This is a genomic window from Pollutimonas subterranea (assembly GCF_002849655.1).
GTDB lineage: Bacteria > Pseudomonadota > Gammaproteobacteria > Burkholderiales > Burkholderiaceae_B > Pollutimonas > Pollutimonas subterranea.
In genome coordinates this window covers 1-57,671 of record NZ_PDNW01000006.1, presented here as the reverse complement: position 1 = coordinate 57,671, position 57,671 = coordinate 1, and the positions used below count along the sequence as shown (strand labels likewise).

Annotated in this window: 52 protein-coding genes and 1 pseudogene (1 of these 53 running past the window's edge); 26 read left to right on the top strand and 27 right to left on the bottom strand. The window is 59.4% G+C overall.

Annotated features, from left to right (window positions below; genetic code table 11):
• The 4 genes from CR159_RS08990 to ilvB form a co-directional block, all read right to left on the bottom strand.
• Positions 1-544: the 5' end (the start) of a TRAP transporter large permease gene (locus CR159_RS08990; protein ID WP_102073677.1), read on the bottom strand. 734 nt of this gene lie to the left of the window's left edge; only the first 544 of its 1,278 coding nucleotides appear in the window; its start codon is at positions 542-544; its stop codon lies beyond the left edge, outside the window.
• A 49-nt stretch (positions 545-593) separates the two neighbouring features.
• Positions 594-1,088 carry a TRAP transporter small permease gene (locus CR159_RS08985; protein WP_102073676.1) on the bottom strand — a complete coding sequence of 165 codons (495 nt, stop codon included), beginning with the start codon at positions 1,086-1,088 and terminating at the stop codon, positions 594-596.
• Positions 1,089-1,195: 107 nt separating this feature from the next.
• Complete coding sequence (locus CR159_RS08980) at positions 1,196-2,176, bottom strand: TRAP transporter substrate-binding protein (RefSeq protein ID WP_102073675.1); 981 nt, start codon at positions 2,174-2,176, stop codon at positions 1,196-1,198.
• An 87-nt stretch (positions 2,177-2,263) separates the two neighbouring features.
• Entirely contained in the window at positions 2,264-4,012 is a 1,749-nt protein-coding gene (gene ilvB, locus CR159_RS08975; protein WP_102073674.1) for a biosynthetic-type acetolactate synthase large subunit, read from the bottom strand.
• A 73-nt stretch (positions 4,013-4,085) separates the two neighbouring features.
• Between ilvB and CR159_RS08970 the strand changes: the two genes are divergently transcribed.
• The 4 genes from CR159_RS08970 (at position 4,086) to CR159_RS08955 (ending at position 7,577) form a co-directional block, all read left to right on the top strand.
• Entirely contained in the window at positions 4,086-4,589 is a 504-nt protein-coding gene (locus tag CR159_RS08970; RefSeq protein WP_102073673.1) for an SET domain-containing protein, read from the top strand.
• Positions 4,590-4,655: 66 nt separating this feature from the next.
• The gene (locus CR159_RS08965) at positions 4,656-5,186 is read left to right on the top strand and encodes a TRAP transporter small permease (RefSeq protein ID WP_102073672.1); all 531 of its coding nucleotides are present in this window, start codon (positions 4,656-4,658) and stop codon (positions 5,184-5,186) included.
• A complete protein-coding gene (locus CR159_RS08960; RefSeq protein WP_102073671.1) occupies positions 5,183-6,481 on the top strand; it encodes a TRAP transporter large permease in 1,299 nt (432 codons plus the stop codon). Before CR159_RS08965 ends, CR159_RS08960 begins: the two co-directional genes overlap by 4 nt.
• Before the next feature lie 64 nt (positions 6,482-6,545).
• A complete protein-coding gene (locus tag CR159_RS08955; RefSeq protein ID WP_102073670.1) occupies positions 6,546-7,577 on the top strand; it encodes a DctP family TRAP transporter solute-binding subunit in 1,032 nt (343 codons plus the stop codon).
• A 673-nt stretch (positions 7,578-8,250) separates the two neighbouring features.
• Here CR159_RS08955 and CR159_RS08945 read toward each other — a convergent pair.
• Together CR159_RS08945 and CR159_RS08940 are read right to left on the bottom strand one after the other, a co-directional pair.
• Positions 8,251-8,745, bottom strand: coding sequence for a nucleoside 2-deoxyribosyltransferase (locus CR159_RS08945; RefSeq protein ID WP_102073668.1), 495 nt, complete (start codon positions 8,743-8,745; stop codon positions 8,251-8,253).
• A gap of 9 nt (positions 8,746-8,754) precedes the next feature.
• The gene (locus CR159_RS08940) at positions 8,755-10,254 is read right to left on the bottom strand and encodes an AMP nucleosidase (RefSeq protein WP_102073667.1); all 1,500 of its coding nucleotides are present in this window, start codon (positions 10,252-10,254) and stop codon (positions 8,755-8,757) included.
• A gap of 144 nt (positions 10,255-10,398) precedes the next feature.
• On the opposite strand from CR159_RS08940, the gene CR159_RS08935 reads away from it, so the two are divergent.
• Entirely contained in the window at positions 10,399-11,343 is a 945-nt protein-coding gene (locus CR159_RS08935) for an AEC family transporter (protein WP_102073666.1), read from the top strand.
• Positions 11,344-11,374: 31 nt separating this feature from the next.
• Here CR159_RS08935 and CR159_RS08930 read toward each other — a convergent pair whose 3' ends face one another.
• Together CR159_RS08930 and CR159_RS08925 are read right to left on the bottom strand one after the other, a co-directional pair.
• The gene (locus CR159_RS08930; RefSeq protein ID WP_102073665.1) at positions 11,375-12,103 is read right to left on the bottom strand and encodes an ABC transporter substrate-binding protein; all 729 of its coding nucleotides are present in this window, start codon (positions 12,101-12,103) and stop codon (positions 11,375-11,377) included.
• A 15-nt stretch (positions 12,104-12,118) separates the two neighbouring features.
• Complete coding sequence (locus tag CR159_RS08925) at positions 12,119-12,406, bottom strand: 4a-hydroxytetrahydrobiopterin dehydratase (protein WP_102073664.1); 288 nt, start codon at positions 12,404-12,406, stop codon at positions 12,119-12,121.
• A gap of 276 nt (positions 12,407-12,682) precedes the next feature.
• Here CR159_RS08925 and CR159_RS08920 point away from each other — a divergent pair, with 276 nt between their 5' ends.
• Positions 12,683-14,845, top strand: coding sequence for a malate synthase G (locus CR159_RS08920; protein WP_102073806.1), 2,163 nt, complete (start codon positions 12,683-12,685; stop codon positions 14,843-14,845).
• A gap of 18 nt (positions 14,846-14,863) precedes the next feature.
• On the opposite strand, the gene CR159_RS08915 is transcribed toward CR159_RS08920, so the two are convergent.
• From CR159_RS08915 to CR159_RS08905, 3 genes are all read right to left on the bottom strand, one after another.
• Positions 14,864-15,550: a GntR family transcriptional regulator gene (locus CR159_RS08915; protein ID WP_102073805.1), complete on the bottom strand. Its 687-nt coding sequence runs from the start codon at positions 15,548-15,550 to the stop codon at positions 14,864-14,866.
• A gap of 173 nt (positions 15,551-15,723) precedes the next feature.
• Positions 15,724-16,914 (bottom strand): acetylornithine transaminase, encoded by a 1,191-nt coding sequence (locus CR159_RS08910; protein ID WP_102073663.1) that lies wholly within the window; start codon positions 16,912-16,914, stop codon positions 15,724-15,726.
• Between the two features lie 89 nt (positions 16,915-17,003).
• Positions 17,004-17,900 carry an EamA family transporter gene (locus CR159_RS08905; protein ID WP_102073662.1) on the bottom strand — a complete coding sequence of 299 codons (897 nt, stop codon included), beginning with the start codon at positions 17,898-17,900 and terminating at the stop codon, positions 17,004-17,006.
• Between the two features lie 86 nt (positions 17,901-17,986).
• On the opposite strand from CR159_RS08905, the gene CR159_RS08900 reads away from it, so the two are divergent.
• On the top strand, positions 17,987-18,859 hold the full coding sequence (locus CR159_RS08900) for an MOSC domain-containing protein (protein WP_102073661.1): 873 nt from the start codon (positions 17,987-17,989) through the stop codon (positions 18,857-18,859).
• A gap of 62 nt (positions 18,860-18,921) precedes the next feature.
• Here CR159_RS08900 and CR159_RS08895 read toward each other — a convergent pair whose 3' ends face one another.
• The 3 genes from CR159_RS08895 to dinB form a co-directional block, all read right to left on the bottom strand.
• Positions 18,922-19,581: an amino acid ABC transporter permease gene (locus CR159_RS08895; RefSeq protein ID WP_102073660.1), complete on the bottom strand. Its 660-nt coding sequence runs from the start codon at positions 19,579-19,581 to the stop codon at positions 18,922-18,924.
• A 3-nt stretch (positions 19,582-19,584) separates the two neighbouring features.
• Positions 19,585-20,394 carry a transporter substrate-binding domain-containing protein gene (locus CR159_RS08890; RefSeq protein WP_102073659.1) on the bottom strand — a complete coding sequence of 270 codons (810 nt, stop codon included), beginning with the start codon at positions 20,392-20,394 and terminating at the stop codon, positions 19,585-19,587.
• A 140-nt stretch (positions 20,395-20,534) separates the two neighbouring features.
• Entirely contained in the window at positions 20,535-21,710 is a 1,176-nt protein-coding gene (dinB, locus tag CR159_RS08885) for a DNA polymerase IV (RefSeq protein WP_102073804.1), read from the bottom strand.
• Between the two features lie 227 nt (positions 21,711-21,937).
• On the opposite strand from dinB, the gene CR159_RS08880 reads away from it, so the two are divergent.
• The 10 genes and pseudogenes from CR159_RS08880 to CR159_RS08835 all read left to right on the top strand — a co-directional run bounded on the left by CR159_RS08880 (position 21,938) and on the right by CR159_RS08835 (position 33,413).
• Positions 21,938-23,248 carry a CmpA/NrtA family ABC transporter substrate-binding protein gene (locus CR159_RS08880; RefSeq protein ID WP_102073658.1) on the top strand — a complete coding sequence of 437 codons (1,311 nt, stop codon included), beginning with the start codon at positions 21,938-21,940 and terminating at the stop codon, positions 23,246-23,248.
• A 44-nt stretch (positions 23,249-23,292) separates the two neighbouring features.
• Positions 23,293-24,087: a nitrate ABC transporter permease gene (ntrB, locus tag CR159_RS08875; protein ID WP_439650512.1), complete on the top strand. Its 795-nt coding sequence runs from the start codon at positions 23,293-23,295 to the stop codon at positions 24,085-24,087.
• Between the two features lie 12 nt (positions 24,088-24,099).
• Complete coding sequence (locus CR159_RS08870) at positions 24,100-24,954, top strand: ABC transporter ATP-binding protein (RefSeq protein ID WP_102073656.1); 855 nt, start codon at positions 24,100-24,102, stop codon at positions 24,952-24,954.
• A pseudogene (locus CR159_RS08865) lies at positions 24,951-26,150 on the top strand (NAD(P)/FAD-dependent oxidoreductase); the annotation flags it as partial. The gene CR159_RS08870 and the pseudogene CR159_RS08865, both read left to right, overlap by 4 nt.
• 17 nt (positions 26,151-26,167) lie before the next feature.
• Positions 26,168-28,903 carry a nitrate reductase gene (locus CR159_RS08860; RefSeq protein WP_233208238.1) on the top strand — a complete coding sequence of 912 codons (2,736 nt, stop codon included), beginning with the start codon at positions 26,168-26,170 and terminating at the stop codon, positions 28,901-28,903.
• On the top strand, positions 28,900-29,697 hold the full coding sequence (gene cobA / locus CR159_RS08855) for a uroporphyrinogen-III C-methyltransferase (RefSeq protein ID WP_102073654.1): 798 nt from the start codon (positions 28,900-28,902) through the stop codon (positions 29,695-29,697). The genes CR159_RS08860 and cobA overlap by 4 nt, the downstream gene beginning before the upstream one ends.
• Positions 29,698-29,828: 131 nt before the next feature.
• Entirely contained in the window at positions 29,829-30,473 is a 645-nt protein-coding gene (gene yfcF, locus CR159_RS08850; RefSeq protein WP_102073653.1) for a glutathione transferase, read from the top strand.
• Between the two features lie 64 nt (positions 30,474-30,537).
• Positions 30,538-30,795 carry a heavy-metal-associated domain-containing protein gene (locus tag CR159_RS08845; RefSeq protein ID WP_233208237.1) on the top strand — a complete coding sequence of 86 codons (258 nt, stop codon included), beginning with the start codon at positions 30,538-30,540 and terminating at the stop codon, positions 30,793-30,795.
• Positions 30,755-31,369: a DNA-3-methyladenine glycosylase I gene (locus CR159_RS08840; protein WP_102073651.1), complete on the top strand. Its 615-nt coding sequence runs from the start codon at positions 30,755-30,757 to the stop codon at positions 31,367-31,369. The genes CR159_RS08845 and CR159_RS08840 overlap by 41 nt, the downstream gene beginning before the upstream one ends.
• Positions 31,370-31,541: 172 nt before the next feature.
• Positions 31,542-33,413: a diguanylate cyclase gene (locus CR159_RS08835; protein WP_158238525.1), complete on the top strand. Its 1,872-nt coding sequence runs from the start codon at positions 31,542-31,544 to the stop codon at positions 33,411-33,413.
• 32 nt (positions 33,414-33,445) lie between these two features.
• Here the strand turns inward: CR159_RS08835 and kdsA are convergent, their stop codons facing one another.
• Entirely contained in the window at positions 33,446-34,294 is an 849-nt protein-coding gene (kdsA, locus tag CR159_RS08830) for a 3-deoxy-8-phosphooctulonate synthase (RefSeq protein WP_102073649.1), read from the bottom strand.
• A gap of 116 nt (positions 34,295-34,410) precedes the next feature.
• Positions 34,411-34,692 carry a peptidylprolyl isomerase gene (locus tag CR159_RS08825; RefSeq protein ID WP_102068158.1) on the bottom strand — a complete coding sequence of 94 codons (282 nt, stop codon included), beginning with the start codon at positions 34,690-34,692 and terminating at the stop codon, positions 34,411-34,413.
• Positions 34,693-34,865: 173 nt separating this feature from the next.
• On the opposite strand from CR159_RS08825, the gene CR159_RS08820 reads away from it, so the two are divergent.
• Entirely contained in the window at positions 34,866-36,131 is a 1,266-nt protein-coding gene (locus CR159_RS08820; RefSeq protein ID WP_102073648.1) for a M20/M25/M40 family metallo-hydrolase, read from the top strand.
• Here the strand turns inward: CR159_RS08820 and CR159_RS08815 are convergent, their stop codons facing one another.
• The 3 genes from CR159_RS08815 to CR159_RS08805 are packed head-to-tail and all read right to left on the bottom strand — an operon-like array spanning position 36,132 to position 40,517.
• The gene (locus CR159_RS08815; RefSeq protein WP_102073647.1) at positions 36,132-37,412 is read right to left on the bottom strand and encodes a hydantoinase/carbamoylase family amidase; all 1,281 of its coding nucleotides are present in this window, start codon (positions 37,410-37,412) and stop codon (positions 36,132-36,134) included.
• A gap of 27 nt (positions 37,413-37,439) precedes the next feature.
• Positions 37,440-39,680, bottom strand: a complete 2,241-nt coding sequence (locus CR159_RS08810) for a putative bifunctional diguanylate cyclase/phosphodiesterase (protein ID WP_102073646.1) — start codon at positions 39,678-39,680, stop codon at positions 37,440-37,442.
• Between the two features lie 6 nt (positions 39,681-39,686).
• Positions 39,687-40,517, bottom strand: coding sequence for a PstS family phosphate ABC transporter substrate-binding protein (locus CR159_RS08805; RefSeq protein ID WP_102073645.1), 831 nt, complete (start codon positions 40,515-40,517; stop codon positions 39,687-39,689).
• A 411-nt stretch (positions 40,518-40,928) separates the two neighbouring features.
• Between CR159_RS08805 and nirB the strand changes: the two genes are divergently transcribed.
• The 4 genes from nirB to CR159_RS08785 are packed head-to-tail and all read left to right on the top strand — an operon-like array spanning position 40,929 to position 46,002.
• On the top strand, positions 40,929-43,484 hold the full coding sequence (gene nirB, locus CR159_RS08800) for a nitrite reductase large subunit NirB (protein WP_199173276.1): 2,556 nt from the start codon (positions 40,929-40,931) through the stop codon (positions 43,482-43,484).
• Positions 43,484-43,834, top strand: a complete 351-nt coding sequence (nirD, locus tag CR159_RS08795; RefSeq protein ID WP_102073644.1) for a nitrite reductase small subunit NirD — start codon at positions 43,484-43,486, stop codon at positions 43,832-43,834. The genes nirB and nirD overlap by 1 nt, the downstream gene beginning before the upstream one ends.
• Before the next feature lie 55 nt (positions 43,835-43,889).
• The gene (locus CR159_RS08790; RefSeq protein WP_102073643.1) at positions 43,890-44,702 is read left to right on the top strand and encodes a formate/nitrite transporter family protein; all 813 of its coding nucleotides are present in this window, start codon (positions 43,890-43,892) and stop codon (positions 44,700-44,702) included.
• A gap of 37 nt (positions 44,703-44,739) precedes the next feature.
• Positions 44,740-46,002: a nitrate- and nitrite sensing domain-containing protein gene (locus tag CR159_RS08785; protein ID WP_102073642.1), complete on the top strand. Its 1,263-nt coding sequence runs from the start codon at positions 44,740-44,742 to the stop codon at positions 46,000-46,002.
• Here the strand turns inward: CR159_RS08785 and eutC are convergent.
• The 3 genes from eutC to ampC are packed head-to-tail and all read right to left on the bottom strand — an operon-like array spanning position 45,972 to position 49,343.
• Positions 45,972-46,790: an ethanolamine ammonia-lyase subunit EutC gene (eutC, locus tag CR159_RS08780; RefSeq protein WP_102073641.1), complete on the bottom strand. Its 819-nt coding sequence runs from the start codon at positions 46,788-46,790 to the stop codon at positions 45,972-45,974. The two genes, CR159_RS08785 and eutC, sit on opposite strands and share 31 nt — an antisense overlap.
• Before the next feature lie 11 nt (positions 46,791-46,801).
• A complete protein-coding gene (locus CR159_RS08775; RefSeq protein ID WP_102073640.1) occupies positions 46,802-48,196 on the bottom strand; it encodes an ethanolamine ammonia-lyase subunit EutB in 1,395 nt (464 codons plus the stop codon).
• A gap of 31 nt (positions 48,197-48,227) precedes the next feature.
• Positions 48,228-49,343, bottom strand: a complete 1,116-nt coding sequence (gene ampC, locus CR159_RS08770) for a class C beta-lactamase (protein WP_102073801.1) — start codon at positions 49,341-49,343, stop codon at positions 48,228-48,230.
• An 84-nt stretch (positions 49,344-49,427) separates the two neighbouring features.
• Between ampC and CR159_RS08765 the strand changes: the two genes are divergently transcribed.
• On the top strand, positions 49,428-49,856 hold the full coding sequence (locus tag CR159_RS08765; protein WP_102073639.1) for a VOC family protein: 429 nt from the start codon (positions 49,428-49,430) through the stop codon (positions 49,854-49,856).
• A 422-nt stretch (positions 49,857-50,278) separates the two neighbouring features.
• On the top strand, positions 50,279-51,004 hold the full coding sequence (locus CR159_RS08760; RefSeq protein ID WP_102073638.1) for a lytic transglycosylase domain-containing protein: 726 nt from the start codon (positions 50,279-50,281) through the stop codon (positions 51,002-51,004).
• 29 nt (positions 51,005-51,033) lie between these two features.
• Here the strand turns inward: CR159_RS08760 and CR159_RS08755 are convergent, their stop codons facing one another.
• Positions 51,034-52,149: a PLP-dependent cysteine synthase family protein gene (locus tag CR159_RS08755; protein ID WP_102073800.1), complete on the bottom strand. Its 1,116-nt coding sequence runs from the start codon at positions 52,147-52,149 to the stop codon at positions 51,034-51,036.
• Between the two features lie 100 nt (positions 52,150-52,249).
• Positions 52,250-53,944, bottom strand: coding sequence for a thiamine pyrophosphate-binding protein (locus CR159_RS08750; protein ID WP_199173275.1), 1,695 nt, complete (start codon positions 53,942-53,944; stop codon positions 52,250-52,252).
• A gap of 220 nt (positions 53,945-54,164) precedes the next feature.
• On the opposite strand from CR159_RS08750, the gene CR159_RS08745 reads away from it, so the two are divergent.
• The gene (locus tag CR159_RS08745) at positions 54,165-54,869 is read left to right on the top strand and encodes a GntR family transcriptional regulator (protein ID WP_102073799.1); all 705 of its coding nucleotides are present in this window, start codon (positions 54,165-54,167) and stop codon (positions 54,867-54,869) included.
• 127 nt (positions 54,870-54,996) lie between these two features.
• Positions 54,997-55,350, top strand: coding sequence for a DUF1428 domain-containing protein (locus tag CR159_RS08740; protein WP_102073636.1), 354 nt, complete (start codon positions 54,997-54,999; stop codon positions 55,348-55,350).
• 69 nt (positions 55,351-55,419) lie between these two features.
• Here CR159_RS08740 and CR159_RS08735 read toward each other — a convergent pair whose 3' ends face one another.
• From CR159_RS08735 to CR159_RS08725, 3 genes are all read right to left on the bottom strand, one after another.
• Positions 55,420-56,772 (bottom strand): type II toxin-antitoxin system HipA family toxin, encoded by a 1,353-nt coding sequence (locus CR159_RS08735; protein ID WP_102073635.1) that lies wholly within the window; start codon positions 56,770-56,772, stop codon positions 55,420-55,422.
• 4 nt (positions 56,773-56,776) lie between these two features.
• Entirely contained in the window at positions 56,777-57,037 is a 261-nt protein-coding gene (locus CR159_RS08730; RefSeq protein ID WP_102073634.1) for a helix-turn-helix domain-containing protein, read from the bottom strand.
• A 173-nt stretch (positions 57,038-57,210) separates the two neighbouring features.
• A complete protein-coding gene (locus tag CR159_RS08725) occupies positions 57,211-57,582 on the bottom strand; it encodes a LysR substrate-binding domain-containing protein (protein WP_102073633.1) in 372 nt (123 codons plus the stop codon).
• Positions 57,583-57,671 lie beyond the last annotated feature (89 nt).

The following is a 57,671-nucleotide window of genomic DNA, read 5'->3' as shown; positions in this document are numbered from 1 at the left end:
CGCTGATGAGCAAGCCGGGGCCTATACCGGCAATGAAGAGCTCGCCAACGGAGGTATCAGTTGCAACGGCGAACAGGATCATGGGGATGGAAGGCGGGATGATCACGCCCAGTTCCGCCGCAGAAGCCTGCAACGATGCAGCAAAAGGCTTGGGGTAGCCATGCTGGACCATCGCAGGAATAAGAATGGCGCCCACCGCAAAAGTGGTGGCCACGCTTGAACCGGCCACGGCGGCAAAGATCATGCAGGTCAGGACGCAGGTGCAGGCCAGGCCGCCCTGGAATCCACCCACCACGCTTTTTGCAAACGCCACCATGCGCTCGGAAATGCCACCGGCCTCCATGAGGTTGCCGGCAAGGATGAAGAATGGCACGGCGACCAGGGGATACTTGTCGAGCGACGCATAGATTTGCTGAGCGACGACCAACCATGTCATCTTGCCATCAAAAGCAATTCCCAGCATGCTGCCCAGCCCGATAGCAACAGCCACCGGAACAGACAGCACAAAAAACAACAACATTGAAACAACCATCAACTGCGACATTCATTCACCCGGCGTGTGCATTGTTAGTTAGCGGCTTGGAATCGGTGGATCAGATGACGGTATCGTCAACAACGGCCACGCGCGGACCTTCAGCCCAAAAGGAAACTACGGCGAGTATGGCCAGGACCATGCCTATGGGAATCGAGATGTACACCCAGGAGATCGATACGTCGAGGCTGGGCATGGTCTGGAAGCGCACGCGCCAGGTCATTTGCCCGCCGGCCCAAGCCATGAAACCCAGAAAGCTTACGCAGATAAACAGTATTACGTGCTCGAGCCACCGCTTGTTGCGGGGTGCCAGCATGCTGTGCAGCATTTCGACGCTTAGCATGGCGCCTTGCCGAAACGCAAGCGCAACACCCAGCATGACGGTCCAGATAAGCGACGCTCGTGTCCAGGCCTCGCTCCAGTCGGCCGGCGACTCCAGCACAAAGCGCGCGACGACTTGGTAAAATCCCGCCGCCACGGAGGACAGCAATAGGAGCTGCGTTACGACAGAAACGAACCGGAATAAGCTGCGGTCCATGATGCGGATAATTGGCACGGCTTGTCCTGTATATGTCTGGCTGGCCTGATGCAGTATGTTCGAGAAAGAATCAACAAGGGCTGACGATTGCGTCAGCCCTTATATTGCAAAAAAGCCGAATTGAATTACTTGGTGTTGCGGATCGATTCGACCAAATCCTTGCCGAACTGCTTGTAATACTGAGGATAGACGGGCTCAACAGCCTTGGCGAACGCTGCTTGGTCGACGGTATTGACCTTCATGCCCTGCTTCTTGACTTCTTCAAGACCGCTTTTTTCCACGGCATCGACATAATCGCGCATGGCGATTGCGGCATCATGGCCGGCTGCCTGGAACTTGGCCTTATCGGCATCGGACAGGTCGTTGTAGACGTTAGGCGACATCAGTACCAGGGCGGGACCATACACATGGGCGGTCAGCGACAGGTACTTCTGCAACTGCGGCAACTTGGCCGACACGATAACCGACAGCGGATTTTCCTGTCCGTCTATGGTGCCTTGCTGCAAGGCTGTGGCGACTTCCGGCCATGCCATGGGCGTGGCCAGCACACCCAGTTCGCGGAATGCAGCAATGTGGATAGGGTTTTCGGTCGTGCGGATTTTCAGGCCCTTGGCGTCTTCAGGCTTGGCCACCGGGCGAACGTTGTTGGTCAGCTGACGAAAGCCTTGCTCGCCCCATGCCAGTGCAACGAGACCGCGCTTGGGGAATTCGGCAAGCAAGTCTTTGCCGATCTGGCCATCGAGCACCTTGCGGGCGTGAGCCAGGTCGCGAAACAGGAAGGGGATGTCAAAAACGCCGGTTTTGGGTACGAAATTCAGCGTGGCGCCGGTCGATACGATGGCGACGTCGATAGTGCCAAGCTGCAGGCCTTCAATAACTTCGCGCTCGCCGCCCAGGGCGCTATTGGCGAACTGCTGGACCTTGAAATTATTGGACGTGCTGGTGCCCAGTGCCTTGGCGAAGGCGTCGGCGCCGGCGCCATAGTGCGAATTGGTCGACAGCGCATAGGCCATTTTCAACGTTGTTTCGGCCAATGCCGGAGCCGCACTAAAAATGCCTGCCATCGTAACGGCCAGCACGCACTTTGAAATCCACGTTTTACGCATTTTGTCCCTAATACTAATAAATGGTTGGTTTTTGACTCAAGCGAGAGTTGTACAGCAATCGTGCCTACAAGAGTATTGGGGTTTTCTTTAGTCTTCGACGTACCAGGTGTCTTCCGACAACATGACTTGTTGGTGCCCGTAGCCGGCCGGCATCATGGGAAAGCAGTTTTCCTGGGCCAGCACAACGACGTCCAGGAAAAACGGGCCGTCGTGCGCCATGCACTCCGCCAGGGCCGCGTCCAGTTGGGCCGGGTCCTCCACGCGGGCGGCTCCCCATCCAAAGGCTTTGGCCAGGGCCACGAAGTCCGGGATGGACGCGTTATAGCTGTGGCTATAGCGGCCGTCGTGTATCAGTTCCTGCCATTGGCGCACCATGCCCATATGGCCGTTATTGCACAGCACGACCTTGACCGGCGTCTGGTGTTGGGTGGCGGTTGCAAGCTCCTGGATATTCATCAGCACCGAGGCGTCACCGCTTACGCACACCACCGGCTTGTCCGGATGTGCTATCTGGGCGCCTATGGCCGCCGGCAGGCCGTAGCCCATGGTGCCCGCACCGCCCGACGTGAGCCAGCGGTTGGGGCGATTGAACTTGATGTACTGGGCCGCCCACATCTGGTGCTGGCCAACGTCGGTGGAGATAATGGCGTCCAGGCCGGTAAGCACATGGTCAACCCGTTGCATCAGGTGCTGGGGAAGAATGTGGTCGGGCGACGGCGTGACCTTCAGGCAATCGGTCGCCCGCCAGACCCCGATGCGCTGCCACCAGGCATCCAGTCGGCCGGGCGCCTGCTCGACCTGCGCCAATTCGCGGCGCAAGGCGCGCAATAGAGGATAACAATCGCCCACCATGGCTACATCGGCCCGCACCACCTTGTTGATGGAGGCCGGATCGATATCGAGATGGATCTTGCTGGCATGGGGGCAAAAGTCGGAAAGCCGCCCGGTTATCCGGTCGTCAAAGCGGGCTCCCACGCAAACAATGAGGTCGGCATGGTGCATGGCCAGATTGGCTTCCAGCGTTCCGTGCATGCCCAGCATACCGAGAAATAAAGGATCGTCGGCCGGGAAAGCGCCCAAGCCCATCAGGGTGAGCGTACATGGCGCCGCCATATCCTGCACCAGACTGGTGAAGGCGTGGCAGGCATCAAGGCCCGAATTTATCAAGCCCCCGCCCCCGTAGAAGACGGGGCGCTTCGCGTTGGCAATCAGCGCAGCGGCGCGCTTGATCGCGGCCTCGGCCGCCGGGGACGTGGTCTCGACACTGACCAGGTCAGGGCCGTCGGATGTGGCCGGCGCCTCGGGCGGGACCAGGCCGATCTGCATGTCTTTCGGAAAATCGAGCAGCACAGGGCCCGGGCGTCCGGATGTGGTCAGAGTGAATGCCTTGGCAACCATGGCGGCGACGTCTTCGGTGCGCCGTATCTGGGCATTCCATTTGGTGACCGGGCGCGAAATGCCGATGGCATCGCACTCCTGGAAGGCGTCGGTGCCGATGGCGCCAGTCGCTACCTGACCGCTGATGCACAGTACCGGTATGGAGTCGCACATGGCGTCCAGCAGGCCGGATGTCGTATTGGCCATACCCGGTCCGGAAGTCACGATAACCACGCCCGGCTTGCCGGTGGAACGCGCGTAGCCCTCGGCGGCGTGCACCGCGCCTTGCTCGTGGCGCACCAGCACGTGGCGAATTCGAGGCTCGGAATACAAGGCATCATACAGCGGCAGCACGGCACCGCCGGGATAGCCGAAAATAGTATCCACGCCATGGGCAATGAGGGTCTGGAGTAATGCTTGCGCGCCATTACGGCTGCTTGGGTCGGCAGAAGTATTCACGGAGTCCGCTTTTATTGCATAAGATAACGATCTATAGCAGTTTATCCTCTTTCGCCTTGATCAGATCGCACCTATGGCTCCCCAATCAAAACCCTGGCACATCGTCAAAGAATCCACCTTGCACGGCATGGGCGTATTCGCCGCCGTTGATATTCCAAAGGGCACCCGCATCATCGAGTACGGCGGCAAGCGGATCACATCGGAGCGAGCTGATGAGCTGCATCCGGTAAACCCGGAAGATCCCTTCCATACTTTTTTCTTTTCCCTGAGCAGCGGCAATGTCATCGACGGCGGCGACAAGGGCAATGACGCGCGCTGGATCAACCACTCTTGCGGACCCAACTGCGAATCCCAGGAGAGTACCAAGGGAAAACGGGTGTACATCGTGGCCTTGCAAGATATCCCGGCGGGCGCCGAGCTCTTCTACGACTACGGGCTGGTCATGGAAGGACGCATTACCAAAGCCTTGCGCAAACAATACGAATGCCTGTGCGGCGCGTCCACATGCCGCGGCACTATGCTGGCACTGCCAAAACGCGGGAAACCCCGGACTCGCAAAACCGACGCGGCGGGTTAGCATGTTGGCTGTTATTTAAAACAGATACAAAACAATAAAGCAGTAAGCCGTACAGGTTGGAGACCAATGGCAATACCCGATGCGCATCACGATGAACCGATAGAGCCCATACTTCCCGAGATCCCGGACCCAGCCGTCAAGATACCGCTGAAGCTCGAGGACTGGGCGTCGGTACTCATTCTTTCCTCACTCGCGCTCATCACCTTCGGCAACGTCATCGGACGCTATCTTACCGACACATCGTTTGCGTGGACGGAAGAGATATCGGTATTCCTCCTTATTGTGTTGACCATGACAGCCGGAGCGTCGGCGTTTGTGCGGAATCAGCACATACGCATAGAACTCATTGCCGACGGCGGCTCTGCGCAGCGCCGCCGCCGGCTGGCCCTGATTTCCGCCGTCGTGGTGCTGCTGTTCTTCATACTGCTGGCCGTGCTGTCGGCGCGCATGGCTTACGACGATTACAGCTACGGCGACACGTCGCCGGCCATCGGCGTGCCGGCGTGGTGGTATTCGATATGGATGCCCATACTAGCAAGCGCCATCGCCCTGCGCATGGCGGGAATGCTGCGCCGCCTGCTGCGAGCGCGCGCATGATCGTCACCCTGCTGTTCGTATCCTTCCTGCTGCTTATGACCATCGGCGTTCCGGTAGGCGTGTCCCTGGGCGTAGCCGGCACGCTGGCCATCGTGCTGTCAAACCTGGATACGCAGTGGTTCGGCCTGCTGGCGGTGCCCCAGAGCTTCTATGCCGGCCTGGCCAAATACCCCTTGCTGGCCATTCCCATGTTCGTACTGGTGGGATCCATCTTCGACCGCTCGGGGGTAGCCAGCCGGCTGGTCAATTTCGCCATTGCCATCGTGGGCCGCGGACCGGGCATGCTGCCGCTGGTGGCCATTGCGGTCGCCATGTTTCTAGGGGGTATTTCAGGGTCCGGACCTGCCTGCGCGGCAGCCGTCGGTGCCGTCATGATAGGCGCCATGACCAAGGCCGGATACCCCAAGCCGTTTTCGGCCAGCATCGTGGCAGCCGGTGCATCGACCGATATCCTGATCCCCCCTTCCATTGCTTTCATCATCTATTCAATACTGGTTCCACAAGCATCGGTACCTGCCATGTTCGCGGCAGGCATGGTGCCCGGGCTGATGGCGGGCATTGCCCTCATCATTCCGGCCGTATGGCTATCGCGCCGCCATAATATGGGCGTGCTCGAACACGACTTGCCGCGCCCACCGTTCTGGCGCAGCATGTTCGAAGCCGCGTGGGGCCTCATCGCTCCTGTATTGATATTGGGTGGCATGCGCATGGGGTTCTTCACCCCCACGGAAGCCGCCGTCGTCGCTGTGTTCTATGGCCTTTTCGTAGGCATGTGCGTGCATCGCACCATCAAATTTCGAGACCTGTTCCTCATCTTGCGTGAAGCGGCCGAGCTGTCGGCGGTCATCATGATGGTGGTTACGCTTGCCGGCATCTTTGCCTGGGCCTTGTCCACACTCAGCGTCATCGATCCCATCACCCATGCCATCGTCAATTCCGGCTTGGGCGAGTATGGAGTGCTGGCGCTGCTGGTCTTGCTGCTGATGACCCTGGGCATGTTCCTGGACGGTATTTCGATCTTCCTGATTTTCGTGCCCTTGCTTATGCCTATCGCCAACGCCTACCAGTGGGACCCGGTGTGGTTCGGCGTCTTGCTGACGCTCAAGGTAGCGCTGGGGCAATTCACGCCGCCACTGGCCGTCAACCTGATGGTTTCCTGCCGCATTGCCAAAGTACCCATGGAGAGCACAGTGCGATGGGTCGTATGGCTGCTGGCGTCCATGTTCATGGTGCTAGTGCTGGTGATTGTGTTCCCGGAACTGGCTTTGTGGCTGCCCCGATACCTGGGATATTGAACCTGAAAAGTTACGTTGTGACCTGTCGTTCCAAGCTGTCTTAACTCTGCAAAAAGGAATTCCCATGAAGATTCGTGCTTTACTCGGCGCCCTCACCTGCTCGGTCGCCGCTCTTGCCGCGACATCCACGGCTTACGCTGCCGACTACAAATCCGAATACAAGCTGTCCATCGTGGTAGGTACCGCCTTTCCATGGGGCCAGGGCGCCGAGATCTGGTCCAAGCTGGTGCGCGAGCGTACCGACGGGCGGATCAATATCAAGATTTACCCTGGCACATCGCTCGTACAAGGCGACCAGACACGCGAGTTCACCGCAATCCGCCAGGGCCTGATCGACCTTGCCGTTGGCTCCACCATCAACTGGTCGCCGCAAGTCAAGCAGCTGAACCTGTTTTCACTGCCCTTCCTCATGCCCGACTATGCCGCCATCGACGCGCTGATCCACGGCGAAGTCGGCAAGAAGCTATTCAAGGACATCGAGAAAGCGGGCGTGGTGCCGCTGGCCTGGGGCGAAAACGGCTATCGGCAGCTCAGTAACTCCAAGCATGCCATCAAGGCGCCCGAGGACCTCAAGGGCATGAAGCTGCGTGTGGTGGGCTCACCCTTGTACATCGACACATTCACCGCCCTGGGCGCAAACCCCACGCAAATGAGCTGGGCCGACGCACAACCCGCACTGGCCAGTGGCGCGGTCGATGGCCAGGAAAACCCCTTGTCCATCTACGCCGGTTCCAAGCTGTACACGGTAGGGCAAAAGTACCTGACGCTATGGAACTACGTGGCGGATCCACTGATTTTCGTGGTGAACAAGCAAGTCTGGGAATCCTGGACCGAAGCCGACCGCAAGATCGTGCAAGAGGCCGCCATCGAAGCGGCCAAGCAAGAGATCGTCATTGCACGCAAAGGCGTGACACCTGAAGATCCTTCCATGCTGAAGGAAATCGAAGGCCATGGCGTCACGGTCACCAGCCTGACGCCGGAACAGCACGATGCGTTCGTGAAGGTGACCAAGCCTGTGTTTGAAAAGTGGAAGAAAACCATAGGGGAAGATCTGGTTTCGCAGGCCCAGAAGGATATTGCTGCGCGTAAGAAGTAAGAAGGGCCGCTGCTCACAATTCTTCTTAACACGCCGCTGGCGTGGTGATGAGGATATGGGCTCCTCGTGACCCTGTTCGGCGCCCTGCGCGCCGAACCAGCGCGGCCTCGCTCGTCCACCCCATTCGGGGCGCCCGGCGTAGGGGTTCCCTTCGCTTCCGGCCCGCTGGAGGCCCCTACGCCGGGCGCCACGAAAGTCTCCCACATCTTCATCACCGCGCCAACGGCTGTATTACGTGTATTGGTAAGAATGCTGGGACGGCTTGCGTGCTTGGCATTTTTGCGTCCGTCAGGCTGGTCCAAAAGAACTCATGCGCTCGTCCTGCGCGTCCCGCCAGCCGGGCCGCTCGGACATCGGGGCAGGTATCAATGACGATCGCAGTACGCTCGTAAAAAGGCCAAGCACTCAACTCGTCCCAACGACATTCCAAGCTTCCATGTTGCAGCGTGGCAGGTCCTATGGGGTGGTGTTGCAGCGACTTTCGGGGTCGAGCGAGCCGCACGCGAAGGGAGCCCCGGAGGGGGCGTACGAGCGGGGCTACGCGATGTTCGGCGCCGTAGGGCGACGAACCGGCAACGAGGAGCGCAACACCACCCCATAGGACCTGACGCGCGGAGCTAGAAACTAGTACGCTCGACGATCCAGAAACCCGTACTTCGGGTCTGGAGACCCCTCACCCCGGACCGATCTTCTGCAAGCAATCCTCCGCGCTCCCCACCACCACGTGCGCACTGCATGCAATCATCAAGTTCAGGTTAAGGCCAAAGTCTTCCACCGTATAGCCAAGGTTATCCACATAGCTGCGCGTGCCGGGCACCTTGTGCGCCGCCACCTGCTGTACCAAAGAACGTGACTGATCCGTATACACCCACACCGGCTTATTCAACGCCGTCGCGTAGCCCACCTCGAACACCGTGCCGGAATCGGGCTCCGCGCCTCGGAACAGATTCACGTTCGCCATCACGATATCGGCCTCTTCGATCAAGGCAATATTGGCTCGGTATATCCAGCGCGCCGTCTCCAGGGTGGTCAGGTTCCGGGGTACCAAGTTATCCAGTGGATAAAGCCCTTCGAAACCATATTTCTCGCATAAAGTCTTCAACAACGCTCCGTATTGCTGGGCGTCCGGGCGAAACACGTCGAAGCCGGCCAAATAAATCTTCTTCACTACCTTCCCCTACTTGAAAGCGGTCTCAATGAAGCTGCGCAGCTTGCGTGAATGCAAGCGTTCGCGCGGCATCTCGCGCAGGTTTTCCAGGGCACGGATACCGATGTGCAAATGCTGGTTCACCTGCGTACGGTAGAAATCGCTGGCCATTCCAGGCAGCTTGAGCTCCCCGTGCAACGGTTTGTCCGATACGCACAGCAATGTGCCGTAGGGCACCCTAAAGCGAAAGCCATTTGCCGCGATGGTGGCGGATTCCATATCGAGCGCGATGGCGCGCGACTGCGACAGGCGCTGCACCGGCTCGCGGTGATCACGCAGCTCCCAGTTGCGATTGTCGATAGTGGCAACCGTACCGGTACGCATGATTTTCTTGAGCTCCCAACCCGACAATCCCGCCACCTCGGCGACCGCCTCTTCCAGCGCAACCTGGATCTCCGCCAAAGGCGGAACCGGAACCCAACTGGGCAAGTCATCGTCCAGCACATGGTCCTGGCGCACATAGCCATGGGCCAATACGTAGTCGCCCAGCCGCTGAGTGGTGCGCAAGCCGGCACAGTGCCCCAGCATCAACCACGCCGACGGGCGCAACACCGCGACATGATCGGTAATGGTCTTGGCATTAGAGGGCCCCACCCCGATGTTGATCAAGGTGATGCCCATATGCTTGTCGCGTACCAGATGGTAGGACGGCATTTGCGGTATGCGGCTTAATGGCAGGCCGGTACGCTCGGCGTCCGGTCCGGCACGCGTTATGACGTTGCCCGGCTCCACCAGGGCGGTATAGCCGCCCTCGCCGGAAGCCAGCGTTTCCTTGGCCCACTGGCAGAACTCGTCGATGTAGAACTGATAGTTCGTAAAGAGCACGAAGTTCTGAAAGTGCTCCGGGGCCGTTGCCGTGTAATGCTGCAGCCGGTGCAGCGAATAGTCCACGCGCGGCGCGGTAAAGGGTGCAAGCGGCAGAGGCTCTTCCGGTTTACCTTCCCACGTGCAATTGACAATAGCATCATCGGTCACCGACAAGTCCGGCACATCGAAGTGATCGCGCAGCGAATCACCCAATTTGTCCGAATAGACCCCTTCCACATACTGGCCATCGGTGAACGAGAAGTGCAACGGTATCGGTAGATCGGACTCGCCGATTTCCACCGGCACACCGTGATTCTTGATCAGCAGGCCCAATTGTTCGAGCAGGTAATCAAAATACAGGTCGGGCTGCGTGACGGTGGTCATGTAGACGCCGGGCTCCACGACATGGCCGTAAGACAGGCGGCTGTCCACGCCCTGATAGGTATCGACCTTGATACGTATGGCGGGATAGTAGGCACGCACGCGTTGCCGGGGCGTGAACCGCCCCTTGGCGTATTCGGAAAAAGCATCGCGTATGAACCCCGTGTTGCGCTCATAGATTTCCACCAGCCTTTCTACCGCGGCGGCCGGATCCATGAATGCCGCAAATGGAATAAGCGGGGGCAACAAGGTGGGCGTGTCGGGATGGGAGGTATCAAACATGGCTGCTCACAGACAAAATTACAGTATAGAAACGCACTATGACACTAAACGCCTGATACCGCACATCCAGGCGCACGATGCAACGCAGGTCCAGATTATTTGCTTTAATACCGGACATTCAACCTGCCCTGGCCGGAGCCCTCCTTGAGCGTCATCATCAATGCCGTATTCCCTCTGTTTGCGCTGATACTTGTCGGCTATATCAGCGGACGAAAGCGGCTTTTGGGCGCCGGCGCGGTCGACAGCCTTAATAAGTTCGTTGTCTGGATGGCGCTGCCGGCATTGCTATTCCAGGCCATGGCCCAGATTACCTGGGAACAAGTCAACCAGCCCGGCTATGTGGCCGCTTCGTTCCTGGCTATCGCGTTCGTGTTCGCCACGTCCTACGCCCTGGACCGGCGCCGCCGCGGCAGACTGGCCGACGCCAGCATCGAAGGCCTGGCGGCATCCTATTCGAATTCGGGTTTCATGGGCATCCCCTTGTGTCTCATGGTGTTCGGCCCCGACAGCCTGCCCCCCGTCATCATCGCCATCCTGTTGACTGCCTGCGCCTTGTTCGCGTTTTCCATCGTGTTGATCGAGGTTGATCTGGTGGGCCCCGGCAGCGTGCGCGTCACTACGCGCAAGGTCGCGATGTCGCTGTTGCGCAATCCTTTGGTCGCCGCCCCTGTGCTGGGCGCGATCGTGGCCGCCTTGCAGATACCGCTGCCCTATGCCGTCCTGCAATTTACGGGCCTGCTGGGCGCGGCCGCCAGCCCTTGTGCCCTGGTTACCATAGGCCTGTTCCTGGCGCAGGGCAAGCTGACACTGCACCTGACCCCGGTGTGGCGGATTGTGGCCTTGAAATTGTTCCTGCACCCGCTGATTGCCTTCGTGCTGGTGCGCTGGGTATTCGATATGCCGCCGCTCTGGGCCAGCACCGCCATCCTGCTCGCCGCCCTGCCGGTGGGCACGGGTCCTTTCATGCTGGCCAAGCTCTATGAGCGCGAACCGGAAACGGCCTCCGGCGCGATACTGATTTCAACGGTGTTGTCGGTAGCGACGGTGTCCGTAATGGTAGCGTTACTGGGACCAGGTTCCACCCCGTAGAAGCGCCAGCCCCGTTACCTCAGACGGCTATTCAAGGCGCCACGCTGGCGTCGCCCTGGCCGCTGCGTGCCAAAGACTCTGCCACGAAACCGCTGGCCTTCATGTCGTCGATAAAAGAGGTCAGGAATTCCAATCCGCGATTACGCCCTTTTGGGGTGGCCATGGCTTGCTCGATGGCGGTGAAACGGCCATCGATGACACGCAAGCCATCGTGGCTTGAAGCGAACGCGAGCAACGGCTGCCTCACGCCCGCTGCCGCATCCAGCGACTGGGCCAGAAATAGCTCAAGGGCGGCGATAGACGTGTCGGCGCGCACGATTTCGGCGTGCCGCAGGCTGCGGCTGAGGAACAGGTCGTAGGCCGCGCCCTTGCCTACCGCGATACGCACGCCTTCCTGGTCGACATCTTCTATGGTCTTCAATGGCGAGTCGGAATGCACCACGTAACTGCCCTCGATGATGACATAGGGTCTGGTGTACAGAACTTTTTCGGCCCGCTGCGGGTCGATGGCCATGAAGGCAATATCCCAGGCGTCGGTATCGGCCGCGGCAAACACCTTGCCGGCGCCGTCATACGTCACAAACTCCAGCGGCACAGTCAGTTGCCGGGCAAGCTCGCTGGCCAGGTCGGCCGACACGCCCATGGGCGCACCCGTTTGCGGGTGCGGCTGCGCCAGCACCGGATTGCCGAAGTTGATGGCCACGCGCAAAGTGCCGGTGGGTACGAGGTCCTGGATGACGGGTGTCAGCGTTGTCTGCATCGGGGTTTCCGTAAGTTATGCCAATTTATCCATGAACAGGGCTAGCGCCACATCGCGTTCGGTAACGCCCTTGGCGTCATGGGTGGACAAGGTGACGGTAACCCGGTTGTAGACGTTCGTCCATTCAGGATGATGGTCGAGTTTCTCGGCCTGCATGGCTACGCAGGTCATGAAACCGAACGCCTCATTGAAATTCTTGAAAATGAAAGTTTTATTGATGGCATCGCGCCCTTCGAGCGCAGACCAGCCTTCCAGCAGCAACATGGCTGAAGGGGCGCCGATCAATTTCACTTGGTTTTTCATGAGCTTTCCTTTGTCGTGGAGAGGCCAAAGCAGGCGACGTACTAATGCACCTGGGTAATGGAATAAGGCTACACCGAAGGCGGATCAGGTACTTTTTGTACCAGGTCCTATAACTCCGGGTGGTGTTGAGTCCTGCTTCGCCAGAGGCCATAATAGGTGCGCGCCTTCGCAACAGTCTACTCGTTCCAGGTTACAACGCCTATACATTACATGGCAGGGCTCCCTGGCCGACGCCTTTGCGTGCCCGGCTATTTCATCAATATTAAAGGACGTACCATGACCGCCCGAATTTCATGCAGACGATTGCAAGTGGCCCCCGAGCTTCACCAATTTGCCGAGCAGGAGGCGCTGCCCGGCACCGGCGTCGCTTCCGATGTCTTCTGGTCGGGGCTGGACAAGCTGGTACACGACCTGGCTCCGAAGAACCGGCAGTTGCTGGCCGAGCGCGATCGCCTTCAAGCCGAACTCGACAACTGGTATCGCCAAAATCCCGGACCCATTGCCGATGCCTCCGGCTACCAGGCCTTCTTGCGCGAGATCGGCTACCTGAGTGACATTCCGGCCGCCGTTTCGGTCCACACCAGCAATATAGACACCGAAATCACCCAGCAGGCCGGCCCGCAACTGGTGGTACCCATCACCAACGCTCGCTATGCCCTTAATGCGGCCAACGCGCGTTGGGGCAGCCTGTACGACGCGCTGTACGGCACCGACGCCATTTCCGAGGCAGACGGCGCCACACGCGCCGGTGGCTACAACCCGGTGCGCGGCACCCGAGTCATTGCATTTGCACGCAAGTTCCTTGATGACAGCATCCCGCTGGCGCAGGGTTCGCACACCGATGCCACCGCGTACTCGGTCGAAAATGGCCGGCTTAAAGTCAGCTTGGGCGAAGAGCAGCACACGACGCTTGCGCAACCCGAGCTGTTTCTGGGCTATCGCGGCGACGCATCAGCACCCGAGGCGCTGGTTTTCAAGCACAACGGCCTGCACTTTGAAATCCAGATCGACAACTCCCATCCCATCGGCCAGCAGGACGGCGCCGGCATCAAGGACGTGCTCATGGAGTCGGCCCTGACCACTATCATGGACTGCGAAGATTCCATCGCCGCCGTCGACGCACAAGACAAGGTCAGCGCGTATCGGAACTGGCTCGGCCTGATGAACGGCACGCTGGTCGAAGAGGTTTCAAAGGGGGGCACGACGTTCACACGCAGCTTGAACCCGAACCGCCGCTACACCGATACCAATGGCGAGACAAGCGAACTGCATGGCCGGTCCCTGATGTTCATACGCAATGTCGGCCATCTCATGACCAACCCGGCCATACTGGATGAACAAGGCGCGGAGATACCCGAAGGCATACTCGACGCCGTCTTCACCTCACTCGTCGCCATGCACGACCTCAAGAAACGCGGCAATTCGCGCAGCGGTTCAATCTACATTGTGAAGCCGAAAATGCATGGCCCCGACGAAGTGGCCTTCGCCAGCGAACTTTTCGCCCGCACAGAAGCCTTGCTGGGACTGGCGCCCAACACCATAAAAATGGGCATCATGGACGAAGAGCGGCGCACCAGCACCAACCTGAAAGCCTGCATTGCGCAAGCCACCGAACGGGTCGCCTTTATCAACACCGGCTTCCTGGATCGCACCGGCGATGAAATGCACACCTCCATGGAAGCCGGACCCATGGTGCGCAAGGGCGACATGAAGCGCAGCGTCTGGATCGATGCCTACGAGCGCAATAATGTCCAGGTCGGGTTGGAATGCGGACTGCGGGGCCAGGCCCAGATCGGCAAGGGAATGTGGGCCATGCCCGACCTCATGGCCGATATGCTGGCCCAGAAGATCGGTCACCTGAAAGCCGGCGGCAACACCGCCTGGGTACCGTCTCCGACGGCAGCCACACTGCATGCCCTGCACTACCATCAGGTCGACGTGCAGGAAATCCAGCGCGGCATGGAAGGCAAGTCCGAGCCATTGCTGGACAAGATCCTGACCATCCCAGTGGCGACCGACACCAACTGGTCGGCACAGGAAATCCAGGAAGAGCTCGACAACAACGCCCAAGGTATCCTGGGTTATGTCGTGCGCTGGATCGACCAGGGCATAGGTTGCTCCAAGGTACCCGACATCCATAACGTCGGCCTCATGGAAGACCGTGCCACGCTGCGTATTTCCAGCCAGCACATGGCCAACTGGCTGCGCCACAATATCGTCAGCAAGGAACAGGTGACGGAAACCATGCAGCGCATGGCCGCGGTCGTTGACGGCCAGAACGCCGGCGATTCGGCCTACCAGCCCATGGCGGGGAATTTCGAGAAATCGGCCGCCTACAAGGCCGCTTGCGACCTGGTGTTCAAGGGGCTGGAACAGCCTAACGGCTACACGGAACCGCTACTGCATCAATGGCGCCAGACCGTGAAGGCATCCTTGTAAACAACACCGCCGGCCCGCTCACCGCCTGGTGAAATACTGGGGGTGAGCCTGGCGGATTTTCTCGACATACTCCAACGTGCCCGACAGATGCGTACGCAGTGCCTCCTGGGCCTGCAACGCATCGCCGGCTTCTATGGCATCAAGCAACAGCCTGTGATCGCTGACTATGCGTTCCAGCTTGCCGCGGGCAGGCAGGTGCAGGCGCCGCAAGCGGTCAATGTGGCCGCTGCGGCTGTGCACCAGCGACCATAACGCGTCCTTGCCCACCGCCCGGTACATGCAGCGATGAAAGGCCTCGTCAGTCTGGGAGAAGCCAGCCAGATCGGGTTTATCGCGCAAGGCCTCGTGACGGCTCAGCAGCATCTTCAATTCGCCGATCAATTGTGGCGGCCGGCTCAATGCCAGCTCGCGCACGATCTCCAGCTCGATCGCACGGCGTAGAAAATGTGTCTCCTGCGCAAACTCGATATCGATGAGGCTGACTCGGGTGGCAGCCTGCGGAAAGACATCGACCAGCTTTTCCTCGGTCAACTTCAATAAGGCTTCCCGCACCGGGGTCTGGCTTACATTGAATTCGGCCGACAGTTTGACGCGCGACAACGGCGCGCCCGGCTCCAGCGCCAACGATACGATCTGGGCCCTGAGCAACTCGTATAACTGCGGGGATGCATGCCGGCCACGGTCAAGCTCAGTGTTCGGCTTCATAGGCAAACCCATATTGGTCCCTTACAAAAAAGCATCAGGCCATGCCCGAATATACTAATATTTTAGCCGCCAGTAATCGCGGCGCTCGGCATTATGCTTTCCTGGTAAAGCAGCCATACTGAGCGGCTGCTCGAGTTGGCCGGCGCGCCTTCGCGCCAGCCTCTCCGTTTTTACTAGCTGCGTACCTTGTTGATGACTTCGTCCAGCCGCTCCAGCATAAGGTCGACTTCCTGGGCGGTTACGTTCAAGGACGGCATGAAACGCAACAGGTTTGGACGCGGCGCATTCAGCAACATGCCTTCCGGGGCCCAGTCGCGCGCCGCTTCCACGATGGCCGCGCCATCGTCACGATCGAGCATCAGCGCGCGCAACAGGCCTTCACCGCGTTCGCCCTTCATGCCCCATTTTGCCGACAAAGCCAGCAACCCTTCGGATAGCTGTTGGGCGCGGGCGTTGACCGCATCCATAAAGCCCGTCGCGGTAAGTGCATCGAACACCGCCACGCCAGCCGCGGTCATCAGGGGATTGCCGTTATAGGTACCACCCTGGTCGCCGTGCTCGAAACACGACACGGCCTCGCGCGCGCACAGGGCGGCCAGCGGCACGCCGCCGCCTATGCCTTTGCCCAGCGTCATAATGTCGGGCGTCACACCCGACAACTCATACGCGAACAGCTTGCCGGTGCGTCCCATGCCTGTCTGCACCTCGTCGACGATCAACAACAGGCCGTGCTCGTCGGCCAGCTTGCGCAAGCCATGCATGAAATCGCGGGTGGCCGGGATGACGCCGGCTTCGCCCTGCACAGGTTCCAGCATGATGGCAACGGTTTGGTCATCGATCAGTGCGCGGACCGATTCGAGGTCGTTCAAGTCGGCCTTGGGAAAGCCATCGACCTGTGGTGCATACAAGGTGTCCCAACCAGGCTTGCCCGACGCCGACATGGTGGCTATCGTGCGGCCATGAAAGCTGTGGTCGAACGTGATGATCTTGAACGCTCCCTTGCGATTCAGGCGCCCCCACTTTCGGGCAAGCTTGATGGCGCCTTCATTGGCCTCGGCACCGCTGTTGGCGAAAAAAATTCGATCGAAGCACGACGCGCCGGTAAGGCGCTTGGCGAGCTCCATGGAGGGCAGGTTATAAAATGCCGGAGAAGGATTGATCAGCAGCGCGGCTTGCTTGTTGATCGCCTGGACGATCTCCACCGGACTATGGCCAAGGCAATTCACGGCCCAGCCCTGGATGAAATCCAGGTATCGCTTGCCTGTGTGGTCCTCAAGCCAAGAGCCCTGCCCGCGCATGAAAACCAGCTCCGGGCGCGAAGTGATTTCCATAAGCGCATCCACACCCGACCGATCAAATTTCATATTGGCATCCTGTATTCAGAAAAAGAGGTGACGACAGCAGTCGCTTCGGCAGCCATCGCTGTGGCAGCCACTGCTGCGAGCTGCAAATTTTAACGCAGTAGCAGTTTGGAATTTCGAAGCTGATTCCACAGTACCAGGCCAAATACGTTTATGGCCAGCCCCAGCATCACCAGTGCACCGCCCATCCATTGGATGGATGCCAGATGCTCGCCCAGGAACACGGCGGCCGAAATCAGTCCTACCACCGGCACCAGAAGGCTCAAGGGCGCAACCTTGCTGGCTGGATGCCGGCTCAACAGGCGCCCCCAAAGCACATACCCCACGATAGTCGCAATCATGGCCAAGTAGAAAACGGCGAGCACGCCCACATAGCTTATCCCGGCAAGGCTGGCCTGTATTGCGTCCGGACCTTCGAATGCCCACGACAAGATGAAGAATGGCGCAGGCGGAATCAGGGCGCCCCAAACGACCAGGCTCAGCATATCGATCTTGCCCGCCCCCTTGGTGACGATATTCCCGGCAGCCCAGCTCATTGCGGCCAGCAGCGTCAGGGCGAAGCCCAGTATCGGCACGCTGCCCGGCATGGCGCCTTGCTCAATGAACAGCAGCCCCACGACCGCCACCGCCATGCCCAGCACATTATGGAGTCGTACCTTTTCGCGCAGGAACAGCGCTGCCATCAACACCGTGAAGAACGCTTGCGCCTGCAGCACCAATGAAGCCAGGCCCGCCGGCATGCCGACATACATGGCGGTAAACAAGAAGACGAACTGGCCCAGGCTGATGGTCAGTCCGTACAGGACAACGATGCGCCAGGGCAACGCGGGGCGCTTGATGAAGAACACAGCGGGAAGCGCGACGAACGAAAATCGCAAGGCACCCAGGAGCAGCGGCGGAATTTCGCTCAGGCCCTGCTTGATCACGACAAAATTCAGACCCCAGGCGATGACCACCACAAGAGCAGCCAGCCAATCTTTCGCGGGCATGGTATTCCTTCACATCTATTGCAGGCAAGCGCTATTATGCGCCACATGGGTCGTGTTCCCGGCCTGCCATCAACCGCTCGTCAGCCATGACCATCACTATCCTGAGTTTGCATAGCTATCCCGTCAAATCGTGCGCCGGCATTTCTCACACCGAGGTAGGCCTGACGCAGGCGGGGCTGGCATTTGACCGGCAATGGGTCATTGTGGATCGGCAAGGTGTCTTCATGACCCAGCGCCAGTACGCCAAAATGGCGCTGATCCAGCCCACGCCCGAAGAAGGGTCCCTGACCTTGAACGCCCCCGGGATGGCTACGTTTGTACTTGCACCCGCGGCGGATACGCCCGCGCCGCCACCAGTCTCGGTGCGCATCTTCGGCAGCGACACCCTGGGCCTGGATGAGGGCGATGCCGTGGCACTATGGCTGGGCGAATTCATGGGCACCCCGTGTCGCCTCTTGCGCGTACATCCCTTGGCCGAACGCCTGGCGAGCCGAGATCACGTCAATGCATGGCGCCGCAAGCATCATGAACAGGTTCCAGACTTTCCCGCCGACCACCCGTTCGGCTTTGCCGACGGTTTTCCGTTCCTGGTTGCCAACCAGGGCTCGCTGGATGCCCTGAACCAGCAATTGGTCGGCAAGGGGCAGGCTCCGGTTCCCATGAATCGCTTCCGGCCCAATATCGTCGTGCAAGGCCTGGACGCTTACGAAGAGGATTACTTGGCGAGCATGCAGGTCGGTGCCCTGACATTTGCCTTCGTCAAGCGTTGCGCCCGCTGCCCCATACCCGGCATCAATCAATCCACGGCGGAATCCGGTCCGGAACCGATACTCACCCTCTCGTCGTATCGGCGCTTTGCCGAAGGCATATTGTTCGGCGTCAATGCCGTCGTGGCCGGTTCCGTTAACGGAGCCAGCTTGCGAACCGGCGATACGGCCGAACTGGAATTCAACGTTTGAACCAGATTGAACCAGGCTTCACGCGGATACCGTGGCGCCGCCGCCGTGCATGGCGGAAACAATCAGGTGGCCACGGTTCGGCTGAAATACCTTTCAAGGCGGCGTTGTATGTGCTCCAGGCACAGGCTGAGCATCCAGTAGATGAAGGCGGCCGCCAGGTATAAAGGCAAAGGCTGAAAAGTCGTGGCGATGACGTCTTTGGTGGCTAGCAGCAGCTCAGTCACGGTAATGACCGACACCAGAGATGTGTCCTTGATGAGGCTGATCAGGGTATTGCTCATGGACGGTACGGCCAGTCGCATTGCCTGGGGTATCACCACATAATACAAATTCTGACCGTAGTTCAGGCCCAGGCTATAGCCGGCCGACCATTGACCCCGGGAAATACCCAGGATGGCGCCGCGCAGGCTTTCCGAGATATACGCGCCCGCGTTCAGGCTTAGCGCCAGAACACCGGCGGTCAGCGGCTCGAAAGAAATGCCGATGCTGGGCAAGCCGTAATAAATGATGAACACTTGCACCAATAAAGGCGTGCCGCGCATCATGCTGACATACAACGCAGCCGGTATGTTGCACCAGCGGCTGGGGACGATACGCGCGACCGCCAGCACGAACCCTACCAGTAACCCGCCGAACATGGCCGCAAAGGCGAAGATCAGCGTATAACCCGTGCCTTTCAACAATATCGGGGCGGCCAGGGTCAATAATTCGACGAGGTTCATGACTTACTGGGGTGCCCGGACCTTGCTGACGTCGATGCCAAACCATTTGTTCGATATCTTGGCGAATGTGCCATCGTCAAAGGAGTCCTGGAGCGCCTTGTTCAGAGCCGCCTTGAATTCCGGGTTGCCTTTCCTGAAGGGAATGCCATTGAACTTGGGTTCGCCTACGATGGCTCCGCCCTTGATCGGTATATTCGAGGTCTTGACGAGGTAGGCGGTCATCAACTGATCGTTAAGCGCTGCATCGACACGCTGGCTGACCAGGTCGGACAGGTATTCCGGCGCACCCGGATAGCTTTTGACCTGGACGCCTTCCTGCGCCTTGGCCAGGGTTTCGTAATTGCTGCCTTGTGAAACGCCCAGTCGCTTGCCTTTGAGGTCGGCAAAGCTCTTATAAGCGCTGTCATCGTTCTTGCGAAGAATCAGCTGTGGGCTGGAAGCGACATAGGGAACGGAAAAATCAAAGGCCTTTTCCCGCTCGGGCGTGATGCCCACTTGATTCAGGATCACGTCGAACTTGCCTGAGCTGAGGCCGGCCAGGATCGCGCTCCATTCCGTCTTCACGAATTGGACTTTTACGCCGAGCTTGTCGGCGAGCAGATTGGACACTTCTATATCGAAGCCCTCGAGCTGGCCGGTTTTGGTGTCCACAAAGTTAAAGGGCGGATAAGTGCCCTCCACACCCACGATCAATGTGCCACGCTCTTTGACCGTATCGAGCAAGTCGGCAGCATGGGCGCCGCTGGCGGCCAGGACCGAGAAAGCGGTAGCACCGGCGGCCAGCAAGCCGCCTACGAATCGGGATAGCTTCATTTTTATCTGCCTAAGGGTCGGGGAAAGCATCATGCTAGCAAGCTTTCAACCGACTTATAACTATTGGATTATTACTTATATATCACCAAAAGAAATAATGAACTTGCTAAAAGCGCGGATTCGTTATAAAAGTGCATGCCTTAATACAGGCTTAGCTGACGAGGCTCTTGAAGCTGGGCGGCCCTTCCGACCTGAACCTCGGGCAACAAGCTGCCGACCCGCACGCCCAGCAGACGAATCTTGTGATCAAGCTTGATACGTTTAAGACATTGTCCAGCAGTGCGATGTATGACGTCGGCGTCAGAGGTATAGGCCGGCAAGGTCAGGTCGCGCGTTACCGTGCGAAAGTCGTCGAACCGCAGCTTGATGCCAATAGTGCGCCCAACATAGCCTTTACGCAACAGGTCGGATTCCAGCTGTGCGCACAAACGCACAAAGACCTCCGACAAGGCGGCGCGATCCCGCTGCACATGCAGGTCGCGCTCGAAGGTGGTTTCGCGGCTGATGGACTTCGGCTCCGAATGAGTCACCACGCAGCGATCATCAATGCCATGCGCCACATTCATGAGCCACCGCGTATAAGTCAGCCCGAAATGATCCTGCAGCAGATCGGCCGGCGCTTGGGCGAGATCGGCAATGGTGTGTATCCCGATGGCGGCAAGCTTGACATTGGCTTTGGGCCCTATGCCGTTGACCTTAGCCACCGGCAGCGGCCAGATCCTGCGCTGGAGGTCGCCGGGACCAATGATAGTCAGGCCATTGGGCTTGTCCAGGTCGGACGCAATTTTGGACAGGAGCTTGTTCGGCGAAATGCCGATGGAACAGGACAGGCCCGTTGCCTGTTCGACCGCCGCCTTGATGCGCTGCGCCAGCAACACCGTTTCCTCGGGATGTTCGGTCAGGTCTATATAAATCTCGTCAATGCCGCGGTCCTCGATAAGGGGAGCCACCTGGGCGACGGCTGCCTTGAACAGGCGCGAGAAATGCCGATATGCCACGAAATCAACCGGCAGCAAAATGGCATCGGGGGCGAGCTGCGCCGCTTTCATGGTGCCCATGGCCGAAAACACACCGAGGGCACGCGCCTCGTACGTTGACGTGGTAATGACCCCGCGCCCGACGTAGCCACGCAGTCGGGAGAACAGGCGGGTACCGTCCTGAAGCGTTTTGGGCTGTGCGTTGTCGCCCCCGCCAATGACCACGGGTAAACCGCGCAGTTCGGGATAACGCAAAAGCTCTACCGACGCGTAGAAGGCATCCATGTCCAGATGCGCGATCCGGCGTTCAGGAGGTAGAGCTAGAGGACTGGAAGCCATGGCGGTGCACAAGCTGTACAAAAACCCAGGGATTATAAACCCCGGCGCCTGCACAGGATTGGTGCGATGCACAACAATCCGCCCGCCGGCGGTGCGGCCCATGCGCCCGTGCCTGAACCCCCGATGCGCTTGGGCGCCTGCTATGACGAAGGCGCTGCGGAACGCGTCGAAAAATTGTGGCACGGCCTTTGCGTAAGCCATGGGGCATCTTCTTTGACGGATCACAAATGAAATCCAACGACACGCCTATTGCTGTTCCAGCTCCTTCCACAACCCTGGCCCAGGCTGCGCCGGTCAATAGCCGGCGCCGGACCTGGCTGGGCAATACGGCGAAAGCCGCCGCGGGCCTGGGGCTCATGTCGCTGGTTGATCCCTTGATCCGCGCCGGGGCATGGGCGGCAGGCTCCGATGCTCCTGAAAAGAGCGAGGTGAAGATCGGATTCATTCCCCTCACCGACTGCGCATCGGTCGTCATGGCATCGGTGATGGGTTTCGACAAGAAGCACGGTGTCACTATCGTGCCGGCCAAAGAAGCATCGTGGGCGGGCGTCAGGGAGAAGCTCTCCAACGGCGACCTGGATTTCGCCCACGTCCTGTACGGGCTGATCTATGGAATGCAAATGGGAATTGCCGGTGGGAAGCAGGACATGGCCGTCCTGATGAGCCTGAACCAGAATGGGCAGGGCATCACCCTCTCGAATCAATTGCGCGAAGCAGGCGTCATTGATGGTGAATCGCTGCAGAAAAAGATAGCGGGCGATCCGCGCCAATATACCTTTGCCCACACGTTTCCTACGGGCACCCATGCCATGTGGCTGTATTACTGGCTGGCCAGCTATGGGATCAATCCACTGACCGCCCGCACGGTCACCGTGCCGCCTCCGCAAATGGTTGCCAATATGCGGATAGGCAACGTCGATGGCTTTTGCGTGGGCGAACCCTGGAATGCCCGCGCCATCATCGACAAGCTGGGTTTCAGCGTAGCAACGTCGCAGGATATCTGGGCCGACCATCCTGAAAAGGTACTGGGTACGCGGCGCGATTTTGTGGACCGACACCCGAACACCGCCCGTGCCGTAACGGCCGCCATCCTGGAGGCCAGCCGATGGATAGACAGCTCGCCGGCCAACGTGCGCAAGACGGCGGAAACCATAGCGGCCAAATCCTATGTGAACACAAACGTGGACACCATCGTGGACCGTATGCTCGGTCAGTACGAGAACGGCCTGGGGAAGTCATGGGCCGACACGCATCCTATGCGCTTCTACGCTGACGGCGGCGCCAACTTCCCTTACCTGAGCGACGGCATGTGGTTCCTGACTCAGCAAAAGCGCTGGGGCCTTGCCACGGACCATCCCGACTATCTTGCGGTGGCGCGGGAAGTCAATCGCATCGACATCTACAAGCAGGCCGCGCAGGCCACCGGCACTGCACTTCCCAACAGCGAAATGCGCTCCAGCACGCTGCTCGACGGCGTGACGTGGGATGGAAGCGATCCGGCCGCCTATGCGGATGGTTTCAAGATCAAAGCGCCCTGAAAGGAGCAGACATGAATACGATGGCGGCACATTTCACGGCATTTATGCGAAGGGATAACTTGCGCGACCAAGTGGAACGAATTGCCGGTGCCCTCGCGGGTCCGGCCACGGGTTTTGCCTTGCTGCTCGTTATATGGAAGATTATCTCGCTGAAGATCATCGAGATTCCGGGACCCGAATCCACCTTGCTGGCAGCGTTGGAATTGTTCAGCGATCCCTTCTACGACAACGGACCCAACGACGTAGGCATAGGCTGGAATATCCTGGCCTCGCTGGGTCGGGTAGCACTGGGATTCGTGCTGGCGGCCGCTGTCGGCATTCCGACGGGCTTCCTGATCGGCCGGGTGCCGTCCATCAATGCCATCTGCTCACCGGTCATCAGCCTGCTCCGACCGGTCTCGCCCCTGGCATGGCTGCCCCTGGGCCTGTTGCTGTTCAAGGCCGCCAATCCCGCCGCCATCTGGGCCATCTTCATCTGTTCGATCTGGCCCATGATCATCAATACGGCGGAAGGCGTCAAGCGCGTGCCGCAAGACTACCTGAATGTGGCGCGTGTGCTGGACTTGTCCGAGTGGAAGGTGTTTACACGCATTCTTTTGCCCTCGGTCATGCCCTACGTCATGACCGGCGTACGGCTTTCCATAGGAACGGCATGGCTGGTGATCGTCGCTGCCGAAATGCTGACCGGCGGAACCGGCCTGGGCTTTTGGCTGTGGGATGAGTGGAACAACCTGAACGTACAGAACATCCTGATCGCCGTCCTGGTCATCGGTGTCGTGGGATTGGCACTGGACCTGGCTTTGCTCGCTGTAGCGCGGCGATTCAACTACGAGGCCTAGGATCATAACGCCATGGAAAAATTCGTACGCATTGAATACGTAGGACAAACATTTTCCTCGAAGAAAGGCGACTTTGTTGCCTTGCGCGACATAAACCTGAATATACGCAAAGGCGAATTCGTTTCATTGATCGGGCACTCCGGTTGCGGTAAATCCACCTTGCTCAACCTGATTGCCGGTATCGCCACGCCCACCACGGGTGTCCTGCTGTGCGGCGAAAAGGAAATCAAGGGGCCCGGACCGGACCGTGCGGTCGTGTTCCAGAACCATTCGCTGCTGCCATGGCTTACCTGCTTCCAGAACGTCTATCTAGCCGTCGAACGCGTGTTCTCGCGCACCGACACGGTGGGCCAGCTGAAAGCCAGGACTGCTTCAGCACTGAACCTGGTCGGCTTGCGTCACGCCCAACACAAACTTCCCAAGGAGATATCGGGCGGCATGAAGCAGCGGGTCGGTATTGCGCGTGCGCTGGCCCTGGAACCCAAGGTATTGTTGCTGGACGAACCCTTCGGTGCCCTCGATTCGCTGACCCGTGCTCATCTCCAGGACGAGCTGCTACGTATCGTGGCCAGCACATCGACCACCGCCGTGATGGTAACGCACGATGTGGACGAAGCCGTGCTCTTGTCCGATCGCATCGTAATGCTGACCAACGGTCCTGCCGCCACGATAGGCGATATCGTTCAGGTGGATCTGGATCGCCCACGCAATCGCCTTGCGCTTCTCGACGACGCCCGATACGCCGCGTATCGCGCTGCTGTGCTGAGTTTCCTGCATCAGCGGCATCGGCATCCAGACCAAAACACCGTCCGGAACGCGCTTCCGGATCCGCAAGAAGCCCTATCCTCGTCTGTTGCCCAACCATGAAAAAGCGCAAGCTCGTCGTCGTCGGCAATGGCATGGCCGGAATCCGCACATTGGAAGAACTGCTTAAGCTGGATCGCGACCTGTACGATATTACGGTGTTCGGCGCGGAGCCGTACACCAACTACAACCGCATCCTGCTGTCGCCCGTGCTGACCGGCGAACAGACCGTTCAGGACATCATCCTGAACGACGCAGACTGGTATCGAAAGAACGGGATTACCCTTCATCTGAACGCCACCGTCACACGAATAAACCGTGCGCGGCGGGAAGTCGTTGCCGATGACGGCACAATAGCCAAGTACGACCGCCTGCTGCTGGCCACAGGATCCAATCCATTCATCCTTCCCGTGCCGGGCAATGACTTGAAGCGCGTCATCACGTTTCGCGATATCAACGATGTCAACCTGATGATAGCTGCGGCCAGCAAACTGAAGCGGGCTGTCGTGATCGGCGGCGGATTGCTGGGACTGGAAGCGGCCAATGGACTGGCGGCACGCGGCATGGAAGTATCCGTTGTGCATCTTGGCGAGACCTTGCTGAACCGGCAGCTGGACAAGTCGGCCGCCACGCTGCTGCAAAAAGACCTCGAACGCCGCGGGATGCGCTTCCTGATGAACCGCCAGACCGAATGCATAGTGGGCGACGAAGAAGGCGCTGTGCAGGCCATACGCTTCACGGATGGCTCGGAATGCAAGACTGACCTGGTCGTCATGGCGGTCGGCATACGACCCAATACCGACTTGGCCCAAAAGGCCGGAATTCATACCGAACGCGGCATCACTGTCAACGACACGCTGCAAACCTACGACCCCAGCATCTACGCTGTGGGTGAATGCGTCAGCCACCGAGGCATGGCCTATGGGCTGGTCGCGCCCTTGTTCGAGCAGGCCAAAGTCGCCGCCAACCACCTCGCCTTCCATGGCATAGGACGGTATTCCGGCAGCGCCCTGTCGACGAAGTTGAAGGTCACGGGGATCGACGTGTTTTCAGCGGGCGACTTCATCGGTAATGCCGGCACCCAATCCATTACCCTGGCGAACGCAATGGCTGGAATTTATAAGAAGCTGGTCATCAAGGACGATAAGTTGATAGGCGCCTGCCTGTATGGCGACACGGCAGACAGCGCCTGGTACCTGCGGCTGATACGAGAGGGCAAGTCCGTTAGCCGCCAGCGTGGACAGCTTATGTTCGGCGAAGGCGCGGAGAGCCAGTCATGAACCTTGTCGATATGCCTTCGTTGACCGGCACCGGCCCTGGCGCCCAGCCCCGCATCCTGTCGTCCATCTGCTGCTATTGCGGCACGGGTTGCGGCGTGAAGATTCACACCGATGGCAATCAAGTCCTGAAGGTAAGCGGCGATGAGCGGCATCCGTCCAGCTTGGGCAAGCTATGCAGCAAAGGCATGGCGCTGGGGGCGACAGTACGCCGTGACGGCAGCCGGATACTGTCGGCGCAATGGCGCGAGAGCAAAGACGAACCGCGTCGCAACATCGCTCTGGACGACGCTTGCGACATTGCCGCCGCCAAGCTGGCGGATGTCATTGGCACGCACGGTCCGGACTCGATCGGATTCTATCTATCCGGACAGTTGCTTACCGAAGACTATGCCGTCTTCAACAAGCTGGCACGCGCGCTGGTGGGCACCAACAATATCGACACCAACTCCCGCCTTTGCATGTCCAGCGCCGTGTCGGGCTACAAGCTCACCCTGGGTGCCGATGCGCCGCCGGCATGCTATGACGACCTGGATCATGCCGATACCGTCATGATTGCGGGTTCCAATATGGCATACGCGCACCCCGTGCTGTTTCGTCGGCTGGAAGCCGCCAAGGAACGTCGCCCCGACATGAAAATCATCGTGGTCGACCCCCGGCGCACGGACACCTGCGATATCGCAGATATACACTTGGCCATCACGCCCGGCAGCGATGTGGCACTGTTCCATGCCATGCTCAATGTGATGGCGCGCGGAGGTCTGGTGGACCTGGACTACATTGACCGCCACACTGAGGGCTATGCGCAGGTCGAGACGCGTATCCGCGCGTTCACCCCCGAACTTGCACAGGAGCTCTGTGGCGTATCGGCTGCCGACATCGTGCAATGCGCCCGCTGGTTCGGCAATGCGCAGGCAGCCCTTTCCCTGTACACCATGGGTTTGAATCAATCCAGCAGCGGCACGGCCAAGAACTCGGCCCTGATCCATCTGCATCTGGCGACCGGCCAGATCGGAAAGAAAGGCGCCGGCCCGTTCTCGCTTACCGGTCAGCCCAACGCCATGGGTGGCCGGGAAGCAGGCGGCATGGCCACCTTGCTGCCGGGACATCGGGACCCCAACGACACCCAGCATCGGGCCGAGGTGGCACGCCTGTGGAAGGTCGACGCCGTGCCCGATAAGCCCGGCCACACCGCCATCGACATGTTCGACGCGGTGCTCGACGGCCGAGTAAAAGTGTTGTGGGTCGCGGCCACGAATCCCGCGCAATCCATGCCGGACCAGGCAAAGGTCCGTGCCGCGCTGAACGCCGCTGAGTTCGTCATCGTGCAAGAAGCATTTGCGAATACGGAAACACTGGCCTATGCCGACCTGGTCCTGCCGGCAGCCACCTGGCCCGAGAAAAGCGGGACAGTGACCAATTCAGAACGGCGCATCAGCCGCGTACGAGCCGCCATCGAAGCACCCGGCGACGCCCGGCCGGATTGGCAACTGGTGTGCGGGATTGCACGTCGTTTGGCACTACGCATTGCGCCCGAAAAAACACGCCTGTTCGACTATCAGGACGAAGCCGAGATATTTGCGGAACATGTACGCTTCACAGCAGGGCGGGACCTGGACTACAGCGCACTTGATTATGCGACGCTGGACAAGGACGGTCCCCAGCAATGGCCATACAAAGGGCCCCGTAGCGCACCCGTACGCTTGTATGCGGACGGCGTATTCGCAACGGCCAATGGCCGTGCCCGTTTCATGGATGTGGACTACGTACCTGTTGCCGAGCGCGTTTCGACCGGCTATCCCTTGCGATTGACGACAGGGCGCATGAGGGATCAGTGGCACACCATGAGCCGTAGCGGCCTCGTGCCGGCACTGACCCGTCACGCCGAAGAGCCTTTCATTTACCTGCATCCCAACGACATGCTGCGCCACAATATCCAGGATGACGCATTCGTCAAGGTGGAGACCCGGCGCGGTCATATCGTGCTCGCGGCCATGGCCGATGAGAATTTGAATCCAGGCCACGCCTGGCTGCCCATGCACTGGGGCAGCGCCTTCATGGCCGGCAATGGCGTCAACGCCCTGGCCAACAGCGCCCGTGATCCCATTTCGCAACAACCCGAACTCAAGCATAGCGCGGCCGGCATCTCCGTGCAGAACTACGCATGGCAAGCAACCGCCTGGATACGCGGCTACATTCCCTCGCTGCGGCAACGGCTGTCCAAGTGGCTCGCCGTATTTCCTTATGCCGTCTTGATGCCTTCGGCCGTCGGCGGCGAAGGACTGCGCATGCGTTTTGCGAGTCCCGAAAAGCCCGACACCGCGACACTGACCGAACTGGTTCGCGACCTGCAACTGGATGACGCCGGCCTGACCTTTGACGATCCGGCACTAGGCATCACGAGGCGCATCCAGTATTGCGGCGCTCGGGTCGATGCCTTTCTGCTGGCCGGCGACACACGAGGCCACGAAGCCCTGTTGCAGTGGGCCGATACGCACGTGCTCCCCGCCGACCCAGGGCAGTTGCTGCAAGGGCGCGCCCGGGCCGCGGCACGTGCGCGCACCGTATGCAGTTGCGAGAACGTGAGCGATACGGCCATTGACGCCGGGATCACCGCTGGACACCTGCTGGAAGGATTGCAGGCCACTCTGAAATGCGGTACTTCCTGCGGGTCGTGCCTGCCGGAGATAAAACGCATGATCCAACGCCATAACACCCAGGAGATTCGAGTATGACCTCACCCATTACTACACCCGGGCCGGCATCATCCGGCAAAGTATGGCTAATCGGAGCGGGCCCCGGCGATGTCGAGCTACTTACGCTAAAAGCAGCGCGGATACTGAAGACCTGTACGGTATGGCTGGTCGACGACCTCGTCGGCCCGGACATCCTGGAACTCGCGTCGGCGGGCACGCGCATCGTCAATGTCGGCAAGCGTGGGGGCTGCGCCTCGACGCCGCAAGACTTTATCCTGCGGCTCATGGCACGTTACGCCCGCAGCGGCCATACCGTTGCGCGACTCAAGGGCGGCGATCCCTTCATATTCGGGCGAGGCGGCGAAGAAATGGCGTGGCTGGGCCAACGCGGCGTTGATGTGGAAAGCATCAGCGGCATAACAGCCGGCCTGGCGGTGGGCAGTGCGCTGGGCCTGCCCTTGACGCATCGCGAGGTATCGCGCGGTGTCACGCTGGTCACGGCGCATACCGTCGATGGTGCACGCCCCGACTGGCGGGCACTGGCCGATAGCGGCCTGACCATCGTCTGCTACATGGGGATGGCGCGCGCCGGTCAACTCGTCGCCGAATTAATGGAGGCCGGTTTCGCTGCCACGCTGCCGGTGGCGGTCGTCCAGCATGTTTCATGCATCGCACAACGGCACATCGCAACCACGCTGGAAAACCTGGACAGGGATATCGAAGCGCATCAGCTGGGCAGCCCAGCGGTCATTGTGCTGGGAGAGGTCGTTCGGCACCGGCAGGTGCAGGCCGACAGCGCCGCGCAAGCCGTACCCGTGCAGCGCTCGGCCTGAACACATCCTGCTATCCCTGCCCAGCGTTTCTCTCTAAACTGCATGTACCGACAACGGCACGCTTGCCCGACACGTTTCTGACCGCGCTGCTTGCGTCTTCGTGAACTGCATATCTTCGCCCCGGGAGCGCCATGAGCCAGAACGTCCGTTTGTACACCAACAGCCAGTACTCCAGCCCTTATGCGCTTTCAGTCTACGCAACCTTGCTTGAAAAAGGCGTGCCTTTTGAACTGCGCACCGTCGACCTTGCGGCGGGCGAACATCTGAGCCAGGACTACGCGCGACTGTCGCTGACGTCGCGCGTGCCCGCGCTGGTCGTAGGCGAGTTCTCCCTGTCCGAATCCTCGGCGATTATCGAATACCTGGAAGAGGCTTACCCACAACCCGATTTCGCTTCCGTGTACCCGGACGATCTCGAACAAAAAGCGCGTGCGCGACAAATCCAGGCATGGGTGCGCAGCGACCTGGACGCCCTTCGCGAGGAACGTCCCACCACCGTCATTTTCGGCGCCAGGAATCCCGCGCCGTTGTCTCCGCAGGGCCAACAGGCAGCCGAAAAACTCCTGACCGTGGCCGACCTGCTTATCGACGACCAAGGCAATCATCTTTTTGAATCATGGTCGATAGCCGACGTGGATCTGTCCGTCATGTTGAATCGGCTGTGCGCAAACGGCGACCCAGTCCCTGGAAAAATAAAGAGATATGTCGAACGGCAGGCCAGCAGGCCGTGCATACAACAGTGGTGGGCGCTTGCGAAAAACATAAGATCTATTTAATATACATCTTATGTCGCTACGCTCCACTATGCGCCTTCGACTACCCCCACGACTCCAAGGAAAAATGATGCAAATAGGAATGCTTAAACTCGCCGGCCTGAAAAACGAAAACTGCGCCGGCGTACTCGCCCAGGCCTTGAAGGCTGTCAATGGCGTCAGCAATGCCAGCGTATCGTTTGGCGACAGCAAGGCCACGGTTACCTACGACGAAGAGATCGTGTCGACCCAGCGCCTGCAGGTAGCCGTACAAGACGCCGGCTACAGCATCGCCAAGCCGGTTCATGGCGAAGATAGCGCGTGCTGCGGCGGCTGCGGCGGCTAAGTTGCCGGCAACCGTCACGCGTTGCGGCTGGTGCACCGATGATCCAGCCTACATGGCCTATCACGATACGGAATGGGGCGTGCCGTCGCACGACCCCCGGCATTTGTTCGAAATGCTGTTGCTCGAAGGCTTCCAGGCCGGGTTATCGTGGATTACGGTACTTAAAAAACGCCCCCGCTATCGCGAAGTGCTCTTCAATTTCGATCCCGAGAAACTGGCCGCCATGAGCGATGCCTACATCGATACGCTTATGCAGGATCCCGGCATCATTCGCAATCGGCTGAAACTTCGGTCAGCCCGGCAGAACGCCCAGGCATGGCTCAAACTTGACGATCCTGTCGCGCTCATATGGTCTTTTGTCGACGGCGTCCCCAAGGTCAATTGCCACGGCCGGCTTGCAGACGTACCCGTCACTACCCTCGAAGCTGAAAGCATGAGCCGGGCATTGAAGAAGGCCGGATTCAATTTCGTCGGCCCCACGATTTGTTATTCCTACCTTCAGGCGGTGGGCTGCATCATGGACCACACGACCGATTGCCACCGGTACCCGGCGCTGGCAAGCGGGCATCGCTAACCGCTATGCCGAGACGGCAGCCTCATGTAGGTTAAAGGAAACAGATCCGGCACAGTTAGCCTGACCACAAGCTTAAATAACGCGCGGCGTATGGTTTTTCATTACCATATAAGCAATGCAAGCCGACGCCCAAGCCAATTACTCTCTTTCCAGAAGAGCAAAGCAAAGATTCGTGATCCAGTGGTTCGCGCTGCTTCTTGCGTTGGGCGTGCTGGGCGCCGCCATCGCATTCAATCTACTGCAGGACCACCGCCAGACCGGAGCGCGCGAGCGTGACCGACTGTCTACCCAGGCCCGCATCATTGCCCTGAACATGGAGCAGCAGCTGGCCACCGCCAATCGCGCCCTGGAGGCCCTGCTGGGCGACCTTTCCGTATGGCGGGACGCCTTTGATCGACAGACTCATATTGAATACATTCGCGCCATCGCCACGGCCATGCCCGGAATCCGCAGCATGGGCATCATCGATGCCGACGGCATCCTGGTTGCGTCGAACCATGTGGGCGTTCTGGGTATGGACTTCAGCCATCGCAATTACTTCCAGACGGCCAAGTGGCAAGCCAATGGTGAAACGCTGTACATATCGTCTCCTTACCAAAGCATTTTTGGCTCTGACGTCATCAATATCGCGCGGGCGGCACTGGGTCCACAAGGCGAGTTTCAAGGCATTGTCTTCGCCACACTGAACAGCGATTATTTCCGCACATTGATGGGGTCCGTGCTATACGCGCCAGATATGTGGGACGCGGTTGTGCACTCGGACGGCTCCATGTTCTTGCGCGTTCCAAATAGCGATCAACCCGCCCGCAACGTAGCCCAGCCCGGCACTTTCTTTACTCGCCACGTGGAAAGCGGAAAGGCGACGACCGTACTGACCGGAACGCCGCAGCAGGGCACCGACAATAAACAAATCGTGGCCCAGCACACCATAGATCCCGCCGAATTGCATATGGACAAGGCGCTGGTTATCTCGACCGGGCGCACGCTGGATACGGTGTTCCTTACCTGGACGCACCGCGTCCTCTTGCAATCCGGCCTTTTTCTGATCATTTCGCTGGTGACCGTGCTGGGCCTTTATGCCTATCAACGCCGGGAACGCGAGTTCGACCGCAAGGAAGCCCATGCCAGCGCCGCCTTGCGAGCCAGCGAAGAGAACCACAGGCTTATTGTCGAGAACACTAGGGACGTCGTCATCAAACTTGATTCCGGTGGCGCCTATACCTATGTCAATCCCGCGTTTGAGCAGATGTTCAATGAGAACCTGGGGTCGATGGCGGGGAAACTCCAGGGACAACATGTCGTCCCGGAGGACCGGCAACAAGCGGATGCGTTCTTCGAGTCACTGTTTCATCCGCCTTACGCGGCGACCGTAAGCCTGCGGGAAAACACCGCTGATGGCTTGCGCCATCTGCATTGGACCGCACACGCCTTGCTCGACGACCACGGTCATGTGTCCAGCCTGATTTACATAGGACGCGACGTCACGCAGCACGTAACGAGGATGACCTTATTGGAGGAGCAGGCATGGCGAGATCCTCTGACAGGCCTGGCCAACCGCCGGCACTTCATGGATATGGCGGAAGCCGAGATAATCCGGGCGCAACGCTACGAACGGCCCTTGTCGTTGCTGACATTGGATCTGGATCACTTCAAGAGCATCAACGACACGCACGGCCATCAAGCCGGCGACTTGGTGCTGCAGGAATTCGCCGCGATCGTCACGAGCATAGTGCGCGACGTCGATATTGTGGGACGCACAGGCGGCGAGGAGTTCGCTATTCTGCTGCCCGAAACCGATATCGACGCAGCGCTCGGTGTTTCACACCGTTTGCATGAGGCGATACGCAGCAACGAAGTGATACTGCGTTCCGGCGCCTCGTTGCGGTTTACCTGCTCCATGGGCCTGGCGTTCCTCGATGAAGTCACGGTCGCCCTCAACGATCTATTCGAGCAGGCTGACAAAGCCCTGTATCAGGCCAAGCACTCCGGACGCGACAGGACCTGTGTTGCCGAACAGGTACCCGCGGTGCGTGGCGGCGGCTGACATCCGTCCTGCGCTTGCATGCGCGAAAGAACTCAGGAAATATCCAGCGGCTTAAATGATTTGACCAGGTCGTCCAGCGCTTTCAACTGTACGAGGAACGGCTCCAACTGAGCCAGGGGCAAGGCACTAGGTCCATCGCACTTGGCATTATCAGGGTCGGGGTGGGACTCCAGGAACAGGCCTCCCAGGCCTACCGCCATGCCGGCACGGGCCAGATCCACCACCTGACTTCTGCGTCCGCCCGATGCCGCACCCAGCGGATCACGCTGCTGCAATGCATGCGTCACATCGAAAACTATCGGGCGATCGCCGCAAGTTTTCTTCATGACATCAAAGCCCAGCATGTCAACCACCAGATTGTCGTAACCGAAACAGGTGCCGCGCTCGCACAGCAACACGCGATCATTGCCGGCCTGTCCGAATTTTTCAACGACGTTCAGCAGCTGGCCAGGGCTGAGAAATTGAGGCTTCTTGATATTGATGGGCAGCTTGGTCTTGGCCAGCGCCACGACGAGGTCAGTCTGGCGCGCCAGAAACGCCGGCAATTGCAGCACGTCCGCTACCTGCGCAACAGCATCTGCCTGCGATGGCTCATGCACGTCGGTAAGAACCGGCACGTCGAACGCCGCTGCTACTTTTTGGAGAATCTTCAAGCCCTCGTCCAGGCCCGGACCGCGATAGGAATGAATGGACGAGCGATTGGCCTTGTCGAAAGACGCCTTGAAGACGTAGGGAATATCGAGCTTTTGCGTTACCCGCTTGTACTCCTCGCAAGCACGCATGGCCAGGTCTTCGGATTCCAGGACATTGATGCCGCCGAACAGCACAAAGGGAAGATGATTGGCGCAGGAAACCCCGCTGGAAATTTCTATCGTTTTCATGGCTGTTGGCGTGTTGGCAGTAACGTATCGGTGATTCCGATATGGCATGCACAGCATTGCCATATCGCTGGCTGCCCCGACGCGAATACGCAGTCGGGACAGATGCCGCGCACTAATCAGTCTTGGCGGCTGGTGACTTCAAGAAGGTGGTAACCAAATTGAGTCTTTACCGGGCCCTGCACAACATTGATGGGCGCGCTGAATACGACGGTATCGAATTCCTTGACCATTTGGCCTGGACCGAACGATCCCAGGTTGCCGCCATCGCGGCTGGACGGGCAGCTGGAATTATCCTTTGCAACCTGTGCGAAATCGGCGCCTTCTTCAATAGCGGTCTTGAGTTCCTGGCATTTTTCTTCCGTTGACACGAGGATATGACGGGCAGTGGCTTGGGCCATGAGTAGTACTCCTTCTAAATGAGTTAAAGAGGATACAACAATCAGCGTCGTAAAAAAAACAGCGCACTGCTTGTTAAGCAGGTAACCATAGCATTGCGTAGACGTGTAGCGTGCACTACAGTGCCGGAGTGCGTGACGCTTCTTCGTTTCGCTTTTCCCTGGACTTGCCTCCCATGCCTGCCGTCGACACCGCCCCTACCCTGATCCATTTCATCGACGGCCAGCGTGCCGCACAGGAATCATTCCTGCAGGCATTGGTGCGCATTCCATCCGACAACCCCGCGGGCGACTGCGCACCTCATGCAGAACAGACAGCGCTCCTGCTGAAGCAGCTTGGCGTCGAGGCAAACGCCTATCCCGTTCCACAGGCACAGGTGCAAGCCCATGGCATGGTGTCGATCACCAATCTGGTGGTGCGTGAGGTTTTCGGAAACGGCGGTCCGACCATTGCCTTGAATGCACACGGCGACGTGGTGCCACCGGGGCAGGGATGGCAGCATCAGCCTTATGGGGGAGAGGTCGTTGACTGCGCCGAACATGGGCCGGTCATGTACGGACGCGGCGTGGCCGTATCGAAGTCCGACTTCGCCACCTACACCTGGGCGCTGCTCGCCCTGCGCGAGGCGGCACGCCAGGGCGTCGAGCTGAATGGCGTACTGGAATTGCACCTCACCTACGATGAGGAAGCCGGCGGCGATCTCGGTCCGAAATGGCTGCTCGACGAAGGAATCACGACGCCCGACCTGGCTATTTCCGCAGGATTCTCGTATGGCGTGACGACGGCGCACAATGGCTGCCTGCACCTGGAGGTGGCCGTGCATGGCAAGCAGGCCCATGCGGCCATGCCGCATACCGGCGCCGATGCCCTGGAGGCCGCGACATCGGTGCTGCAATCCCTGTACGCCTATCGCGACACGTTGGCGCGACGCCGTTCAGCGACGCCGGGCATTGAGACACCCACGCTTACCGTCGGACTGATCCACGGAGGCATCAACACAAACGTCGTGCCGGATCTGGTCTGCTTGCGTATCGATCGGCGCATGATTCCGGAAGAGACCGGTACAGACGTGGAAGGCGAACTGCGCCAGGTAGTCCAGGCAGCGGCGGACGCACATGCGGGCATTACCGTGGCCTTTAGGCGGATCATGCTTGCCGTTCCCCTGGAACGCCTGCCGGGCGCGGACCGCCTGATAGAACCGCTGCAGCGCCACGCCGGGAAGCTTTTCGGCGTGGAAATCCCGGCGCACGGCGTGCCTCTTTATACAGACGCCCGGCACTACACCCAACGCGGCATACCGACGGTGTTGTACGGTGCCGGACCGCGTACCCTGATGGAGGCGCGCGGCCACAACACGGATGAAAACCTGCGGCTGAACGACCTGAATGGCGCCACGAAAGTCGTGGCGCTGACACTGGCCGAACTCTTGCAGAGCCGCTGACTATCCGCCGGCCGCCGCACCCTCGGATGCCAGGGCATCCAGGAAGCGCCGCGTGGCGCCGCAGGCGGCCGCCACATCGGCGGCGTCGACCGTTTCCAGCGGATTATGGCTGATGCCGCCGTTGCCACAACGCAGAAACAACATGCTGACGGGGACGATGCGGGCCATCAGCATGGCGTCATGTCCGGCGCCGGATGGAAGTTCAAAGGGTTCATGCCCCTGCTCCCCAAGCGCCTTGCGCCACAGGCCGCGGCCCTCGTCGCTGCATGGCACCGCCGCGGCACGCAGCAACTCGGTCGATGTCCAGGCTATGTTCCGCCGTCGGCAAATCGCGTCAACTTCCGCATCGATGACAGCCAGCGCCTGGTCACGGATTTCGTCTTTACCGGCACGCACGTCGACCGACAGCCGGCATAGACCCGGCACGACATTGATCGAGCCGCCCGGGACTTCCAATATGCCGACGGTCCCGACCAGCCCGGCCTGTGCGCTGCAAATACGCTCCACGGCCAACACTATTTCCGCCGCGGCCGCCGCCGCATCGCGCCGCAGCGCCATGGGCACCGTACCCGCGTGGCCGGCCAACCCTTCAAGTACCACCATGCGCCGCACGCAGCCGGCGATCGCGCTGACCACGCCCAATGCCCTGTTGCTTTCCAGCAGCACCGGGCCTTGCTCGATATGGACTTCGAAGTAGTGGCGCAGGTCGGTCGGACCGCGATCGGTTGGGCCGCTGCCCGGTTGCGCCAGCGCGGCGGGGTCGAGGCCAGCGGCCAGCATCGCCTCGCTCACCGACACCCCATCGCCATCGCGCAAGCCCAGCAGCGCCGGATCGTACAGGCCGGCATACGCCGATGAGCCAAGGAATGTGCCACCGAAACGCACGCCCTCTTCTTCGGCAAAGCCGACGACCTCAAGATCGAAAGGCAGGCGCTCATTACGAGCCCGCATAGACGCCACCACGGCCATGGGTACAAGGATGCCAAGGCGTCCATCGTAGCGGCCACCATTGCGCACGGTGTCGTAGTGGCTGCCCGTGGAGACCAGGCCGCCCCCAGCGCTGCCCTTATAGCGCCCGATGACGTTGCCCACGGCGTCGTGGCGGACCTCGTCAAAGCCGCAATCATTCATCCATCGGGCAATCTGTTGTGCCGTTGCACGATGGGCGGGCGTCAGATACGTGCAGGTGAGCTCACCGGGAACATCGGTGTGCGCGGCCAGGGATTCGGCCCAGCCTAAAATGCGCTGCGCGTCATCGTTGTAGATATCGTCATTGATCATGGGTGCGTCACCTGTCGGAAAATGCAATTACTGGAGCTTGTCCTGGCTTTGGCATGCGGCCACCTGGCCGCCCCCGAAATTATCGAGGAACGCTTCGAACGCAGGCACGCTTAGCGGCCTGCTCAGCAAATAGCCCTGGATCTCATCGCAGCCCATTTCGGCAAGCAGGCCATATTGCTCGGGCGTTTCCACCCCCTCTGCAATGACTCGTATATCGAGCGCCTGGCCGAGATCAATAATAGTCTTTATGACCTTGTAGGCGGTCGTGTTCTTACGAATATCCACAACAAATGACCGATCGATTTTCAACTCGGTGATGGGAAAGCGGCGCAGGTAGCTCAGTGATGAAAACCCCGTACCGAAGTCATCCAGCGCCACCCTTACGCCCTGCTGGGTCAAGGCCCTGATCATTGCTTCGTTTCGATCGGCGCCGTCCATCAAGAGGCTTTCCGTGACTTCGATCTGAAGCAACCCGGGCGGCAGGCCTGCGGTATCAAGCAAGGCCATCACTTCATCGACCCAATCGGGCTGCTTGAACTGACGCGCGGACACGTTGACCGATACGACCATGGGCCGCCCCGCATCCATCCACACCTTGGCCTGCGCTATCGCCGTTTCGAGTACCCAGCTGCCCACCTGGCAGATATCACCAGACTCTTCCAGTGCGCTGATAAAGTTCGAAGGCATGACACAGCCGAGTTGGGGGCTATCCCATCTGAGCAATGCCTCGACGCCCACGATGCGCCTGGTTTTCAAATCAAGCTTGGGTTGATATTCCAGATAGTACTCGTCGTTGTCCAGCGCCGTGTGCAAGGCGTTTTCCATGTAGAGGACATCAAGCGCCCGCGCACTCATTGCAGAGATGTAGTACTGAAAGTTATTCCGCCCGCAACTCTTGGCGTGATACATCGCCGTGTCCGCGTTCTTCAGCAGAACACCTATGCTCTCACCGTCACGCGGAAATACCGTAATACCGATGCTTGTCGAGATCCGCAGGGTATTTCCGTGCAGCTCGAATGGTGTCGACAGCGCCTTGATGATTTTCTTTGCCACGATCGCCGCACTTTCGGCAGAAGGCAAATCGGTCAGCACCGCGGTAAACTCGTCGCCCCCCATGCGGCTGACCATATCGTGATCGCGCACGCATGCCTGCAAGCGCTTGGCGACCAGCACCAGCAACTCATCGCCTATGGCGTGCCCCAGGCTGTCATTGACAGTCTTGAACTTGTCCAGATCCATAAAAAGCACGGCCACCCGGCGGTTCAGGACATGGCCCTCCTGCATGGCCCGACGCAGGCTTTCCTGGAAAAATGACCGGTTCGGCAGACCGGTCAACTCATCATGGAAGGCGATATGGTGCAGGCGGTTCTGGGCCTTCCTGCGATCGGTCACGTCATGAAAGACCATCACCGCGCCGATGATGGCCCCGTCGCTCACCCGTATGGGAGCAGCAGAGTCCTCGATATGGAATTCCTCGCCGTCGCCCCGGCGAACCAATATGGTGTGGTTTTCCATTGCGACGACCGTGTTGGTGTCCAGGCATTCCTTGATGGGGTTGACCGAGGGTTCACGTGTCTTCTCGTTGAATATCTTGAACACCTCATCCATGTGCCTGGAGCGGGCTTCCAATGTCGTCCAGCCAGTCAGTTTTTCGGCGACTGGATTCAGATACTCGATGCGCATGTTTACATCGGTCGTGATCACCGCGTCGCCGATAGACTGCAGCGTGATAAGGGCTTTCTCCTTTTCCTGCCGCAAATCGTTGAAGGCCTTGCGCAGTGTTCGCAACGGCAGTCCGTAGGTCCCGAGAAAAAGCAGGATGGCCACCACGAGGCTGATTGCAGCTATCCCCATGCCATGAACGAGCGGCTCGCGAAACGATCGCGCAATATCGATACGCCCTACCGGCCTTCCCGCATCAAACAGCAGGCGGGTCGATCGTATCAGCGGTGCATGAACGACCCGCCTGCTTTCCGCAACGATGGTGCCGTCTATATCGAAGACCGTACGCGACTCCGCCGCGCCGACGCTACCGCTGCGGAACGACAGGAGCTCGATAAGCCGCAGTTGCTCGAACCTCCATAACTCCGGATTGTTATTGATCAGTTCGCTGACGGCCAGCGCATTGACATGCGTTTCCACCGACACCACGGCTTTCTCGTGCTGATATCTCAACGCAATATAGGTGATAGGGGGCAGGACAAATACCAGGAATGCCACTACAGCAGCAAAAACGGTAAGCAGTTTGAGTTTGCGTGGATGAAACATACCCGCTCAGTCTATCTTGTGGCCGGTGGCGCGCAGTATTTCGCCACCTTGAGGGGAAAAAACGAACTGCAGGAACCTCCTGGCGGCGTCTGAGGGCTGGCGGGGCGTAAACATATATAGGTCTCTGACAAGGGGGTAGCTGCCCTTTGCCAACGAATCGCGGGATGGAAGCGTTCCATTCATCGGGTGCACCGTAACGTGACGGCCTTCAGACAATATGACCGCCAACGTGGACGTGGCGAACGCACCCGGGGTTGTCTCCACCTGGTCGGCGGATTCGATATCCGTCACCGCCATGATCATGCCTTCGCGTGCATGGGCTGCGGCCACAGCGTGCTCGACCTCGGGAGAAATACGGCCAAGCTGCCTGGTATCGGCATCACTAAGCGGCCTCAGCACCAGCCGTAGCGGCTCTCCATCGGGCCAGGCGGCAAATTGATCGGTAAAGATTTCAGCGATTCTTTCCGGGGTGAGGGGCAAGGGCGCCGTATCGGGGTGGCTGACGAAGATGAAAGCAGTCGTCCCATACTTGCGTGCCACCAGTCCGCCTTCTTCTTCGGCGGAAGTGATGTTGCGCGAGGTCACCGCTATATCGAGCCGCCCGCTACGCAAGGCCATTACGCCGCCCGTCGTCCCCAAGCTGTCGAATACCCTGACCGCATGTTGTGACTGGACCTGTTCGAACGCTTTTCCGAGCAAGCGCATCGTCCCTACCGCCGCACCGGTGCCCCCTATGCTGACCGTTGCCGCTGTGGCATGGGCGGAAGCGATGACGGCCAGACAGAAGAGCAATAAGGCGGTACACCATCGCCTCCGGCACCCACTTATTCGCTGCATTGTTTTGTCCCCTTTCTCATTCTTATATATGTATTCGCCCGCGAAAGGGCGCCCGCCAGAGTATCTTCAAATGTGCCCGCAAGCAACCTAATCCATACCTGCGACGCCGATCTGGCGCCGGAAAACCGGAGCCCGCCGGCTCGGCACATCACAGGCGCTTGACCCAAAAGGATGCGGCAAACGACGATTGTGCACCGCAATGAAGCATCCCGGCCTTCTCCCGGTAACGTCCTTCCCGCCCTGCAACGTCTCTTGCTACGCAGTGGCCACGGAAGACGGCTCCCATTTCTGGCACGTGAATTGCGTAGACCCTAGTACCGGATCAGTGAAGACCCGGTACGACAATTTGTGTACGACAGGCAATGGCGCCCGCGACCGCAAGGTTCCGGGCGCTTTTTTGAGGATATCCCAATGAACGCAGTGACCGCATCCAACCCGTTGCAAACCCTGATTGTGATCGGGAACGGCATGGTAGGCCACCATTGCGTAGAGCAATTGGTAGCAAGAGGCGCCCTTGAACGCTATCGCATACACGTCTTCGGCGAAGAGTCCCGACGTGCGTATGATCGCGTGCATCTTTCCGAATACCTGGGCGGCCGCGACGCGGAATCGATGGCGTTAAGCGACGCCGCCTTCTACCGGCAGGAAGGCTTGACCCTGCATTTGAACGCCGTAGTAACCGGGGTGGACCGCCATCGGCGGCAAGTGATCACCGCGGAAGGCAGCTTTAGCTACGACAGCTTGGTGTTTGCCACGGGATCGTACCCCTTTGTGCCGCCCGTGGCCGGTGCCGAAGGAAATTCACGGCTGGTGTACCGCACGATCGACGACCTGGACCTTATTCGCAATGCCGCACAAGGCGCGCGCCGCGGCGTTGTAGTCGGAGGAGGCCTGCTGGGCCTGGAGGCTGCCAACGCGCTGAAGTCGCTGGATCTCGAGGCGCATGTCGTCGAGTTTGCTCCGCGTCTTATGCCTGTACAGCTCGATGAAATGGGTGGCGCATCGCTCAAGTCCCGCATCGAAAGCCTAGGTGTCGGCGTGCACCTGTCCCGGGCCACGCAGGAAATCAAATCCGGCAGAAAGCACCGCTATCAGATGCTCTTCGCCGACAAGACGGCACTGGAAACCGACCTCATCGTCTTCTCGGCCGGAATCCGTCCCCGCGACGGCTTGGCGAAAAAGAGCGGACTTGCGATCGGAGAGCGCGGCGGGATCATCGTCGACGAGCGCTGCCGAACCAGCGATGCGCATATCTACGCAATTGGCGAATGCGCCGTGTGGAACGGCAACATCTTTGGTCTCGTCGCGCCAGGGTATCAAATGGCCCGCATCGTCACCGGCGAGCTCTGTGGCGAATTGGTAGAGCCCTTTGCCGGCGCCGACATGTCGACCAAACTGAAATTGCTGGGCGTGGATGTCGGATCCATCGGCGATGCGCACGGTGCAACGCCTGGCGCGCGCAGCTATCGCTATATCGATGAAGCCACGTCCAGCTATCGACGCCTGGTGATCTCGCAGGACGGAAAACGTGTGCTGGGCGCCGTCCTCATCGGCGACAACAGCTACTACGATACCTTGCTGCAATACGTGCAAAATACCATTGCTCCACCCATGGATCCGGCCAGTCTCATACTGCCGGCGGGCCAGGCCGCGCCGCTGCTGGGCATAGACGTATTGCCGGCCACAGCCACCATCTGTTCGTGCCACAACGTCAGCAAGGGCGCCATCTGTTGCGCCATTGATGAAGGGTGCACCGATGTCGCCGGCGTCAAGGCCTGCACCAAGGCGGGAACTGGCTGCGGAGGCTGTGCCGGCCTGCTGAAGCAGGTGGTCGAGCATGAGCTGGCCTGCCGGGGCGTGGCCGTCGACAAAAGTCTTTGCGAGCACTTCGCCTACACCCGCCAGGAGCTTTACGCCTTTACCCGCGTCGAAGGCATTGAAACGTTCGAGGAAATGCTGGCCCGCCATGGCCGCGGGAAGATGGGCTGCGACATCTGCAAGCCTGTTGTGGGATCCATCCTGGCCTCGTGCTGGAACCGGCCGATCCAGGACCCGAAGCTGGTTCCGCTGCAAGATACCAACGACACCTTCATGGCGAATATGCAGAAAAACGGCACCTACTCGATAGTGCCCCGGATTCCGGCGGGCGAGATCACGCCCGAGGGTCTCATCGCCATTGGGGCGGTGGCAAAAAAATACGAACTCTATACCAAGATCACAGGCGGACAACGCATAGACCTGTTCGGCGCCGAACTCCACCAGCTGCCGGATATCTGGGCCGAGCTGATCGCCGCCGGGTTCGAGACAGGCCACGCCTATGGCAAGTCGACTCGCACGGTGAAGTCCTGCGTAGGCAGCACCTGGTGCCGCTATGGCGTGCAAGACAGCGTGAAGATGGCCCTGGACATCGAACATCGCTACAAGGGCCTGCGCGCCCCGCATAAGCTCAAGTTTGCGGTCTCGGGCTGCACCCGCGAATGTGCCGAGGCGCAAAGCAAAGACATCGGCGTAATCGCCACCGAAAACGGCTGGAACCTTTATGTCTGCGGCAACGGAGGCATGCGTCCCCGTCATGCCGAGTTGTTTGCCACCGACCTGGACGACGCCACCCTGATCCGCTACATCGACCGCTTGCTGATGCTGTATATCCGTACCGCCGACAAACTGCAGCGCACGTCGGTCTGGCGCGAATCGCTGGAAGGCGGCCTGGACTACCTGAAGGCGGTGGTGATCGACGACAGCCTGGACCTGGGCGCTGAACTCGAGGCGCAGATGCAGCTGGTGGTAGATAGATATGAGTGCGAGTGGGCCAACACCATCGGCGATCCGGAAAAGCTTAAACGCTTCCGCACCTTCGTGAATGAAAGCGGCGGTGATCCGGATATCCATTTTGTCGAAGAGCGCGGCCAGCGACGCCCGGCCCCGCCTCGCGCCCGTGTAATTCCTATCGTTGAGGAGATAGCGTGATGCGTACTCAATCACACAGCCAGCCCGTCTGGCGCCCAGTTTGCACCCGCGCCGACCTGGTGGCCAATTCCGGTGGCGTCGCTTTGGTCGACGGCATACAGGTCGCCCTGTTTTTTGTACCGGACGCCGGGGAGCAAACGCTGTATGCCATCGAAAACCACGATCCCAAATCAGGCGCAAATGTCATTGGACGAGGCATTGTGGGACACATCGGCGGTGACCTGGTTGTCGCATCACCGATCTACAAACAGCACTTCAGGCTGATCGACGGCCTTTGCCTCGAATACCCGGAGCATCGACTGCAAACCTGGAAAGCCCGCTTCAACGGCGATTCGGTGGAGCTGGCCTAGGGCTCCCTGGCACCGCAACGGTCACTCTCTATTTCATCCGATCAAGGAACACATCATGTCTTATTTAATCCCGTCGGAATTCGTCACCAAAATGGTGGATGCCGGCGAATCAAAAATCTTCATGGCCACGCGCGACGCCCTCATCAGGGCCTATATGGCAGGAGCCATCCTGGCTATTGCGGCAGTGTTCGCGGTTACCGTCAGCGTGCAAACCGGCTCGCCCATCCTTGGCGCGGCACTGTTTCCCGTGGGCTTTTGCATTCTCTACCTGATGGGCTTCGACCTACTTACCGGTGTTTTCGTGTTGACCCCGCTCGCGCTGTTTGATCGCCGCCTCGGCGTCACCGGAGGCGCCATCCTGAAACACTGGGGTATCATTTTCCTGGGAAATTTCCTGGGAGCGCTCACGGTTGCCTTCCTCATGGCCATAGTCTTTACCTACGGATTCTCGGTTCCGCCTAACGATGTCGGACAGGTCATTGCCCATATTGGCGAGGACCGGACGTTGGGATACAAGGAATACGGCGCCGCAGGCATGCTCACCATTTTCATCCGGGCCGTGCTATGCAACTGGATGGTGTCCCTGGGCGTCGTCGGCGCAATGATTTCCACCTCGGTCAGTGGCAAGGTCATCGCCATGTGGATGCCGGTGATGCTGTTCTTCGCCATGGGTTTCGAGCATTCCATCGTCAATATGTTTCTTTTCCCCTCTGCGCTTATCATGGGCGGCAATTTTTCGGTCATGGATTACCTGATATGGAACGAGATCCCGGTGGTGCTGGGCAACCTGGTCGGCGGGATATCGCTGACAGGCCTGACCTTGTACACGACACATCTCAGGACGGGCCCCAAGCGCAGCTTCAACTGATAGGGCGACAGGGACGCGCCTTCAAGGACACACTGACATGAGCAACAACTACGTTCCTCCGACACTGCGTTTCTTGCTGGCCGCCCGTCGCTGCGAACTGCATGCGCTGGAATCGCTGGCGGGCACGTGCGAACTCGTGGTTCTGGCCGGCAAGCTGGTCCATGCCCTGCAGAAGGAGCGAGGCTGGTCCAATCTGTATTTATGCAGCGAGGATGACGATGGGCTGCCGACGCTTGCTGAACTAGGCCGGCACGCGGCGGACGCCGAGCACGAGATGCGCCGGTACCTGGATGACCTGGACGCCGGGTCTGGGCCGGCCAGCGACAAGGCGCATTTCTTCAACTGCGTGGCGTCGGCTCTCCATAGACTGGAGGCCCTGCCCGGCCTGCGACGGGGTATCCGTGATCGGCGCACATCCGCACAAGAGGCAGAGTCGACGTTTACCGACCTGATCGCCAGTTTGCTCGCCATGGTTTTCGAGGCAGCCGATTCCGCGCTCGATCCCGATGTAACGCGCATTCTCGTTGCCTTGCTCAACTTCATACAAGGCAAAGAGCTCAGCGGGCAGGAGCGTGCCTATGGGGTGGTGGGCTTCCAGGCCGGCTACTTCACCGAAGTCCAAAAAGCACGCATGGCGGCGTTGGTGGCCGCTCGAAACCGCAGCGTCGATGTATTCACACAGTTTGCACCGCCAGCAGCCTTGCAGTGCTGGGAAGGGCTGGATCAGCAATCGCAAGACGTGCAGCGTATGCAGGCCATGCTTGATAACACGTCGGAATCGCAGCGTGTGGGGGTCGCGCTGACAGAAGTCTGGCTGGACCTCTGCACACAGCGTATTGACGGCATGCGCAATGTGGAAAATCTGCTGGCCAAGGCCCTGGCACAACAATGCGAGAAACGCATTGCGGAAACACGTAAAGAATTGGGCGACCGCAGCCTGCTGCTACGTCGTTTCACGGACCGTGCGAGCGGCAAGGAACCCAGCATGGTGTTCCGTGTACAAGGCCGCATTGCCGATATTCCTCCGCAAGACGGTATTGGCCGTGACATGGATCGCTCTATCGTGGACATACTCCGCGAACAAACTTTGCGCATGCAGGACGCCGCCGATGCGCTGACTAGCGTCCGGCGTTCTCTTGACGAGCGAAAGCAGATCGAAAAGGCCAAGTGGCTGCTCGTGAGCCGCTATCATCTTAGCGAGCAACAGGCCCATGAGCGCATGCAACGCGTAGCCATGGACGGGGGCTTGTCGCTGGGCGATATCGCTGGTCAGTTGCTCAACGAATCACGAGAAGACTGAGGCAAATCAGACGTCAGCTCAGTGACATCGCTGCCGTCTTTCAAGGCAATCCCCGTCAGTTGCAGCCGACGCGCCTCAGTGCAAAGCCACCATAGCCGCCGGGCGGCTTCACGGTATGCAAGCCCTTCCGGCCTCACATTAGATATGCAATTGCGCTGCGCATCGGTACAACCGCGATGAGGTCCCCAGGTCAGATACATGCCCAGGCTGTCCGGAGAGCTGAGCCCTGGACGCTCGCCGATAAGCATCACACTCATGCGGGCCCCTAGAATTTCGCCGATTTCATCGCCCAGGGCAACGCGGGCCTGGGTGGCGATCACCACCGGACCGAGCACCCAATCCGCTGGGGCGCGGCCCACAATTTCCGAAACCAGCGGCCGGGCATGGCGCGAAATGGCGGTCGAAGACAGGCCGTCGGCGACGATAAGCAGGAGATCGCACGCCACATCATCCTGCCGCCCGCCCCGCCCACCAGCATAGTCGCGCAAGACCATTGCACTGTCCGGCGCCAACTGGCGACCCAGGTCCGGGCGAGCGAGGTACGTGGCCCGGTCGGGTGCGGCGCTCTGGACACCCACAGCAGTCAAACCGTCCCGTTCAAGTGCTGCGCGCATTGCATCCACGTCGAGCGCCGTGTGTACCGCAACGCGTGCCTGCGCATGGGCGTAGCCGAAGCGCAGCACCTCCGCCGTAGGAATGCTGTTTCCCGCACGTCCCAAGGCAAGGCGTGCTCGCGTGTACTGTTGCAGGTCCGTCCAGGGATCTTCGTCAACAGGCGTATTGGACATGATGTACCTTTTCAGGAGCCGAAGCGGAGCCGGCGCAATGCACCCAGGGCCGGATGCGAGGGCGCCAGAGGCAAAGCGCTGCCCGCCGAATCGATCAATTGCATGCGCAGCAGCCAATCCTCGAATTCCGGCGCGCGTTTCAAGCCCAGCACAGAGCGCAGGTAAAGGCCGTCGTGAAAAGATGTGCTCTGGTAGTTGAGCATGACGTCGTCCGCCCCCGGCACACCCATGATGAAGGTCACGCCCGCCACGCCGAGCACGGTCAGCAGGGTATCCATATCATCCTGGTCCGCCTCGGCGTGGTTCGTATAGCAAATGTCGCAACCCAGCGGAAGGCCCAGCAATTTGCCGCAGAAATGGTCTTCCAGCGCCGCCCGCGTAATCTGCTTGCCATCGTAAAGGTATTCGGGTCCGATAAAGCCGACCACTGTGTTGGACAGCAGCGGCTTGAACTCCCTTGCCACCGCATACGCCCGTGCCTCGCAGGTTTGCTGGTCCACGCCGTGGTGCGCGCTGGCGGAAAGCGCACTGCCCTGGCCCGTTTCAAAATACATGACGTTCTCACCCACTGTGCCGCGGCGTAGCGACAACGCGGCGTCGCGCGCTTCGCGCAGTATGCCCAGATTGATCCCAAAGCCCGCATTGGCAGCCTGCGTGCCCGCGACGGACTGGAACACGATGTCCACGGGCATCCCCTGTTCCATCACCCGCAGGGTATTGGTCACGTGCGTCAGCACACAGGACTGGGTCGGAATATCAAGCCGGGAAATGACATCATCCAGCATGCACACCAGCCGGCCAAGAGCCGGAATACTATCCGTCGCAGGGTTGATGCCTATCACCGCATCTCCCGCGCCGTAAAGCAGGCCGTCAACCATCGAGGCGGCAATCCCCTGCATATCGTCAGTGGGATGGTTGGGTTGCAGGCGCACGGCGACGCGGCCCGGGAGTCCCAGCGTGTTGCGAAAGCGCGTGATGACACGGCACTTGCGTGCGGCAAGGATCAAGTCTTGGTTGCGCATGAGCTTGCTGACCGCGGCCGCCATTTCCGGCGTTATTCCGGTCGTCAATTGCTTCAATGATGTCTCGTTCGCCAGATCCGACAGCAGCCAGTCGCGAAAAGCGCCGACGGTAAGATGAGCGACCGCCGCAAAGGCCACGGAATCATGGTTATCGAGAATGAGACGGGTGACCTCATCGGCCTCGTACGGGATCAGCGCCTCGTCAAGGAAACGCGCCAGCGGCACGTCGGCCAGGCACATGCGCGCGGCCATGCGTTCTACCGCATTGCCTGCGGCAATGCCCGCGAGTTCGTCCCCGGACCTTTGGGGGCTCGCCTTGGCCATGAGTTCCCGCAGGTCCGCGAAGGCCCACGTATGGCTATCGATGGTGTGCTGGTATGCCATGCCTGGAGCTCCAGTGCTGACCTGGGCAGCGTTAGAAAGGCGTGAGTTGCTCCATGATCGCATATGCCGCGCGGATCCGGGCCGGTATCGGAAAATTCCTGTTCGCCAGCATCACGATGCCTATTTGTTTCTGTGGAATGAAGGCCACGTAGGCGCCAAAGCCGTTCGTGGAACCGGTCTTGTTGAACAAGGTTAGCCCCGACGACAATTCCGGCGGGACCAGCGGTGTCGCGATCCTGGGCTCCAAAGCCATGCCGCGCGAATTTCCCTCCAACAGTCGGTCCAGAGTGATTGGGTGTCGATAGTGCTCCCATCCCAGTCCCTGCACCATATCGCCGACCGTGAAGTAACCCTGATGGGTGTCCTTGATGGCACGCCGCCAGGGTGCCTTTAGCGGACTTGGATCGATATTGGCCTGCACATAGCGAATCATGTCGGCGGTCGACGACTTCACACCATACGCTTGCGCGTCCAACGGGCCTCGATTCACACGTATGGGATTATTCGCCTGGTCGTATCCCCATGCGTAATCTGCCATCGCTTCTTGCGGCACGCGGACATAGCTGCTGTTCAAACCCAATTCGGGAAAGAGCCGCGTTTCAATGGCCTCGGCAAAATCGCCGTCCAGGGCAAGCGCCGCAATATGCCCAAGCAAGCCTATGCTTGGATTGGAATACCGACGAAACTTGCCGGGCTCGGCATCTGGAGCCCACGCCTGAAAGTAGCTGGTGGTCTGAGCCTCATCCATGATGTCATCGGGAAATTGCAGCGGCAGTCCGCCCGCCGTATAGGTTCCGAGATGAAGCAGCTTGGCGCGGTCGATCGCACTTCCCTTAAGCCGGGGCATGAATTTACCCGGGTGGTCGGCCAGCGACAGTTTCCCCGACACCTGGGCGTATGCAGCCAGCAGTCCTGTGAACGTCTTGCTGATGGACCCGAGCTCGAACAGCGTTCGCTCGGTCACCGGTACATTGCCCTGTTTCGACGCGAGGCCGTAGTTGAAATAGAAGGCCTGGCCGTCGATGGTAAGTGCAACGGCCATGCCGGGCACGTCATGCTCTGCCATAACCGGACGAATGGCGGTTTCGACGATGCCGCGAATGCGCGCCGCATCATCGCCAGCCCAACTCGCAGCGCTGGCAGCCATACCGACGAAAGCGGCAAAGCAGAGTTTTGGCAAGATCGTCAAATTGATTTATCCTTTTCCAGCCTTTGCTAACAGGAGAGCGCCATGGAAATCCAGGAATTGCATCGCGGTCGCTTGATCGACCATATCCAGCTTATCGTACGCGATCTGGCGGCGAGCCAGAAATTTTATAGCGCTGTCCTTGACGTCCTGAACATCCCTATCGGTGGAACCGGTGATGGCTACTTCTGGGCCGATGAACTGGTCATCTCGACCGCGGATAGCCCGGCCGCCACCGGCCAATTGACCGGGCGCCATCACTTGGCGTTCCAGGCGCAAGACCGGGCAATGGTCGATGCGTTCTATAAGGCCGCACTTGATCATGGTGGCAAGGGTAACGGCGCACCCGGCCTGCGTGAATACCATCCCGACTATTACGCGGCCTTCGTACTGGATCCCGATGGCAATAATATCGAGGCGGTCTACCACGGCAAGGCCAATCGCAGTGCCGCCTCCGTGAAAGTGACCTTCTAAAGCGCCATTCGGACAACCGCCATAAAAGGTAAAGCGCTTGGCCCATAGCGCCAAAACGTAAAACTATCCTACCGTACGCCTATCCGGAAGCTCCTGCTTGTTGCAGTGGAAACCTGCAATTCCCAGGGCCACCGGTGCTTGCGCGACCTCCAAACGGGAAATTCGATCCTGTTGCTATTCAGTAGGTCTTTTACATTTGGTAAGTGCAGCATGGGAGAGTCAATGATATGGTCCCCAACACAAAACGCGGCCTCGACCGGCGCGGAACATCAATAAATCAGACCGCAACACAGCCATTGATTGAGTTTTCCCCTTTCAAGGGACTCGATCGCCGCCAGTGCCAGAACTCCTCGATAACGGCCAGCCTGAAAGGCCGTAGGCCAGCTCTGCGTACTTGGTCGGGCTGTGGCGGCTCAGGACCCATGAACTTCATTAAGCAGCTTGAACAGACTATATCCGCAGCGCAAGCCTTCACTACCCGTAGCGTCCGTCAACTTACCACCACGCTGATTCTGACGGCGGGTGCCCTTGTCCCTCAGGCCGTCGTGGCCGGAGAGCTTTACGGACAGGAATGGCATCCCTTGACCCAGCGGGTCACGTTGCAACTGCAACCACTGGAGCCTGGCAGCTATTCAGCGCCGACTCCGCGCTTCAAATCCCTGGAGCAGGGTCAGTTGCCAGGGCTCGAGAACGAAGCGAAGATACAAGCACAAACCGAGTATCTGGCCGCCAAGTTTGGCAAAAGCGAATCGACGATTCGCGAGTACGTGGAATTGGCCTGGAAAGAAGCAAGCAAGCGCGAAGGGATGTCACCGGAGCTTCTTATTGCCATGATGCAGAAAGAGAGCGCGTTTCGTCCAAAAGTGCAAAGCCGCTATGGCGCCCAAGGTTTGATGCAGGTGGTTCGCCGATGGCACCCCGATAAGCTGCACCCTTCCGAGTCGCTCTTCGATCCCGAAGTGAATATCCGGGTCGGGGCCGACGTACTGGAAGAGTATCTGGAAAAAGCCGATGGCAGCCTGAATAAAGCACTTAAAAAATACTCAGGCAATGCACGCGGCTACGCCACAAGGGTATTGGATGAGTCTTATAAGCTCGCTCGCGTCGCCGCCGAGGCCGCCGGCCAGGTGCTCGCATCGAAAGGCTAGAGCCAAACAGCGCACGATTGCTGTAGCGGCTAATTGTGCGTGAAAACCTTGGTGCTGCGCACGCCTTCGGCCAGATCCCACGGCATGTCATCGCCGTGGTCCGCGCAGGCTGTCAGCGCGGCAAGCGCCGGCGCGATATCCAATTGTCGTGACGTCAACCACGCATCGTCATAGTAGGTTTGCATGTAGCGCTCGCCGCTGTCGCACAGTATCGTCACAATCGAACCGCTTTGGCCCGCTTCGTGCATTTGCCGGGCCAGATGCAGCGCAGCGATAAAGTTGGTGCCGGTAGAGCCGCCGCTGCGCCGCCCCAGGCTGCCGTGCAAATATCGCAAGGCGGCCAAAGAGGCCACGTCGGGCACCTTGACCATGCAGTCGATGACGCTGGGAATGAATGACTTCTCGACCCGGGGGCGCCCGATGCCTTCGATACGCGAACCCTGCTCATGCGATAAGGTGCTGTCGCCGGAGGTATAGGCGTCATAGAACACAGAGTTCTCAGGGTCGGCCACGCAAACCCGGGTTTCATAGCCACGGTAGCGGATGTAGCGCCCTATGGTGGCTGTCGTGCCCCCTGTTCCGCAGCTGCAGACCACCCATGCCGGTATAGGGTGTTTCTCTTGCCGCATCTGGTTAAAAATCGACTCGGCAATATTGTTGTTGCTGCGCCAGTCCGTCGCCCGTTCCGCATACGTGAACTGATCCATGTAATGGCCGCCCAGTTCGCGTGCCAGCCGCTCCGACTCACCGTAGATTTCGTGGGACTTATCCACCAAATGGCAATGTCCGCCATAGAACTCGATGGCGGCAATCTTCTCGACTGACGTGCTCTTTGGTATGACGGCGATGAAAGGCAAGCCGATAAGGCGGGCAAAATAAGCCTCTGACACCGCCGTCGAGCCGGATGACGCTTCGATCACGGTACTGTGCTCGTTCAGCCAGCCATTGCATAGCGCATACAGGAATAATGAACGAGCCAGCCTGTGCTTCAGGCTGCCAGTGGGATGACTGGACTCATCTTTCAGATACAGCTGGATTCCCGGATACGCTGGAAGCGCCACGGGAATGAGGTGGGTGTCGGCCGAACGGTTGAAGTCGGCCTCGATGCTGGATACGGCCTGCTGCACCCACTTCTGCTGTGTCATGTTTTCATTGTCCAAAATATTTGCATGCTTGACGCCACGTGAAGATCAGCGCGGGTAGCCATAGTAACGCCAGCCACAAAATTGCTTCAGCTGAACTCGCCTACCCCATCCATTGGCTGACAGGAACGGCTGTGTCCTGCAGCTCCTGCGAAATCACGTCGACCAGCGCGGGACCGTCATGCGCCAGCGCCGCCTTGATTGCCGCATCCACATCGGCCGGGTCGGAAACCGTCCATGCCTTGACGCCAAACGCCTCGGCCACCTTGGCGTGGTTCGTGCGACTGAAATCAACGGAAAAATAGCGCTGCTCGTAGCCTTCTTGCTGGCTCGCCTTGATCCAGCCGAAAACGCTATTCGAAAACACGATCATCTTCAAGGGAATATTGCGACGTACCAGCGTCTCCAATTCGCCGCAGGTAAAGCCGAAGCTTCCATCGCCCATGACGGAGACAACCACCGAGTCGGGCCGGCCGAACGAAGCTCCGATACCGGCTGCCAGCGAGAAGCCCAGCGCGCCGTGGGCGCGGTTGGTAATGAAGTGACGGCCCGGACGGTTGGAATTAAAGTAGGCGGAAAAATAAGGACAAGGTGTTCCTGGATCCGCGACCACCACGGCATGGTCGGGCAGCAAGCGATTCAAGGCATCGAGCACTCGCTCGGGCTTAATGGGGGTCGACAACTCGGAGGCCAAGCCCAATAAGGCCTTTTGCTTGGCATCGCGTGCGGCCTGTGTGATTGCCCGTCCGTCCGCCACGGCTGCCGGACGTTTCCCAATACGATCCGTTACGGCCTGGTTCAGCAGCGTCAAGGCCAGCAAGGCATCGCCGACCATTGCCACATCGGTTTGATAATTGGTTCCTATCACCATCGGATCCGCATCAATATGCAGGACGGGAATGCTGCGCGATGGAAAGCGCCAGTGTTCCGTCGTCGTGGATCCCGCACGGCAGCCGATAAACAGCACCAGGTCCGCGCCGGCGACCACTGCGCGCGTTGCGTCCGTGCCGCCATTGGCGCCAATCACACCCGCATTCAATGGGTGTGTATCGGCCAAGCTGCCTTTGCCGCTGATGGTCGTGCAAACCGGCGCGTTCAGCGTGGTGGCCAGAATGTCGAGCGCTTCACACGCTCCCGACAGCACCACGCCGCCGCCGCAAATAATGACCGGCGCGCTGGACGCCACCAGTTTCTCGGCCGCTTTTTCGATATCGGCGGCATTCGGAGCGCTACGCATGGCCGGGAAAGTGTCGTGGCCTTCTTGCGCCCATACCGATGCCGCGTCGATCTGCTGCTTCTGCACATCGTAAGGCAGGCATATATGGGCGGCACCCGGCTTGCCGGTGGTCATTGCCCGGAACGCGCCCCGTACTGCATCGGGAATTTCTTCAACGCGATTTACGGTCGTATTCCATTTGGTCAGCGGACGATATAAGGACTGCTGGTCCAGTTCAGTCAAGGGAAACTTGCCGCGCGAGGTAACGGATACGTCAGTCGTGATCCCAAGAACGGCGATTGACGACTCGTTAGCTTCGACCAGGCCGGGCAGCAAATATGTCGCGCCGCCGCCGCTGGGACCTTCACACACGCCGACTTTATTGGTGACGCGTGCATACGCGTCTGCCATGTAGCCCGCACTGCGCTCGTCACGAGCGAGTATGTGGTCAATGCCGTGATCCAGGCGCGCCAGCGCATCGTAGAACGGCAAGCTGGTATCGCCACATAGGCCGAAAATATGCTTTACGCCGTTCAGTTGCAGCATGCGGACCAACGCATCCGCGCCATTTATCTTGCTCATCACATCTCCTCAGGTGCACACCGACAGGCTTGTATTGACTATGACGCTCATCACGCCGCTCGGACTGGACCGGCACGCCAACACTGCCATGATGCATTTAAGTATACATAATAATATACTTAAAGATTCGGGACGCAGCGTCCCGATTCCGGGAAAACGGCGGCACCCCTCCTAAATGCCGTTTAAATTACAGTTCCTTTCGGTATACAGACAGATAAACATGGCAACGTCCAAGCCTACCAAGCCCGATGCAAAGCCCAGCGCCAAGCCCAGCCAGCGCGGCCGGGCCGCGGGTGTATTCGCCGCCCTCAGAAACATGGCCATTTCCTACGAAATGAAGCCTGGCGAGCGCCTGAATGAACTGGAACTCGCGGCGCGTTTCGGCGTCAGTCGCACACCGATACGCGAAGCCCTGAACCGCCTGGCGAGTGAAGGCCTGTTGGTGGAGTCCACCCGAGGCTATATACGCAAGCCGCTGGACATCCAGGAAATGGCCGATCTCTACGAAGCCCGAATGGCAATAGAGCGTGAATGCCTGCGCCTGGCATTCGACCGCGCAACGGAACAGCAGCTGCAGGATATCTCCGAGTTCCTGGCGGCCAGCATGGCGACGCCGGCCACCGCATCAAGCGAGAAGCTGGTCGAACTCGACGAAGGTTTTCATTTGCGCATCGCGGACATGGCGCGCAACGCCGAACTCAAGCGCATACTTAACAGCCTGAACGAACGACTGCGCTTCATCCGCTGGATCGACATGGAGAACGTTGGTCGGGATTCCACCCAGCGCGAGCATTCAGAAATTGTCGAAGCGCTGGTCAAACGCGACCAGGATCGCGCACAGGCCATCCTTGCCCAGCATATTTGCAGCCGGCGCGAGCGCATCGTCGCGTCAATCACGCAAGGCCTTGCCCGCATCTATTTATGATCAAAAACGCCCGCAGCATGGGGCATTGACCATACTCGAGTTCAATCTTATTCTCATGCAGACCGGGTTCTTGCGTTCCAGGATGCCTGCGCCCGGAGCCGTCCCGGCTTCAACCAGGAGAACAATGATGAACTACGTAGAAGGATTCGTTGTAGCGGTACCGGCCGCGAACAAAGAGACGTACCGCAAGCATGCCGAGCAGGCGTCCCATCTGTTCAAGGAGTTCGGCGCCACCCGTTTCGTCGAGTGCTGGGGGGACGATGTGCCCGGGGGCAAGGTGACGGACTTCCGCGGCGCGGTGAAAGCCAAGGACGACGAGGTCGTTGTATTCAGCTGGCTCGAGTATCCATCCAAAGAGGTGCGAGACGCCGCCAACGAGAAGATGATGTCCGACCCCCGTATGAAAGCCATGGGAGAAGAAATGCCCTTCGATGGCAAGCGGATGATATTCGGCGGCTTTGTGCCTATTGTCGACGTCTGAGGCCATTGCGCACATCCTGCTCCACGATCCATGCGGCCGGCCATCGTTTCCGGACTACTTGGCCAAATTCTAGCCAGCGAGCCGATCGGCTGCCGCCTGCAGCCCGCTCAATATGCTGTCGACCAAACCTTCAGGGAATCCATGCGGCAGCTTGGCACGGACTACGCGCAGGACATCCGGTGTTCGGGAGACCAAGTCGTCAACGACAAGTTGCGCCCCACGGCCATCGGCGGTCACAACACCGTAGCGCTCGCCCACGGCCAGCCAGTGCCGGCGCCGGATGTCGCGCATGACCCAGTGTGGGTTCTTGACGCGCACGGCCATGGCCATCTTCGCACGGAAGGGCGACAGCTTCCCTCGCCCTTCCCCGAGAATTGGATAGGCTGACAGCACATCGTACAGCGGCGTGAGCTCGTAGCTGCCACCCGGACGCAGGAACAGGCTGAAATTCTTCGCGTGGCCATCCGGCGCGCACAACATCCAGAACAACACCTGGGACTGGAAGAACGTCCGCCGGTCACGCTCGGACTGCCGGGATGTCTCCAGCAAGCCCATGATGCGATCTACTCCGGGGCCGCCGTCGGCCTCGTATTTCAGGTGTGGCTGCGTGCCGGTGGCCTGGCACATGTCTTCCTGCGGCAGCCGGATAAGCCAAGGCGCCCCATCTTGGTTGTCCCACCACATCCGGTCAAACCGCTCCACCGCGAGCACCTTCATGTCCTCGAATTGCAAAGGCTCGGTGCGCGCAACCGGCAAGCCGTAAGCGCCCAGAACTTGCGAGCACAGCCACTCATTCTCGACCGACTCGCTTAAATCAAGCTTCATGTTGCCAACCAGACCCAGCGGCAGCTTGAAGATGTGGGAGGTTGGAGTCGCGCCCCGCGGCCGGCTCCATTGGCCGTTGAACCGCAACAGCGCTGTCTTTTCCTGCGCACCGGCGATAGAGATGCGAAAGTCATCATCGTCGAGTTCAGGGCCGCCCATTTGTGCCGGCGTCACTACACCACGTAGTAGCTGCGCCACCTCGGCGTCGCTCATAGGCGTTGCCTGTACCGACGTAACGCGTGTTGGCACTGCACCGTCGGGCAGTACTTGCAACGCACCCACACAGTCCCTGCCAACCTCGGCCAGCAAGGTGAACGCATCGGTAGAGCCTGCCCGAAACCGGCGTGCAACACGCTCGCGAATGGCCTTGCTGTCCGGCAACAGGTTCTCGAAGTAGGCACGAACAGCATCGCCGCGATGAGGCCCATTGCCTGGCGTGAAAGGAAGGGACAGCGACAACGGTCGGCCCTGTTCGGAAGCTACCCAGTCGTTGCTGTACTGAAGGGCTTCGCCGGTATGGGGCTGAACGCTCCACGTACCAACGAAGGCGCCATTCATCCAGAGGCCGAGGGCTCGTGTGTGAGAACGTCGACCCATGGGCTTACCATACGGGGCCGGAGGAGTTCTGGCTTGCTGGCGGGTCGCCCACTTGGCGCAAGACGAGCTCTACGCCGAAAATGTTGAGAACCTGTAGCAGGCGATCAGCACTGATTTTGTCTGCATTGCGCTCCAACGCGGAGAGTGTCTGTTGCGTAACACCCAGCCGTAATGCCGTGGCAGCCTGAGTCAAACCGGCCTGCTTTCGAAAGCCCTGGAGCAATGCCGGCAGTTGCTCTGCCGTCCGGACGGGGAAGTCGACCATACAAACCTCAGGCTGTTATTTCGGTTTACAAATGGTACTGCGTAATCTAGACATACGCAATTTGATTTGTAAAACCGCAATACAGCTTAAAACCTGTAATTCGGGAATGGATTCGCAAAGAAGCTCATCGGTGTCAGCATCCTGCAAAGACCATGAAAGCCGACCGCCTGATTTCAATCACGGTCGCAAACAGCCTGCCAGAACATTTCAGCCGCTTGGCTCAATGTCGAGCGATCGCGATAAAGCCGAACTTGCAAGGGAATATGCCACTGCTCCGGGCCGGCAAGCACCAGGCGCCCGGCGTGCAGGTCGTCGGCGACTAAAGATTGCGGCAACCATGCGATACCGCGGCCGCTAAGCACCATGGGCCTGAGTACAGAGGCCAGGTGCGCCGTGAAAACCGTCTGGATAGATAAGCGATCCAGCTCCGGTCCAAGAATTTGATGCAGGATCCGGCCTATACCCGATTCAGCGCTGTAATCAAGCAGTTGTATGGCACCAGAGCCGCGGTGTTTGTCAACAATGATGTCCGCTTTTTCATGCAACGAGCTTCATGGTTTCCGGTAGTTCTTTATTGACCTTATCCGGGTTGAGCCAGACCTGGTCTATGCGCTTCCAGTTGCGCACGGTACGA

Bases quoted from the DNA above. Each gene is read 5' to 3' on its own strand.
- CR159_RS08980 (WP_102073675.1), bottom strand. From the start codon at position 2,176: ATGCGTAAAACGTGGATTTCAAAGTGCGTGCTGGCCGTTACGATGGCA.
- CR159_RS08970 (WP_102073673.1), top strand. From the start codon at position 4,086: ATGGCTCCCCAATCAAAACCCTGGCACATCGTCAAAGAATCCACCTTG.
- CR159_RS08965 (WP_102073672.1), top strand. From the start codon at position 4,656: ATGGCAATACCCGATGCGCATCACGATGAACCGATAGAGCCCATACTT.
- CR159_RS08960 (WP_102073671.1), top strand. From the start codon at position 5,183: ATGATCGTCACCCTGCTGTTCGTATCCTTCCTGCTGCTTATGACCATC.
- CR159_RS08955 (WP_102073670.1), top strand. From the start codon at position 6,546: ATGAAGATTCGTGCTTTACTCGGCGCCCTCACCTGCTCGGTCGCCGCT.
- CR159_RS08940 (WP_102073667.1), bottom strand. From the start codon at position 10,254: ATGTTTGATACCTCCCATCCCGACACGCCCACCTTGTTGCCCCCGCTT.
- CR159_RS08930 (WP_102073665.1), bottom strand. From the start codon at position 12,103: ATGCAGACAACGCTGACACCCGTCATCCAGGACCTCGTACCCACCGGC.
- CR159_RS08925 (WP_102073664.1), bottom strand. From the start codon at position 12,406: ATGAAAAACCAAGTGAAATTGATCGGCGCCCCTTCAGCCATGTTGCTG.
- CR159_RS08920 (WP_102073806.1), top strand. From the start codon at position 12,683: ATGACCGCCCGAATTTCATGCAGACGATTGCAAGTGGCCCCCGAGCTT.
- CR159_RS08915 (WP_102073805.1), bottom strand. From the start codon at position 15,550: ATGAAGCCGAACACTGAGCTTGACCGTGGCCGGCATGCATCCCCGCAG.
- CR159_RS08910 (WP_102073663.1), bottom strand. From the start codon at position 16,914: ATGAAATTTGATCGGTCGGGTGTGGATGCGCTTATGGAAATCACTTCG.
- CR159_RS08905 (WP_102073662.1), bottom strand. From the start codon at position 17,900: ATGCCCGCGAAAGATTGGCTGGCTGCTCTTGTGGTGGTCATCGCCTGG.
- CR159_RS08900 (WP_102073661.1), top strand. From the start codon at position 17,987: ATGACCATCACTATCCTGAGTTTGCATAGCTATCCCGTCAAATCGTGC.
- CR159_RS08895 (WP_102073660.1), bottom strand. From the start codon at position 19,581: ATGAACCTCGTCGAATTATTGACCCTGGCCGCCCCGATATTGTTGAAA.
- CR159_RS08890 (WP_102073659.1), bottom strand. From the start codon at position 20,394: ATGAAGCTATCCCGATTCGTAGGCGGCTTGCTGGCCGCCGGTGCTACC.
- dinB (WP_102073804.1), bottom strand. From the start codon at position 21,710: ATGGCTTCCAGTCCTCTAGCTCTACCTCCTGAACGCCGGATCGCGCAT.
- CR159_RS08880 (WP_102073658.1), top strand. From the start codon at position 21,938: ATGAAATCCAACGACACGCCTATTGCTGTTCCAGCTCCTTCCACAACC.
- ntrB (WP_439650512.1), top strand. From the start codon at position 23,293: ATGCGAAGGGATAACTTGCGCGACCAAGTGGAACGAATTGCCGGTGCC.
- CR159_RS08870 (WP_102073656.1), top strand. From the start codon at position 24,100: ATGGAAAAATTCGTACGCATTGAATACGTAGGACAAACATTTTCCTCG.
- CR159_RS08860 (WP_233208238.1), top strand. From the start codon at position 26,168: ATGAACCTTGTCGATATGCCTTCGTTGACCGGCACCGGCCCTGGCGCC.
- cobA (WP_102073654.1), top strand. From the start codon at position 28,900: ATGACCTCACCCATTACTACACCCGGGCCGGCATCATCCGGCAAAGTA.
- yfcF (WP_102073653.1), top strand. From the start codon at position 29,829: ATGAGCCAGAACGTCCGTTTGTACACCAACAGCCAGTACTCCAGCCCT.
- CR159_RS08845 (WP_233208237.1), top strand. From the start codon at position 30,538: ATGATGCAAATAGGAATGCTTAAACTCGCCGGCCTGAAAAACGAAAAC.
- CR159_RS08840 (WP_102073651.1), top strand. From the start codon at position 30,755: ATGGCGAAGATAGCGCGTGCTGCGGCGGCTGCGGCGGCTAAGTTGCCG.
- kdsA (WP_102073649.1), bottom strand. From the start codon at position 34,294: ATGAAAACGATAGAAATTTCCAGCGGGGTTTCCTGCGCCAATCATCTT.
- CR159_RS08825 (WP_102068158.1), bottom strand. From the start codon at position 34,692: ATGGCCCAAGCCACTGCCCGTCATATCCTCGTGTCAACGGAAGAAAAA.
- CR159_RS08820 (WP_102073648.1), top strand. From the start codon at position 34,866: ATGCCTGCCGTCGACACCGCCCCTACCCTGATCCATTTCATCGACGGC.
- CR159_RS08815 (WP_102073647.1), bottom strand. From the start codon at position 37,412: ATGATCAATGACGATATCTACAACGATGACGCGCAGCGCATTTTAGGC.
- CR159_RS08810 (WP_102073646.1), bottom strand. From the start codon at position 39,680: ATGTTTCATCCACGCAAACTCAAACTGCTTACCGTTTTTGCTGCTGTA.
- CR159_RS08805 (WP_102073645.1), bottom strand. From the start codon at position 40,517: ATGCAGCGAATAAGTGGGTGCCGGAGGCGATGGTGTACCGCCTTATTG.
- nirB (WP_199173276.1), top strand. From the start codon at position 40,929: ATGAACGCAGTGACCGCATCCAACCCGTTGCAAACCCTGATTGTGATC.
- nirD (WP_102073644.1), top strand. From the start codon at position 43,484: ATGCGTACTCAATCACACAGCCAGCCCGTCTGGCGCCCAGTTTGCACC.
- CR159_RS08790 (WP_102073643.1), top strand. From the start codon at position 43,890: ATGTCTTATTTAATCCCGTCGGAATTCGTCACCAAAATGGTGGATGCC.
- CR159_RS08785 (WP_102073642.1), top strand. From the start codon at position 44,740: ATGAGCAACAACTACGTTCCTCCGACACTGCGTTTCTTGCTGGCCGCC.
- eutC (WP_102073641.1), bottom strand. From the start codon at position 46,790: ATGTCCAATACGCCTGTTGACGAAGATCCCTGGACGGACCTGCAACAG.
- CR159_RS08775 (WP_102073640.1), bottom strand. From the start codon at position 48,196: ATGGCATACCAGCACACCATCGATAGCCATACGTGGGCCTTCGCGGAC.
- ampC (WP_102073801.1), bottom strand. From the start codon at position 49,343: ATGGCTGCCAGCGCTGCGAGTTGGGCTGGCGATGATGCGGCGCGCATT.
- CR159_RS08765 (WP_102073639.1), top strand. From the start codon at position 49,428: ATGGAAATCCAGGAATTGCATCGCGGTCGCTTGATCGACCATATCCAG.
- CR159_RS08760 (WP_102073638.1), top strand. From the start codon at position 50,279: ATGAACTTCATTAAGCAGCTTGAACAGACTATATCCGCAGCGCAAGCC.
- CR159_RS08755 (WP_102073800.1), bottom strand. From the start codon at position 52,149: ATGACACAGCAGAAGTGGGTGCAGCAGGCCGTATCCAGCATCGAGGCC.
- CR159_RS08750 (WP_199173275.1), bottom strand. From the start codon at position 53,944: ATGAGCAAGATAAATGGCGCGGATGCGTTGGTCCGCATGCTGCAACTG.
- CR159_RS08745 (WP_102073799.1), top strand. From the start codon at position 54,165: ATGGCAACGTCCAAGCCTACCAAGCCCGATGCAAAGCCCAGCGCCAAG.
- CR159_RS08740 (WP_102073636.1), top strand. From the start codon at position 54,997: ATGAACTACGTAGAAGGATTCGTTGTAGCGGTACCGGCCGCGAACAAA.
- CR159_RS08735 (WP_102073635.1), bottom strand. From the start codon at position 56,772: ATGGGTCGACGTTCTCACACACGAGCCCTCGGCCTCTGGATGAATGGC.
- CR159_RS08730 (WP_102073634.1), bottom strand. From the start codon at position 57,037: ATGGTCGACTTCCCCGTCCGGACGGCAGAGCAACTGCCGGCATTGCTC.